Origin of the sequence: Streptomyces sp. JJ38 (assembly GCF_019303475.1) — a bacterium.
Taxonomy (GTDB): domain Bacteria; phylum Actinomycetota; class Actinomycetes; order Streptomycetales; family Streptomycetaceae; genus Streptomyces.
Window position 1 is genome coordinate 59,502 of record NZ_JABLSI010000009.1, and the last position, 52,476, is coordinate 111,977.

Below are 52,476 nucleotides of genomic sequence, written 5' to 3' on the forward strand. Positions count from 1 at the left end.
TGCCCACCCTCGGCGGGCAGACCGCGCTGAACACGGCCATCTCCCTGCACCAGGCCGGCACCCTCGACAGGTACGGCGTCGAGCTGATCGGCGCCAACGTCGAGGCGATCAACAAGGGCGAGGACCGCGACCTGTTCAAGGAGGTCGTCGAGGCCGTCAACGCCAAGATCGGCCACGGTGAGTCGGCCCGCTCGGTCATCTGCCACAGCATGGACGAGGTCATCGCCGGCGTCGACGAGCTCGGCGGCTACCCCGTCGTCGTCCGCCCCTCCTTCACCATGGGCGGCGCGGGCTCCGGCTTCGCCCACGACGAGGACGAGCTGCGCCGCATCGCCGGCCAGGGCCTCGCCCTCTCGCCGACCACCGAGGTGCTCCTGGAGGAGTCCATCCTCGGCTGGAAGGAGTACGAGCTGGAGCTGATGCGCGACAAGCACGACAACGTCGTGGTCGTCTGCTCCATCGAGAACTTCGACCCCATGGGCGTGCACACCGGCGACTCGATCACCGTCGCTCCGGCGATGACGCTCACCGACCGCGAATACCAGGTCCTGCGGGACGTCGGCATCGCCGTCATCCGCGAGGTCGGCGTGGACACCGGCGGCTGCAACATCCAGTTCGCCGTCAACCCCACCGACGGCCGGGTCATCGTCATCGAGATGAACCCCCGCGTCTCCCGCTCCTCGGCGCTCGCCTCCAAGGCCACCGGCTTCCCGATCGCCAAGATCGCCGCGAAGCTCGCCGTCGGCTACTCCCTGGACGAGATCCCCAACGACATCACCGAGCAGACGCCGGCCTCGTTCGAGCCCACGCTCGACTACGTCGTGGTGAAGGCGCCGCGCTTCGCCTTCGAGAAGTTCCCGCTGGCCGACAGCACCCTCACCACGACCATGAAGTCCGTCGGCGAGGCCATGGCCATCGGCCGGAACTTCACCGAGGCCCTGCAGAAGGCGCTGCGCTCGCTGGAGAAGAAGGGCAGCCAGTTCGACTTCACCGGCCCCGCCGGGGACAAGGACGCCCTCCTGGCCGAGGCCCGCCGCCCCACCGACGGCCGCATCAACACCGTCATGGGGGCCATCCGCGCCGGGGCGAGCCCCGAGGAGGTCTTCGCGTCGACGAAGATCGACCCCTGGTTCGTCGACCAGCTCTTCCTCATCAAGGAGACCGCCGACGAGCTCGCGGCCGCCGAGCTCCTCACCCCGGAGATCCTCGCCCAGGCCAAGCGCCACGGCTTCTCCGACGCGCAGATCGCCTCCCTGCGGGGCCTGCGCGAGGACGTCGTCCGCGAGGTCCGGCACGCCCTCGGCGTCCGCCCCGTCTACAAGACCGTCGACACCTGTGCCGCCGAGTTCGCCGCCCGCACCCCGTACTTCTACTCCTCCTACGACGAGGAGAGCGAGGTCGCGCCGCGCGAGAAGCCGGCCGTGGTCATCCTGGGCTCCGGGCCCAACCGCATCGGCCAGGGCATCGAGTTCGACTACTCCTGCGTGCACGCCTCCCTCGCGCTGAGCGAGGCCGGCTACGAGACGGTCATGGTCAACTGCAACCCCGAGACCGTCTCCACCGACTACGACACCTCCGACCGGCTCTACTTCGAGCCGCTCACGCTGGAGGACGTCCTGGAGATCGTGCACGCGGAGCAGCAGGCGGGCCCGGTGGCCGGTGTCGTCGTCCAGCTCGGCGGTCAGACACCGCTGGGCCTGGCCCAGGCGCTCAAGGACAACGGCGTCCCCGTCGTCGGCACCCCGCCCGAGGCCATCCACGCCGCCGAGGACCGCGGCGCGTTCGGCCGTGTCCTGACCGAGGCCGGGCTGCCCGCGCCCAAGTACGGCACCGCCTACTCCTTCGACGAGGCCAAGACGATCGCCGCGAGCATCGGCTACCCCGTCATGGTCCGCCCCTCCTACGTGCTCGGCGGGCGGGGCATGGAGATCGTCTACGACGAGCCGTCCCTGGGCGCCTACCTGGAGCGGCACGCCGGGCTCATCTCCGAGCACCCCGTCCTCATCGACCGCTTCCTCGACGACGCCATCGAGATCGACGTCGACGCCCTCTACGACGGTGAGGAGCTCTACCTCGGCGGCGTCATGGAGCACATCGAGGAAGCCGGCATCCACTCCGGCGACTCGGCCTGCGCCCTGCCGCCGATCACCCTCGGCGGGTACGACATCAAGCGGCTGCGCGCCTCCACCGAGGCCATCGCCCGCGGAGTCGGCGTGCGCGGGCTGATCAACATCCAGTTCGCCCTGGCCGGGGACATCCTCTACGTGCTGGAGGCCAACCCCCGCGCCTCCCGCACCGTGCCGTTCACCTCCAAGGCCACCGCCGTGCCGCTGGCCAAGGCCGCCGCCCGCATCTCGCTCGGCTCCACCATCGCCGAGCTGCGTGCCGAGGGTCTGCTCCCGGCCGAGGGCGACGGCGGCACCCTGCCGCTGGACGCGCCCATCTCCGTCAAGGAGGCCGTCATGCCCTGGACCCGCTTCCGGGACGTGCACGGGCGCGGCGTGGACACCGTCCTGGGCCCGGAGATGCGCTCGACCGGCGAGGTCATGGGCATCGACTCCGTCTTCGGCTCGGCCTACGCCAAGTCCCAGGCAGGCGCCTACGGCGCCCTGCCGACGAAGGGACGGGCGTTCGTCTCGGTCGCCAACCGTGACAAGCGCTCGATGATCTTCCCCGCCCGGGAGCTGGTCGCCCTCGGCTTCGAGCTGCTGGCCACCTCCGGCACGGCGGAGGTGCTGCGGCGCAACGGCATCAACGCCACCGTCGTGCGCAAGCAGAGCGAGGGCGAGGGGCCGAACGGCGAGAAGACCATCGTGCAGCTCATCCACGACGGCCAGGTCGACCTCATCATCAACACCCCGTACGGCACCGGCGGCCGGCTGGACGGCTACGACATCCGCACCGCGGCCGTGGCCCGCGCTGTGCCGTGCCTGACCACGGTCCAGGCCCTCGCGGCGGCCGTCCAGGGCATCGAGGCCCTCGGGCGCGGCGAGGTCGGTGTCCGCTCCCTCCAGGAACACGCCGAACACCTGCACGCCGCACGCGGCGCCCGCTGACGGGAGAGGGGGACGCCGCCGGCGTCCCCCTCACTCGCGTCGGGCCCGCGCCGCACCGGCCTCCGCGGCCCCCGCGCACCGGCTCCACGACCCGCGCCGCACCCGGCGCCACACGAAGGCATCCACGCATGTACCGCCTGATGTTCCACCTCCTCTTCCGCCGTCTGGACCCCGAGAAGGCCCACCACCTCGCCTTCGGCTGGATCCGGGCCCTGGCCCGCGTCCCGGTTCTCCGGACCTTCGCCGCGGCCATCCTCGCCCCGCGCCACCGCTCGCTGCGGCTGGTGGCCCTCGGCCGCCGCATGCACGGGCCGTTCGGTCTGGCCGCGGGCTTCGACAAGAACGCCGTCGGCATCGACGGGCTGACGATGCTCGGCTTCGACCACGTGGAGATCGGCACCGTCACGGCCGAGCCGCAGCCGGGCAATCCGCCCCGGCGGCTGTTCCGGCTGGTCCCCGACCGCGCCCTGATCAACCGCATGGGCTTCAACAACGAGGGCTCCGCGGCCGTGGCCGAGCGGCTGGCCGCCCGGGCCGCCACCCGGCCCCCGTTCCGCGCGCTGGTCGGCGTCAACATCGGCAAGACGAAGGTCGTCCCCGAGGAGGAGGCCGTCGCCGACTACGTCACCTCGACCGAGCGCCTGGCGCCCTACGCGGGTTACCTCGTCGTCAACGTCTCCTCGCCCAACACCCCGGGGCTGCGGAACCTCCAGGCCACCGAGCAGCTCAGGCCGCTGCTCACCGCCGTACGCGAGGCCGCCGACCGGGTGACGACGGGACGGCGCGTGCCCCTGCTGGTCAAGATCGCCCCCGACCTGGCCGACGCCGACGTCGACGCCGTCGCGGACCTCGCCGTCGAGCTGGGCCTGGACGGGATCATCGCCACCAACACCACCATCGCCCGCGAGGGCCTCGGTCTCACCTCGCCCGAGCGGCTGACGGAGGAGGCCGGCGGCCTGTCCGGGGCCCCGCTCAAGGAGCGCTCGCTGGAGGTCCTGCGCCGGCTGTACGCCCGCGTCGGCGACCGGCTGACCCTCGTCGGCGTCGGCGGCATCGAGACCGCCGACGACGCCTGGGAGCGCATCCTGGCCGGCGCCACCCTGGTCCAGGGCTACAGCGCCTTCGTCTACGAGGGTCCGCTGTGGCCCCGGCGCATCCACCAGGGCCTCGCCGAGCGGCTGGCCGCGAGCCCGTATCAGACCCTCGCCGACGCCGTCGGTGCCGACACCCGCAGGCCGGAGGCCCCGTGACCGTCACCCCGACCACCGCGCCCGGCGAGTCCTTCGGCGTCCGGCTGCGCCGCGCCATGGACGAGCGCGGCCCCTTGTGCGTGGGCATCGACCCGCACGCCGCGCTGCTGGAGCAGTGGGGCCTGGCCGACGACGTCGCCGGGCTGGAGCGCTTCACCCGCACCGTCGTGGACGCCCTCGCCGACCGGGTGGCCGTCTTCAAGCCGCAGTCCGCCTTCTTCGAGCGCTTCGGCTCCCGCGGCGTCGCCGTCCTGGAGCAGGCGCTCGCGGACGCCCGCTCAGCCGGGGCGCTGGTGCTCATGGACGCCAAGCGCGGCGACATCGGCTCGACGATGGCCGCCTACGCCGCGGCCTACCTGGACCGCCGCAGCCCGCTGTTCTCGGACGCCGTGACGCTGAGCCCCTACCTCGGCTTCGGCTCGCTGCGCCCCGCCCTGGACACCGCCCGCGCCAACGGAGCCGGGGTCTTCGTCCTCGCCCTGACCTCCAACCCCGAGGGCCCCGAGGTGCAGCGCGCGACGGCCGCGGACGGCCGGACGGTGGCGCAGGTCGTGCTCGACCACCTCGCGGCCGAGAACGCCGGAGCCGAGCCGCTCGGCTCGTTCGGGGCGGTGGTGGGCGCCACGCTCGGGGAGGCGAAGGCCGAGCTGGCCGTCAACGGCCCCCTGCTGGCCCCGGGCCTCGGCGCCCAGGGCGCCGGCCCGAAGGATCTGCCCAGGGTGTTCGGGGACGCGCTGCGCAACGTGCTCCCGACGGTCAGCCGCGGGGTGCTGCGGCACGGTCCGGAGGCCGCCGCGCTGCGTGCCGCCGTACAGGCGGAGACGGACGCGCTGGTGGCGGTTCTGGGCTGAGTGCGGCCCCGCGACGGCGCCCGTTCGGCACTACCGTTGAGTAATGTCCGGAAAAGTCCTGTTCGGCTTGAGTCTGACCAGGACTTTTCCGCTGTTCTCGCTGACTGTGGCGCCGCGGGGGGCTAGTCTCCGATCAGAGCGGCGTGAACAGGCGCGTTGCTCGTTGCCCCGCCCAGGTGGGGCTACTAGGTTCCTCAGCGATCCATATCCGACCAGTTCGATATCCGAGGTGACGAAGGCGTGGCTCTTCCGCCCCTTACCCCTGAACAGCGCGCAGCCGCGCTTGAGAAGGCCGCCGCGGCTCGCCGGGAGCGCGCCGAGGTCAAGAACCGGCTCAAGCACTCGGGTGCCTCCCTGCACGACGTCATCGAGCAGGGCCAGAAGAACGACGTGATCGGCAAGATGAAGGTCAGCGCCCTTCTGGAGTCCCTGCCCGGCGTCGGCAAGGTCCGGGCCCGCCAGATCATGGAGCGGCTCGGCATCTCCGAGAGCCGCCGGGTCCGCGGTCTCGGCTCCAACCAGATCGCCGCGCTCGAGCGAGAGTTCGGCGCCAACACCTGACCGGGTGACGCCATCGGGTGCGGATTCCGCGGTGAGACCGCCCCCGTGGCCCGGGCACTTCCGGAAACCGGGATAATCGCTGCATGACTACTCCCGTCTCCCGGGGGGAAACCCCGGCGCCCCCGGAAAGACACCCGCGGCTGACCGTGCTCTCCGGCCCCTCCGGGGTCGGCAAGAGCACGGTCGTGGCCCATCTGCGCACCGTGCACCCCGAGGTGTGGCTCTCGGTCTCGGCGACCACCCGCAGGCCGAGGCCTGGCGAGCAGCACGGCGTGCACTACTTCTTCGTCGACGACGAGGAGTTCGACAAGCTCGTCGCCAACGGCGAGCTGCTGGAGTGGGCCGAGTTCGCCGGCAACCGGTACGGCACCCCGCGCCGCGCGGTGCTGGAGAAGCTGGAGGCCGGCGAGCCGGTGCTCCTGGAGATCGACCTCCAGGGCGCCCGGCTGGTGCGCTCGTCGATGCCCGAGGCCCAGCTCGTCTTCCTGGCTCCGCCGAGCTGGGACGAGCTGGTGCGACGGCTGACGGGCCGGGGCACGGAGGCGCCCGAGGTGATCGAGCGCCGGCTGAGCGCCGCCCGCACCGAACTGGCGGCCGAGCCGGAGTTCGACGTGACGCTGGTCAACACCTCCGTCGAGGACGTGGCCGCGGAACTGCTAGCCTTGCTCTGATGACCTGGGGCGGTACGCGACGGGCCCGGTCGGCCCGACGGGTCCAGCAGGCCCGACGAGCCCGGCGAGCCCGACGAGATCGCCGAGCGGCCACCGTCTCGGTTCGCCCCCGATCATCCGCCCTGATCAGGCGCCGCCCGGCCCCCGGGCCGCCCGATCGACGAACGTCTCATCCACTCCGGAAGGCAGAGCGTGTCCTCTTCCATCGCGACGCCCGAGGGCATCATCAATCCGCCGATTGACGAGCTGCTCGAGGCCACTGACTCGAAGTACAGCCTGGTGATCTACGCGGCCAAGCGTGCCCGCCAGATCAACGCGTACTACTCGCAGCTCGGTGAGGGCCTCCTGGAGTACGTCGGCCCCCTCGTGGACACCCACGTCCACGAGAAGCCGCTGTCGATCGCACTCCGCGAGATCAACGCCGGTCTGCTGACCTCCGAGGCCGTGGAGTCCGCGAGCTGACCCCGGCCCGGTGAACGCGAGACCTCAGGCCCGGCAGCGCGGCTGCCGGGCCTGAGGTGCGTCGACGGGCCCTGACCCTTCTCGGCACACTCTTGTCGGACACATCCTTCCCGAGCAGAGGCGGAACGGCTTCAGATGACGGACAAGCCCACGGTGGTCCTCGGCGTGAGCGGTGGGATCGCCGCCTACAAGGCCTGCGAGCTGCTGCGGCGGTTCACCGAGTCGGGACACGACGTCCAGGTCGTGCCCACCGCCTCCGCCCTGCACTTCGTCGGCGAGGCGACCTGGGCGGCCCTCTCCGGCCGCCCCGTCGCCACCGAGGTGTGGGAGAGCGTCCACGAGGTACCGCACGTGCGCATCGGCCGGGAGGCCGACCTCGTCGTCGTCGCCCCCGCGACCGCCGACACCCTCGCCAAGGCCGCCCACGGGCTCGCGAACGATCTGCTCACCAACACCCTGCTCACCGCCCGCTGCCCCGTCGTCTTCGCGCCCGCGATGCACACCGAGATGTGGGAGCACCCGGCGACCCGGGAGAACGTGGCCACCCTCCGCCGCCGCGGGGCCGTGGTGATCGAGCCCGCCGTCGGCCGGCTCACCGGGGCCGACACGGGCAAGGGGCGGCTGCCCGAGCCCGAGGACGTCTTCGCGGTCTGCCGCGAGGTGCTCGCCCGCGGCGTGCGGAAGCCGGACCTCACCGGACGGCACGTCGTCGTCAGCGCCGGCGGCACCCGCGAGCCCCTCGACCCCGTCCGTTTCCTCGGCAACCGCTCCTCGGGCCGCCAGGGGTACGCCCTGGCGGCGACGGCCGCGGCTCGCGGGGCCCGCGTCACCCTCGTCGCCGCCAACACCGCGCTGCCGGACCCGGCCGGCGTCACCGTCGTGCGCGCCGGGACGGCTCTGCAGCTCCGCGAGGCCGTCCTCAAGGCCGCCTCCGACGCCGACGCCGTCGTCATGGCCGCCGCCGTCGCGGACTTCCGGCCCGCCGCGTACGCGACCGGCAAGATCAAGAAGCGCGAGGGCCAGGAGCCCGAACCGGTCGCGCTCGTGCGCAACCCGGACATCCTCGCCGAGCTGTCCGCCGAGCGCCCCCGCCCCGGCCAGACCGTCGTCGGGTTCGCCGCCGAGACGGACGACGTCCTGGCCGCGGGCCGGGCCAAGCTGGCCAGAAAAGGCTGTGACCTGCTCGTCGTCAACGAGGTCGGCGAGGAGAAGACCTTCGGCTCACCGGACAACGAGGCGGTGATCCTCAGCACGGACGGCGAGCCCGTACCGGTGCCGTACGGGCCCAAGGAGGCCCTGGCCCACACCGTCTGGGACCTGGTCGCGCCGCGCCTCGGCGCGGCCGGAGCGTGAGCTTCCGGGGCCCTTCGCCGCGTGATGCGGACAACTCAGTGGGTGAGACACCTTGACCACTCCACTAGGACCTGCGGATAAACTGTCGGCGGACCCTTCAGGGCGCAGCTCCCCGATCGGTCCGCCAACGATCAGCCAGCAGCCGCTGCAACCCCAGGGAGCGATGTGTCCCGCCGCCTGTTCACCTCGGAGTCCGTGACCGAGGGCCACCCTGACAAGATCGCTGACCAGGTCAGCGACACCATCCTCGACGCCCTCCTGAAGGAGGACCCCACCTCCCGCGTGGCCGTCGAGACGCTCATCACCACCGGCCAGGTGCACGTCGCCGGAGAGGTCACCACCAAGGCCTACGCCCCGATCGCCTCCCTCGTGCGGGAGAAGATCCTGGAGATCGGCTACGACTCCTCCAAGAAGGGCTTCGACGGCGCCTCCTGCGGCGTCTCGGTGTCCATCGGCGCACAGTCCCCGGACATCGCCCAGGGTGTCGACACCGCCTATGAGAACCGGGTGGAAGGCGACGACGACGAGCTGGACCGGCAGGGCGCCGGCGACCAGGGCCTGATGTTCGGCTACGCCTCCGACGAGACCCCGGAGCTGATGCCGCTGCCGATCACGCTCGCGCACCGGCTCTCCCGGCGGCTGACCGAGGTCCGCAAGAACGGCACCATCCCCTACCTGCGGCCCGACGGCAAGACGCAGGTCACCGTCGAGTACGACGGTGACAAGCCCGTGCGCCTGGACACGATCGTCGTCTCCAGCCAGCACGCCTCCGACATCGACCTGGACTCGCTGCTCGCCCCCGACATCCGCGAGTTCGTCGTGGACCACGTCCTCGGCCAGCTCGTCGACGAGGGCATCAAGCTCGACACCGAGGGCTACCGGCTGCTCGTCAACCCGACGGGGCGGTTCGAGATCGGCGGCCCGATGGGCGACGCCGGGCTGACCGGCCGGAAGATCATCATCGACACCTACGGCGGCATGGCCCGGCACGGCGGCGGTGCCTTCTCCGGCAAGGACCCGTCCAAGGTGGACCGCTCGGCCGCCTACGCGACGCGCTGGGTCGCCAAGAACGTGGTCGCGGCGGGGCTGGCCGCCCGCTGTGAGGTCCAGGTCGCCTACGCGATCGGCAAGGCGGAGCCGGTCGGCCTGTTCGTGGAGACCTTCGGCACCGCCACGGTGGACGTCGCCAGGATCGAGGAGGCCATCACCGAGGTCTTCGACCTCCGCCCGGCCGCCATCATCCGCGACCTCGACCTGCTGCGGCCGATCTACGCCCAGACGGCGGCCTACGGCCACTTCGGCCGCGACGAGGACGCCTTCACCTGGGAGCGCACCGACCGCGTCGAGGAGCTGCGCAAGGCCGTCGGCCGCTGACGCGCGCACCGCGCGTCGCACACCACGCAACGCCGCAGGCCCGGCCCGCCACCGAGCGGGCCGGGCCTGCGGCGTTGCCCACGCCGGGCGGACCCGCGGCCGCCTCCCGCGGACCAGGGGCTGTCCGAGCCGTCTGCTAAGACTGGGGGCGTGAGCAGCGGTGACGAGGGCAGGGAGGCGGGCGGCGGCCCGAGCCGGCCGCCCGCCGAGCAGCTCGCCCTCATCCGCGAGACGGTACGGAAGCACAAGCCGCCCCGGGCGCGCCCCCGCACCTGGCGGGGCGCGGCCCTCGCCGAGCGGCTGCCCGTAGCCCGCGTCCTCGTCGACAAGGGGCTCGTCCACCTCGACCGCTACTTCGACTACGCCGTGCCCGCCGCCATGGACGCCGAGGCGCGGCCCGGCGTGCGGGTGCGGGTCCGCTTCGGCGCCGGGGAGCGGGAAGGCCGCCGCGAGGGCGGCAAGCTGCTGAACGGCTTCATCGTGGAACGCCGCGCCGACAGCGACTACCCCGGCACGCTGGCCCCCATCGCCCAGGTGCTCTCCCCGGAACCGGTGCTCACCCCCGCCCTCCTGACCCTGTGCCGTTCCGTGGCCGACCGCTACGCCGGGGCCCTCGCGGACGTCGTCCAGCTCGCCGTCCCGCCCCGGCGGGCCCAGGCCGAGCGCTCGGCCCCGCCCCCGCCGTCCGGCCCGCCGCCCCGCCCCGAGGCCCCCGAGCCGGACACCTGGGCCCGGTACCCCGACGGCCCCGCCTTCCTGCGCGCCCTCGCGGGCGGCGGCACGCCCCGGACGGTGTGGACGGCGCTGCCGGGCCCCGCCTGGCCCGGCGAGCTCGCCCGCGCCCTCCTGGCCACCGCCGCCTCGGGCCGCGGGGCCCTCGCCGTCCTGCCCGACGGCCGCGCCGCCGCCCGCGTCGACAGCGCGCTGACGGCCCTCGGCCGGGACGCGGGCACCGCCGCGGCGGGCCCCGTCCCGCACGTCCTCCTCACCGCCGAGGCCGGGCCGGAGGCCCGCTACCGCCGCTGGCTCGCCGTCAGCCGGGGCCATGCCCGCATCGTCGTCGGCACCCGGGCCGCGATGTTCGCCCCCGTCCACGACCTGGGCCTGGTCGCCGTCTGGGACGACGGCGACCAGGCCCTGCGGGACGAGCGCGCGCCCCAGCCGCACGCCCGCGACGTGCTGATGCTGCGCGCCGCCCACGAGCGCACGGCGCTGCTGGTGGGCGGCCACGCCCGGACGGTCGAGGCCGAGCGCCTCGTCGACACCGGCTGGGCCTACCCGCTGGCCGCGCGCCGGGACACCGTGCGTGCGGCGGCTCCGCTGATCCGCACGGTCGGGGAGTTCGACGAGGCGGAGGACGCCGGTGCCCGCACCGCCCGCCTCCCCAGCCTCGCCTGGCGCGTCGCACGGGAGGCCCTGCGCCACGGACCCGTACTCGTCCAGGTCCCGCGCCGGGGATACGTGCCGCGGCTGGCCTGCGAGCGCTGCCGCGAGCCGGCGCGCTGCCCGCACTGCCAGGGTCCCGTGACGGCCCCCGGCGCGGCCGAGGAACTGCGCTGCGGCTGGTGCGGCCGGGGCGCCCCGCACTGGCGGTGCCCCGCCTGCGGTGGCGCCCGGCTGCGGGCCAGCGTGGTCGGGGCGCGGCGCACGGCCGAGGAGCTGGGCCGGGCCTTCCAGGGGCTGCCGGTACGGACCTCCGGGCGGGACCACGTGCTCGACACCGTGCCCGACCGTCCCGCGCTGGTCGTCAGCACGCCCGGAGCCGAACCCGTCGCCGAGGGTTCCGGTTACGCCGCCGCGCTCCTGCTGGACGGCTGGGCGCTCCTGGGCCGCGCCGACCTGCGCGCGGAGGAGGAGGCGCTGCGCCGCTGGCTCGCCGCCGCCGCGCTCGTGCGCCCGCAGCGCGAGGGCGGCACCGTCGTCGCCGTCGCCGAGCCCACCCTGCGGCCGGTGCAGGCGCTCGTGCGGTGGGATCCGGAGGGCCATGCCGCCCGTGAGCTGGCCGACCGCGCCGAACTGGGCTATCCGCCCGTCTCCCGGATGGCCTCGGTCACCGGCCTGCCCGACGGCGTCGCCGCGCTCCTCGCGAGCGCACCGCTGCCCGCCGACGCCGAGGTCCTCGGCCCGGTGCCGCTGCCCCGCCGCGAGCCGGGGATGCCCCGCCGCACCGGTGACGCACCGCCGGGCGAGGAGTGGGAGCGGGCCCTGGTACGGGTACCCCCGGGCCGGGGCGCGGAGCTGGCCGCCGCCCTCAAGCAGGCCCAGGCCGCCCGGCTCAGTCGGCGGGAAGGGCCCCCGGTGCGCATCCTCGTCGACCCCGCCGACCTCGGCTGAAAGCCGCCCTGGGCGGGTGCGGCCCGGGCGCCGGCTCAGCCGTTGCGCGGGCCGGGGAAGACGCCGGGCCGGGGTGCCGCGGCCGGCACGCCGCGGGCCGCCGGAACGGAGGGCGTCACCCCGGCGCCGCCCTCAGCGCCCGGGCCGACGACCTCGGTTCCCGCCGTGACGGCCGCGGCGGAGCGGTCACCGGCGGTCGCGGCCGTCGCCCCCTCGGCCGCCCGCCGGGAGCCCCCGTAACGGCGGTGCACCGCCTGTTTGGTCACGCCGAGCGCCGAACCCACCGCGTCCCAGGAGAACCCCAGCGAGCGGTCGAACTCGACGGCCGCCGTCACCAGGCTTTCCACGCTCTCGCGCAGCTCCTGGGCCAGCCGCACCGTGGGGGCCGGCGCCCGCCCGTAGACGACGAAACCGGCCGACGGGCCGGTGCGGCGGGGGCGGTACACGTTCCCGAGCTGGGCGGTGAGGGTACGCAGCGCGTCCACCTGCCGGCGGACCCGCTCGATGTCCCGTACCAGGAGGTGCAGGCTGGCGCGTGCCTGGGCGTCGTGGGTTGCGTGGTCGGCCATGGACAAGCCTCTCGAACCGGCGTGGAAAGGACCGCTGAACGACCGGCCGTCCAGCGCCCCCTACGGTCACATCGCCTTGACCAACGCCGTACCGGGGCTGTGGTCACGGCCGGGGCGTGCCGAGGACACCGCGGGGCGCGCACCCCGCGGGCACGCCCCGCCGGGCCACGGTCCGTCACCAGCCGTAGACTGAGGCGCCGTTCGAGGACGCGCTGGAGCGCGTCAGGTCCGTCAGGGCGCAGCCCGGAGAGGTAGTCCGCACCCGATGAAGCTCGTCTTCGCCGGCACCCCCGAGGTCGCCGTGCCCGCCCTGGACGCCCTGCTCGCCGCCGAGCGCCACGAGGTCGCCGCTGTCGTCACCCGGCCCGACGCGCCGGCCGGGCGCGGGCGGCGCCTGGTCGCGAGCCCCGTGGCCGAGCGGGCCGAGGAGGAGGGCATCGAGATCCTGCGGCCCGCCCACCCCCGCGACCCGCAGTTCCAGGAGCGGCTGCGGGAGATCGCTCCCGACTGCTGTCCCGTCGTGGCCTACGGCGCGCTGCTGCCCAGGTCGGCGCTCGACATCCCGGCGCACGGCTGGGTGAACCTGCACTTCTCGCTGCTGCCCGCCTGGCGCGGCGCAGCCCCCGTCCAGCACGCCGTGCTCGCGGGCGACGAACTGACCGGGGCCAGCACCTTCCGGATCGAGGAGGGCCTCGACTCCGGGCCGGTCTTCGGCGTCGTCACCGAGGAGATCCGCCCCACCGACACCAGCGGCGACCTGCTCACCCGGCTCGCGCTGGCCGGGGCCGGGCTGCTCGTCGCGACGATGGACGGCATCGAGGACGGCAGCCTGCACGCCGTGCCGCAGCCCGCCGAGGGCGTCAGCCACGCACCCAAGATCAACGTGGCGGACGCCCGGATCGACTGGACGGCGCCCGCCCTGCGGGTGGACCGTGTGGTGCGCGGCTGCGCCCCCGCGCCGGGAGCCTGGACCCTCTTCCGCGGGGAGCGGCTCAAGCTCGTGCAGGCGGCCCCCGCCCCGGAGGTCGGTGACCTGGCCCCCGGCGAGGTGCGGGCGGGGAAGAAGAGCGTGCACGTGGGCACCGGATCGCACGCCGTGGAGCTGGTCTGGGTGCAGCCGCAGGGCAAGAAGCCGATGCGTGCCGCTGACTGGGCGCGCGGTGTCCGCGTCGCCCCCGGAGAGCGTCTGGACGGCTGACAGCCGGACGATCGAACGGCTCGGGTCCGCAACACGAGGTCTGACGGCCAGCCCGGCTCCGGGCCCGTGCGCCGACCTCCCGGGGCGGGACGGGGGCCCGGGGCGGGCGCGTAAGCTGGGGGTTTCGCTGACCGAGCCGTTTTCCGAGTTGTCCCGAGCCTTCCAGCCTCCCGGAGCACACCCCACGTGAGTGACCCGTCCCGCCGTCGTCGTCCGCGTCCGCAGCAGCAACAGCGCCGCCCGCGCAGGGACCCGGTGCGGGTCCTGGCCTTCGAGGCGCTGCGCGCGGTGGACGAGCGGGACGCCTACGCGAACCTGGTGCTGCCGCCGCTGCTGCGCAAGGCCCGCGCCGCCGGCGGCTTCGACGCGCGGGACGCCGCCTTCGCCACCGAGCTCGTCTACGGCACCCTGCGCCGCCAGGGCACCTACGACGCCGTCATCGCCGCCTGCGTGGACCGGCCGCTACGGGACGTCGACCCGCCGGTGCTGGACGTCCTCTCCCTCGGCGCCCACCAGCTCCTGGGCACCCGGACCCCGCCGCACGCCGCCGTCAGCGCCAGCGTGGAACTCGCCCGCCACGTGGTGGGCGACGGACGGGCCCGCTTCGTGAACGCGGTGCTGCGCAGGGTCGCCGCCCACGACCTGGACGGCTGGCTGGAGCGGATCGCCCCGCCGCTGGACGAGGACCCGGTCGAGCACCTCTCCCTCGTCCACTCCCACCCCCGGTGGATCGTCTCCGCCCTGTGGGACGCCCTGGGCGGCCCGGACGCCGGGCGTGCCCGGCTGGCCGAGCTCGCGGAGCTGCTGGCGGCCGACAACGAGCGCCCCGAGGTCACCCTCGTCGCACGCCCCGGCCGGGCCACCGTCGAGGAGCTGCTCGGCTACGACGGACCGGACGGCCCGGGAGCCGAGCCCGGCCGCTGGTCGCCGTACGCCGTGCGGCTCACCGAGGGCGGGGAGCCCGGCGCGCTGGAGCCGGTCCGGGAGGGCCGGGCGGGCGTGCAGGACGAGGGCAGCCAGCTCGTCGCCCTGGCCCTGGCAGGCGCACCGATGGCGGGCGACGACCTGCGCTGGCTGGACGGCTGCGCCGGGCCGGGTGGCAAGGCGGCGCTCCTCGGCGCGCTGGCCGCCGAGCGCGGCGCGGCTCTGGTCGCCGCCGAGAAGCAGCAGCACCGGGCCCGTCTGGTGGCCCGCGCGCTGGACGGCAACCCGGGCCCGTACCAGGTGGTCACCGCCGACGGCACCCGCCCGCCCTGGCGGCCCGGCAGCTTCGACCGCGTCCTGGTCGACGTCCCCTGTACCGGGCTCGGTGCGCTGCGTCGGCGTCCCGAGGCCCGCTGGCGCCGCCGCCCCGAGGACGTGGAGGGGTTCGCTACGCTCCAGCGCGCCCTGCTCCGCGAGGCGCTGGCCGCGGCCCGCCCCGGCGGCGTCGTCGGGTACGCGACCTGCTCTCCGCACCTCGCCGAGACCCGCGCGGTCGTCGAGGACGTCCTGCGCGGCCCGCAGGGCGAGGGCGTCGAGTGGATCGACGCCCGCCCGCTGCTGCCGGGCGTCCCGGCGCTGGGGGAGGGGCCTGACGTCCAGCTGTGGCCGCACCGGCACGGCACCGACGCGATGTACCTCGCCCTGCTGCGCACGGCTGGCTGATCACCGTCGCACACCGAGCGCCATACTGGGGCCATGGCTCAGATCAACCCCAGCATCCTGTCCGCCGACTTCGCGCGGCTCGCCGACGAGGCCGCGGCCGTCGAGGGCGCCGACTGGCTCCACGTGGACGTCATGGACGGCCACTTCGTCCCCAACCTGACCCTCGGTGTGCCGATCGTCGAGTCGCTGAGCAAGGCCACCGGCACGCCGCTGGACTGCCACCTCATGATCGAGGACCCGGACCGCTGGGCACCGCAGTACGTGGAGGCGGGCGCGGGCTCGGTCACCTTCCACGCCGAGGCCGCCGCCGCCCCGGTGCGGCTGGCCCGGGAGATCCGGGCGAAGGGGGCCCGCGCCTCGATGGCGCTCAAGCCCGCCACGCCGATCGAGCCGTACGAGGACCTGCTGCCCGAACTGGACATGCTGCTCGTCATGACGGTCGAGCCCGGTTTCGGCGGGCAGGCGTTCCTGGACATCATGCTGCCCAAGATCCGCCGCACCCGGCAGCTCATCGACCAGCACGGTCTGCAGCTGTGGCTCCAGGTCGACGGCGGTGTGTCGGCGTCGACGATCGAGCGCTGCGCCGAGGCGGGGGCGGACGTCTTCGTCGCGGGCTCGGCCGTCTACGGCGCCGAGGACCCGGCCGCCGCGGTGCGGGCGCTGCGCCGCCAGGCGGAGGAGGCGACGGCGCACGGCTGCGTGCACTGACGGCCCCACCGCGTGCCGGTGCGCACCCCCTGAGTGGGCGGTGCGCCCGCACGCGACGGATCGAAGGCGTCGCTCGATCTGCGAGGATGAACCCGCGGCGTGAAGGTGACGAGGCTGACAGTGAGGTGAGTTGCGGTGTCGACGGGTCGGGCAGCGGCGAGAATGGGGCCCGCCGAGCTGATGCAGGCGGCGGCGATGGCGCGCCGCTTCTACCTGGAGGGCAAGTCCAAGATCCAGATCGCAGACGAGTTCGGTGTCAGCCGCTTCAAGGTGGCCCGGGTCCTGGAGACGGCCCTGGAACACGACCTGGTCCGCATCGAGATCCGGGTGCCGGCCGAGCTGGACGCCGAACGCTCGGACGCGCTGCGTGCCCGCTACGGCCTGCGGCACGCCGTCGTCGCCGAGTCCCCGGCCGACGCCACCGAGACCGTGGAGAACGTGGCCGACCCGGAGAACCTGGGTGAGGTCGCCGCCGACCTGCTCGGCGAACTGGTCACCGAGGGGGACGTCCTGGGCCTGGCCTGGGGCCGCTCCACCATCCACATGGCCACCGCCCTGCGGCGGCTCCCGCCGTGCACCGTCGTCCAGCTCACCGGGGTCTACGACGCCGGCACCGCCGACCGCGGCTCGGTGGAGGCCGTGCGCCGGGCGGCCGAGGTGGCCGGGGGAGAGGCCCATCCGATCTACGCCCCCATGCTCCTCCCGGACCCGGCCACGGCGGCGGCCCTGCGGCACCAGACCGGCATCGCCGCCGCCTTCGAGTACTTCGACAAGGTCACCGTCGCCGCCGTCTCGATCGGCTCCTGGGAGCCGGGAATCTCCACCGTGCACGACATGTTGTCCGAGCGGGAGCGGGCCCACTACGCCTCGCTCGGCGTCGCCGCGGAGATGTCGGCGCACCTCTTCGACGCGGAGGGGCGCCGCATCGGGCGGGATCTGGGCGAGCGCTGCATCACCGTCGAGGCCGCCCGGCTGCGCCGGGTGCCCGAGGTGGTGGCCATCGCCGGCGGGCGCCGCAAGGCCGCCGCCATCGGCGCCGTCCTGCGCTCCGGGCTGGTGACCAGCCTGGTGACGGACACGGCCGCGGCCGACGCGCTGCTGGAGGACCGCAGGGCGGTGCTGCGCCCCGCGCTGGACCGCGCCGACCCCGACGAGTCCTGACCCCCCGGGAACGGAGCCAGCCATGACCACACGACGCACCACGCTCCCCGGCGTCGGCGTCCAGTACGACCTGAGCACGCGGGACGGGCGGCACCTGTCCGTCGTCGTCCACCAGGACGGCCGCCGCTTCCTGGGCTTCTACCGCCCCGACGACCCGGACGCCTGCCAGGCGACGATCCCCCTCGAACCCGAGGAGGCCGGGACGCTGGCCGAACTCATCTCCCCCGAGGAGGCGGCCTCCACCACCCTCCAGCACGGGGACATCGAGCTCGACCTGGTCAGCGAGCGCGTCACGGTGGACGCGCACTCCCCGTTCCGGGGGCGGCTCCTCGGCGAGACGAGGGCCCGCACCCGCACCGGAGCGTCGATCGTGGCGATCCTGCGCCGCACCGGGGCGCTGCCCTCGCCCGGCCCCGACTTCCGGCTGGAGGCCGGTGACGAACTGCTCGTCGTCGGCACCCGGCAGGGCGTGGACGCCGTGGAGGCGATCATCGCCGGCACCTTCGCGGCCGACGGGGACGAGGACTGAGCGTGCACCACACCACGGTCCTGCTCATCGAGCTCGGGGCGGTCATCCTCGGGCTGGGAATCCTCGCCCGGTTCGCCGGGCGGGTCGGCATGTCGCCGATCCCGCTCTACCTGCTCGCCGGGCTCGCCTTCGGCCACGGGGGCCTGCTGCCCCTGGCCACCAGCGAGGAGTTCATCCAGGCCGGTGCCGAGATCGGGGTCGTCCTGCTGCTGCTCATGCTGGGCCTGGAGTACAGCGCGTCCGACCTCGTCACCTCCCTGCGCACCCAGTACCCCTCCGGCATCGTCGACTTCCTCCTGAACGCCACCCCCGGCGCCGTCGTCGGCTGGGCCCTCGGCTGGGGGCCGGTCGGCATCATCGCGCTGGCGGGCATCACCTGGATCTCGTCCTCGGGCGTCATCGCCAAGGTCCTCGCCGACCTCGGCCGCCTGGGCAACCGCGAGACCCCGGTGATCCTCGGCGTGCTGGTCATGGAGGACCTGGCCATGGCCATGTACCTGCCGCTGCTGACGACGCTGGTGGCCGGGGTCGGGCTGCTGGCGGGCGGCCTGACGCTGGCGATCGCCGTCGTCACCGCGGGGCTCGTGCTCTTCCTCGCGCTCCGGCACGGGCGGATCATCAGCCGCGCCGTGTCCTCCGAGAACCCCGAGATGCTCCTGCTCGTCGTCTTCGGCCTCACCCTGCTGGTCGCCGGAGTCGCCCAGAGCCTGCAGGTCTCGGCCGCCGTCGGCGCCTTCCTCGTCGGCATCGCCATCTCCGGGGAGGTCGCGCACAGCGCGCGCGCCCTCCTGACCCCGCTGAGGGACCTGTTCGCCGCGGTGTTCTTCGTCTTCTTCGGCCTGTCGACCGTCCCCGCGGACATCCCGCCCGTGCTGCTCCCCGCGCTGGTGCTGGCCGCCGTCACCATCGTGACGAAGATCCTCACCGGCTGGTACGCCGCCCGCCGGGCCGCGATCGGCCCCCGGGGACGGCTGCGGGCCGGCGGGGCGCTCGTCGCCCGCGGCGAGTTCTCCATCGTCATCGCCGGGCTCGCGGCCGGCACTCAGCCCGGGCTGCGTCCCGTGGCGACGGCCTACGTCCTCCTGCTCGTCGTCGCGGGCCCGCTCACCGCCCGTTGGACCGAGCCGGCCGTGCGCGCTCTGCGCGAGCGCCGGGGCCGGCGGGCGAGCCGCCCGGACGGGCCCTCGCCGATAGCCGGCGGGGCCCAGGCCACCGAGGTGAGGGCCGAGCATTCGTAGGTTCTCACCAGTGTCTCGCCGACGATGTGGCTGATTCTCCGTGGGGGCTGCGGCAGGCACCCGTGGGACAATGAAGTACGTGCGTTTTCCCCGGCCGGACGAGGCCGGGGATCTTCTCCGATGGACTGGGTGTACAGCACGTGCGATTCCTCAACGACCAGCGGCCCCCGTACGACCTGACGTACGACGACGTCTTCATGGTCCCGAGCCGCTCGGCGGTCGGTTCCCGGCAGGGTGTGGACCTCTCCAGCCCGGACGGGTCGGGTACCACCATCCCGCTCGTCGTCGCCAACATGACGGCCATCGCCGGGCGCCGGATGGCCGAGACGGTGGCCCGGCGCGGCGGCCTCGTCGTCATCCCGCAGGACATTCCTCTCGACGTCGTCACCGAGGTCATCTCCTGGGTGAAGCAGCGGCACCTCGTCCTCGACACGCCCATCGTCCTGGCGCCCAACGCGACCGTCGCCGACGCCCTGTCGCTGCTGCCCAAGCGCGCCCACGGCGCCGGTGTGGTGGTCGACGACGGGCGGCCGGTCGGCGTCGTGACCGAATCCGACCTGGCCGGGGTGGATCGTTTCACCCAGCTGGGCCAGGTCATGTCCAGGGACCTGCTGGTCCTGGACGCCGACACCGATCCCCGGGACGCGTTCAACCGGCTGGACGCCGCTCACCGCAGGCTGGCCCCCGCGGTGGACGCCGACGGGAAGCTCGTGGGCCTGCTCAGCCGCAAGGGCGCGCTGCGTGCCACGCTCTACACCCCCGCCACCGACGCCGCCGGGAAGCTGCGCGTCGCCGCCGCCGTCGGCATCAACGGTGACGTGGCGGGCCGCGCCCGGGCCCTGCTCGACGCCGGGGTGGACACCCTCGTCGTGGACACCGCCCACGGCCACCAGGAGGGCATGCTCGACGCCCTCAAGGCCGTCCGCGCCCTCGACCCGCAGGTCCCCGTCGTCGCCGGCAACGTCGTCGCCGCCGAGGGCGTGCGGGACCTGGTCGCGGCGGGCGCCGACATCGTCAAGGTCGGCGTCGGCCCCGGCGCCATGTGCACCACCCGGATGATGACCGGTGTGGGACGGCCGCAGTTCTCGGCCGTCCTGGAGTGCGCCGCCGAGGCCCGCAGGCTCGGCAAGCACGTGTGGGCCGACGGCGGTGTCCGGCACCCCCGTGATGTGGCCATGGCCCTCGCCGCGGGTGCCTCGAACGTGATGATCGGCTCCTGGTTCGCCGGGACGTACGAGTCCCCGGGCGACCTCCAGCAGACCGCCGACGGCCGGCTGTACAAGGAGTCCTTCGGCATGGCCTCCGCCCGCGCCGTGCGGAACCGTACAGCCGAGGAGTCCGCCTACGACCGGGCCCGCAAGGGGCTGTTCGAGGAGGGCATCTCCCACTCCCGGATGTTCCTCGACCCGGCCCGTCCCGGCGTGGAGGACCTGATCGACTCGATCATCGCCGGAGTGCGCTCGTCCTGCACCTACGCGGGCGCGGGCTCCCTGGAGGAGTTCGCCGAGCGGGCCGTCGTCGGGGTGCAGAGCGCCGCGGGCTACGCCGAGGGCAAGCCGCTGCACGCCAGCTGGAGCTGACCGGGGCCGCGCGGCGCGCGGCGGACACGGAACGGTCAAGGGGGCCGTGGGTGCGAGCGCACCCACGGCCCCCTTTATCACAAAGAACTGCATGGCGGAAGTAAACGAACGTACGAGGTACCCTGGATCTGCGCAACGAATCACCTCAGGTGCGCAAGGATCACGCATTACGTGCCGACATGTCCGGGTCCTAGAGTCGGGCGCTGTACGAGGAGTGGCGGAGACCGCCTGCTCGACGGTCTCAGTTGCTGCGTGGTGTGAATCCGACCGGTATGCGGCCAGAGCCGTCCGGTCCCCGCCACAGACCCGCAGCAACGCCAAGGAGCCACTCCGTGCTGGACCAGAAGACCGTGTCCGCCGCGCCGCCCGCCGGGTTCGCCCGGTTCATGCGGCGCAAGCCCGTCGAACGACTGGTATCGGAGGCCGGGCACGGGAGCGGGGGCAGCCTGCGGCGCACGCTGTCCATGTGGCAGCTCACCATGATCAGCATCGGTGCCACGCTGGGCACCGGCATCTTCGTCGTCCTCGGCGAAGCCGTCCCCGAGGCCGGGCCCGCCGTCACCATCTCCTTCGTGATAGCCGGCCTGACCGCGCTGTTCTCCGCGCTCTCCTACGCCGAGCTGGCCGGCACGATCCCCGCCTCCGGCTCGTCCTACTCCTACTCCTACGCCACCATGGGCGAGCTCGTCGCCTGGATCTGCGGACTCTGCCTGATCCTGGAGTACGGCGTCTCCGTGGCCGCCGTCGCCGTCGGCTGGGGCCAGTACCTCAACGAGCTGCTCGACGGCACCATCGGCGTCACCATCCCCGCCGCCCTCTCCAACCCTCCGGGTGACGGCGGCTACTTCAACCTGCCCGCCCTGATCGTCGTCCTGCTGGCCATGGCCTTCCTGATGGGCGGCGCCAGGGAGAGCGCCCGGGTCAACGCGATCATGGTGTTCGTGAAGATCGGCGCCCTGCTGCTGTTCTGCGCCGTGGCGTTCACCGGCATCAAGGCCGGCAACTACGCCCCGTTCATGCCCCTGGGCATGGCGGGTGTCAGCGCCGCAGGCGCCTCGCTGTTCTTCTCCTACATCGGCTTCGACGCCGCCTCCACCGCCGGTGAGGAGGCGCGCAACCCCCAGCGCGACCTGCCCCGCGCGATCATGCTCTCGCTGCTCATCGTCACCGCCCTGTACGTGATGGTCGCCGCCGTCGCCGTCGGCGCCGTGCCGTGGGAGGGCTTCGAGGGCTCCGAGGCCGCGCTCGCCGGTGTCCTCAGCGACGTCACCGGGCACCAGTTCTGGGCCACGATCCTGGCCGGCGGCGCCGTCATCGCGATCGCCAGCGTCGTCCTGGCCGTCCTCTACGGCCAGACCCGCATCCTGTTCGCCATGTCCCGCGACGGCCTGGTGCCCAAGGTGTTCTCGAAGGTGCACCCCCGCACGGGCACCCCGCGGGCCAACACCCTCCTCGTCTCCGTCTTCTGCGGGGTGCTGGCCGCCGCGATCCCGCTGGGCGAGCTGGCCAACGCCACCAGCATCGGCACGCTTTTCGCCTTCGGCCTGGTCAACGTCGCCGTCCTGGTGCTGCGCCGCACCCGGCCCGACATGCCGCGCACCTTCCGGGTGCCGCTCTCGCCGGTCCTGCCGCTGCTCGGCCTCGGCTTCTGCCTCTACAACATGCTCAACCTGCCCGCCATCACCTGGCTGGTCTTCGGTGTCTGGATGGCCGCCGGTCTCGTGTTCTACTTCCTGTACGGGCAGCGCCGCTCCCGCCTGGCGAACGAGCCCGCCGACCTTCCCGTGACCGCAGAGAAGTGACCCACCCGCAGTGCGACTGAACGAACTCGACGAACGCATCGTCCACGCCCTGGCGGAGGACGCCCGCCGCTCCTACGCCGACATCGGCGCGGAGGTCGGACTCTCCGCCCCGGCCGTCAAGCGGCGGGTGGACCGCCTGCGGGCCGACGGCGCCATCACCGGATTCACCGTGCGGGTGGACCCGGCGGCCCTGGGGTGGGAGACGGAGGGGTTCATCGAGATGTACTGCCGGCACAACACCTCACCCGAGGACATCCGGCGGGGTCTGTCGCGCTACCCGGAGGTGGCGTCCGCGTCGACGGTCACCGGCGATGCGGACGCCATCGTCCAGATCTTCGCTTCCGACATGCGCCACTTCGAGCGCGTGCTGGAGCGGATCGCGGGGGAGCACTTCGTCGAGCGCACCAAGTCCGTCCTGGTGCTCTCGCCGCTGCTGCGCCGCTACACGGCCGGCTCCCCGGCCTGAGCGGCGCCTTCGGCCACCGGGTCAGAGCTTGGGCTGCCAGGGCACCACGGTGAGGCCGCCCGACTCCACCCGCTCGTAGGGCGCGGAGGAGACGCACAGGGGCAGGTCCTCCGCGTCCCGCGGGTCGCTCGTGGCGGCCCAGCTGTAGCCGAGCCGCTGTCCGTCGTTGGTCACGGTGAAGCCGACCCGCCTGCCCTCCAGACCCTCCAGGTCGGAGTCGGTGACCACGCCGGTGAGCACGGTCACCGGCCCGCCGGAGACCATGCAGTCGATCCGCCCCGCGCCGTAGGCGCCGCGGTCGCCGAGGTGATGGCTGAACCGGAACGTGCCGCTGGCGTCGTGCATGACGTCGCGGGCGTCGAAGGTGAAGTGGATGACGTCACCGGCCGCGCGCTGGATCTTCACGGAGCCGACGAGCCGGGCGTCGGCCCGGTCCATGGCCTCTTCGCGGTCGGCGGCGGCGACGGCGGAACCGCCCGCCGCGACCGCCAGCAGGAGGCCGAGCCCGGCGGCGGCCGCCCGGGTGCGGGGGCGGACACGGCTCGGACGGGAGGCGACACGCATGACGGGGACCCTTCTGTTGGGACAACTTCCGCGTTGAGAGCGGGAGTTCATGACGCCCTCCAGCCTTCCGCCGGGCGTCCCGCGGCGCGTCACGCTGTGGGGCCAACCGTCCCTACGCCGCGCGTCGCGCCCCCGGAACCGCCGCATACGTCCCGCGGCGGACCCGCGCTCAACCTTCGGGTTGATGGCGGGCGCAACGAATCGCCACGCAATGCCAGGGGGACGCAACGAAAACACTGTAGATGCGCAAGAGAGCCGCCTTGTCCGCCCCGGTGGCCCGAACGTACCGTCGAAACATCCACCCCCGGTCCGCGACCGACATCCCGTGAGGTCCCATGACGTCCCTGCGCATCGCGCTGTACCAAGGCCCCGGCGGCGTCCCCGCCCCCGGCGAGAGCCTGGCCGCGTTCGCGCGGGCGGCCCGCCGGGCCGCGGCGGCCGGTGCACGGCTGCTGGTGACGCCCGAGCTGTCGCTGACCGGATACGCCCTGGGCGACGCCGTCGCCGGGCTGGCGGAGCCCGCCGACGGGCCCTCCGCGCGGGCGGTCGGCCGGATCGCCGCCGAACACGGCCTCGCCATCCACTACGGCTACCCCGAGCGCGACGGCGCCGCCGTGTACAACGCCGCGCAGCTCATCGGCCCCGACGGCACCCGGCTCGCCGGCTACCGCAAGACCCACCTGTTCGGCCCCTACGAGACGGCCCGCTTCACGCCCGGCACCGAGCCGGTCGTCCAGGCCGAGCTCGACGGCGTCCGCCTCGGCCTGCTGGTCTGCTACGACGTCGAGTTTCCGGAGGCCGTGCGGGCGCACGCGCTGGCCGGGACGGAGCTGCTGCTGGTCCCCACCGCGCTGATGCGCCCCTACGAGATCGTGCCGCGGTCCGTGGTGCCCGTGCGGGCGTGGGAGAGCCAGCTCTACATCGCCTACACCAACCGCCACGGCAGCGAGGGCGAGCACGTCTTCGCCGGCATGAGCTGCCTGGCGGCCCCCGACGGCACCGTCCGCGTCCGCGCGGGCGGCGGCGAGGACCTGATCGTCGCCGACGTCGACACCGCCGCCCTCGCGGCCTCGCGCGCGGAGAACACCTACCTCGCCGACCGCCGCCCCGAGCTGTACACGTCCCTGTCCCCGCAAGGAGAACCGCGCCGATGACCTCCACCGTGCCCGCCGCCGTCCACGACGAGCAGCACGCAGAGGCCCAGTCCACGCCGCCCATCACCATGTTCGGCCCGGACTTCCCCTTCGCCTACGACGACTTCCTGGCCCACCCGGCCGGCCTCGGCCAGATCCCGGCCACCGAGCACGGCACCGAGGTGGCCGTCGTCGGCGGCGGCCTGTCCGGCATCGTCGCCGCCTACGAGCTGATGAAGATGGGTCTCAAGCCCGTCGTCTACGAGGCCGACGAGATCGGCGGCCGGCTGCGCACGACGGACTTCGCGCGCTCGGACGACGGCACCGGCAAGCCCCTCAACGCGGAGATGGGCGCCATGCGCTTCCCGCCGTCCTCGACGGCGTTCCAGCACTACGTCGACCTCGTCGGCCTGGAGACGAAGCCCTTCCCCAACCCGCTGGCCCCCGACACGCCCTCGACCGTCGTCGACCTGAAGGGCGAGAGCCACTACGCGCGCACCGTGGACGACCTGCCCGAGGTCTACCACCAGGTCATGGACGCCTGGAACGCCTGCCTGGAGGAGGGCGCCGACTTCTCCGACATGCAGCGCGCCATCCGCGAGCGCGACGTCCCGCGCATCCGTGAGATCTGGGCCGCCCTCGTGGAGAAGCTCGACAACCAGACCTTCTACGGCTTCCTGTGCGAGTCGGAGTCGTTCCGCTCCTTCCGGCACCGGGAGATCTTCGGCCAGGTCGGCTTCGGCACCGGCGGCTGGGACACCGACTTCCCCAACTCGATCCTGGAGATCCTGCGCGTCGTCTACACGGGTGCCGACGACGACCACCGCGGCATCGTCGGCGGCAGCCAGCAGCTCCCGCTGCGGCTGTGGGAACGCGAGCCCGCCAAGCTCGTCCACTGGCCGAAGGGCACCTCGCTGGCGTCGCTGCACGACGGTGCGCCGCGCCCCGCCGTCACCCGGCTGCACCGCACCGCGGGCAACCGCGTCACCGTCACCGACGCCGACGGGGAGATCCGTACCTACCCCGCGGTCATCTTCACGGCGCAGTCGTGGATGATGCTCTCCAAGATCGACTGCGACGACGCGCTGCTGCCGATCGACCACTGGACGGCCGTCGAGCGCACCCACTACATGGAGTCCTCCAAGCTCTTCGTGCCCGTGGACCGGCCGTTCTGGCTGGACACCGACGAGGAGACCGGCCGCGACGTGATGAGCATGACGCTCACCGACCGCATGACCCGCGGCACCTACCTGCTGGACAACGGCCCGGACCGCCCCGCCGTCATCTGCCTGTCCTACACCTGGTGCGACGACAGCCTGAAGTGGCTCCCGCTGGACGCGAACGAGCGCATGGAGGTCATGCTCAAGTCGCTCGGCGAGATCTATCCCAAGGTCGACATCCGCAAGCACATCACCGGCAGCCCGCTGACCGTCTCCTGGGAGAACGAGCCGTACTTCATGGGCGCGTTCAAGGCCAACCTCCCGGGCCACTACCGCTACCAGCGGCGGCTGTTCACCCACTTCATGCAGGACCGGCTGCCCGAGGACAAGCGTGGCCTGTTCCTGGCCGGCGACGACATCTCGTGGACGGCCGGCTGGGCCGAGGGCGCGGTGCAGACGGCGCTCAACGCGGTGTGGGGCGTCATGCACCAGTTCGGCGGTGCGACGGACCCGAGCAACCCCGGGCCCGGTGACCTCTACGACGCCATCGCCCCGGTCGAGCTGCCGGAGGACTGAACCCGTGGCGCTACTCCCGCACGGTCTTTGACCGGTGGGCGCCCTTCGCGGCGCCCACCGGCCGCGCCGACGCGGGCCGCAGCACCCCGGCACCGAGCACGAGGCCCAGCGCCAGGGCCGTGACGAGGCCGAAGGAGGCCGTCAGCGAGGCGAACTCGGCGACGGACCCGATGGCCGTGGGGGCGATGAGCCCCGAGGTGTAGGTGATCGTCGCCACTCCCGCGATCGACTGGCTCGGCGCCGGGCCGCTGCCCCCGGCCGCAGCGAAGGCCAGCGGGACGACGACGGCGATGCCCGTCCCCAGCAGCGCGAAGCCGGCCATGGCCACCGCGGGAGCGGCGGCGGTGGCGACGAGCCCCCCGCCCAGCGCGGCCAGCACGCCGCCGCACCGCACGGTCCGCACCGCGCCGTACCGCTCCACCACCGTGTCCCCGGCGAACCGGGCCACCGCCATCGTGCAGGCGAAGGCGGTGGTGGAGGCCGCGGCGGCCCCGGCCGAGGCGCCGAGGACGTCACGCAGATAGAGGGCCGACCAGTCCAGGCTGGCGGCCTCGGCGAACACCGCGCAGAACCCCACGGCGCCGATGAGCAGCGCGGCGCGCGGCGGCAGCGCGAAGCGCGGCGGGGGATGCGCTCCGGGCGTACCGCGCAGGTCCGGGACGCCCCGGCAGACCCCGGCACCGAGCGCGGTGAGCACGAGGGCCGCCAGACCCAGGTGGGCCCGGGCGTCCGTTCCGAGGTGGGCGGCCACGGTGCCCGCAGCCGAGCCCACCAGCGCCCCCGTGCTCCACATACCGTGCAGCCCGGACATGACCGAGCGGCCGAGCCGCTGCTCGACCTCCACCCCGAGGGCGTTCATGGCCACGTCGGCCAGGCCCGCCGTCGCGCCGAACAGGAAGAGGGAGGCGCACAGGCTGAGGAGGTCCGGCGCGAGCGCGGGGAGGAGCAGACAGGCCGTCCAGAGCGCCAGCATGCCGCGCAGCGCCCTCCGCGAACCCCATCGGTGGCTGATGCGCCCGGCCAGCGGCATGGCGGCCGAGGCGCCGAGGGCGGGGAAGGCCAGCGCGAGGCCCAACTGGCCGGCGCTCAGCCCCGCGTGGTCCTGGATCCAGGGGATCCGGGTCGCGAAGCTTCCGGTCACGGCGCCGTGCACGGCGAAGACGGCCGCCACCGCCCAGCGGGCCCGGTGCGGCCGCCGCGGGCCCGGCTCCGGCAGGTCGCGGCCCGTCGGTGGATGCGTTCCCCGCACACCGTCAGCTCCCGTCATACGCAGCAGGTTCCCGGACGGCGCGGATTCCGTCGAGCGGGCTGCGTGTGGGTGGGCGCGGCCACCGGGGTGGCCGCGCCCGCCGGGTGCGTTCGCGCGGAGGGGTCGGGGACCGCGGGAGCGCACCCGGCCGTTCACCGCGAAGGGCGTCAGCAGGCGCCGAGGTCCTCCCAGACGCCCCACTCGCCGGTGGTGCCGGGCTCGTCGCCCTGCGTCCACCACTTGGCGCGCCAGGTGCGGTCGTTCCAGGAGACGGTGTCGCCGCCGTTGTAGACCGCGCCGGAGTCCCAGGCCGGGTCGGTGCACTGGCCGCCGCCGCCGGAATCGCCGCCGCCGTCACCTCCGCCGGTGCCGCCGCCCGGGTCGCCCGGCGTGGTGCCGCGGGCGAGGTCGCCGGGGATGGCGTACGCGGTGCCGTCGAGGGTCACCGTCCAGTTGGACGGCGTCGAGACGGGCAGGTAGTAGACGAAGTCCACGGTGACCGTCGCCCCGGGTGCCACCGACTGCCAGGAGGGCAGCTTGAGCGACACGCGGTGGTAGTCGCCGTCGAGCCCGCCCACGTTGCCCTTGCGGGTGTGGTCGCTGCGCACGATCGACGTCCCGAACCCGGACTGGTCCTTGGCGTTCCCGGGCGCCGAGGTCGCGTAGTCGAACTGGAACTCCGTGCCTCCCGGCAGGGTGACGTCGGAGTTGTTGGTGATGCGCAGCTTGGGGCTGATCGGGTAGTTGGAGTCGCCGAGCGGGAAGTCGGTGAAGTCGACGTCCACGTCGATCGTCTGCGTCGGCAGGTCGGTCGTCGCCCGCTGGGCGCCGTAGGGCGAGGCGGACTTGAACGCCTCGTACATCACCGTCGTGAGCGTGTCGCCCTGCTCGTACTGGCCCTTGGCGGCGTTCCAGCCGTAGTCGCCGGCCAGCTCCCACATCATGGTGCCGCCGATACCCTGGTCGACGACGTACTGCGCCTTCGCGCGCACCGACTCCTCGTCCTCGGTGGACAGGAAGACCTTCGTGTCGGCGTTCCACAGCCACGGCGAGACGAGGGTGGCGTCGTACTTGCGCGTGTAGTCGCCGGTGAGCTGGAAGTCGGCGGGGAAGCCGTACTGCGTCACGTAGTCCCCGACGATGCCCTTCTCCAGGTTCTTGGCGTGCCACATCGGGTTCGACCCGGCGGGGGACTCCTTGCCCTCGGTGTCCAGGTCGTGCCAGAGGTTGTCGATGCCGGAGGCGCCGTCGCCGCACGTGGTCAGCCCGGCCCCGGCGGGGCAGTCGCTGCTCGGGGCCTTGCCCCACAGCCCGTCCGTGCCGCCGGTGACGTTCTTCCAGCCCCGGGTGTAGTACGGCAGGCCGATGTTGATGCGTCCGGCGGGCATGGCGCCGCGGAAGTAGTGGTACGCCCAGTCGGCGTTGAGGTAGCCGATGCCGCCGTACTGACCGGTGGTGTAGATGCCGGCGGCGGCCAGCTCGGCGTCGCGTCCGTCGTCGAAGAGCGCGGCGTTCGGACCCACGTACTCGTTCCAGGCGCCGTGCAGGTCGTAGGACATGATGTTGACGTAGTCCAGGTACTTGGCGGTCTGGTACGTCTCCATGCCGCGCAGCAGATAGCCCGAGGAGGGCGCGGCCACGGTGAGCAGGTAGTGCTGCCCGTCGGCCGCCCCGGCGCGGTCCAGCTTCTCCCGCAGGGTCTTCATCAGCTCCGCGTAGCCGGCGCCCAGCCCGGCCCGGCGCGGGTTGGCGATGGGCCAGTCCAGCGGGTTCCCGGCGTCCTTCATCGACGTGGCGTACTCGTAGTCGATGTCGACGCCGTCGAAGCCGTAGGCGCGGATGAACTCGACGGCCGAGTCGGCGAACGTCTCGATGCCCGCGTGGTTGACGGAGCCGTCGGCGTTGGTCGCCATGGTGTAGAAGCCGCCGGAATCCACCCGGGTGCCGTCGGGTGCGAAGTAGCCGCCGGTCTCGGCCCAGCCGCCGACCGACACCATCGTCTTGACCTCGGGGTGCTGCTTCTTGAACTTGTTGAGCAGGTTGAAGTGGCCCTTGTAGGGGAACTCCGGGTCCATCTCGGCGCCTTCGACGCCTGGCCAGGTCATGCCGGTGGCCGGGTTCTCGGGGCTGTCGGGGCCCACCGACAGCTTGTTCGCCTCGTCGACGTGGGCGAAGGCGTAGTTCAGGTGGGTGACCTTGTCCCATGGGATGTCGGGGGCGAGGTAGGCGTCGCGGCCGTTCTTGCCGGTGCGCCAGCTGGTGAAGTAGCCGATGACGCGCCGCTGGTGGTCGGCGCCCATCTGCTCGCGTCCGGCGGTGTCGTAGACCGTGCAGTACGGGACGTCGACGCCGGGCGTCGCGTAGAGGCCGTCGGGACGGCAGGACTGGTGGTCCTGGGCCTGAGCCGGTGGGGCCGTCAGCGCGCCGAAGAGGAGTCCGGCGACGGCCGTGGCGGCTGCCGCGAGACTGGCTCTCGCGCGGGTTCTGGGCAACACGGGAAGTCCTCCTGGTGAGGTCAGGCGGATGGGACGGTGGGGGGCGGTGGTGCCTGGCCCGGGGCGTGCGCACACCCCGGACCCACTCCTCGGAGGTGCCGTGAGCGTAGGAGGACTAGACCACTGCGTCAATAGGTCTGGACCAAAGCGGAGTTGGGTCCGGTGTCCCCCGTGTGGCGGTACCAGCGGCTCCGGCGCGAGCGGCCGTCGGCCTGGGGGTGGAAGCGCGGCTGTGCCCTGCCGGGGTGTCGGTGCAGGTCGCGCGCTTCGAGTGGGACGTGAGCCACTCCACAGGCCGCCGCCCGCGTGCGTTCGAGTGAGCCGTGGCAGACTGGACGCGTAGAAGTGACGTCAGCGCACTCCGGGGTCGGTGTAATTCCGAACCGGCGGTTACAGTCCGCGACCCGTCCGCCGCCAGCGGCCGGTTGACCAGGTGAAACTCCTGGACCGACGGTGAAAGTCCGGATGGGAGGCAGTGCGCGGCGGGCAGTGGTGCAGTGTGCGCTCCGGCGTACCCCGCCCGCCCCGGCCAGGGGCCTCGGGGGAGTGTCGCGCAGCCGTTGGTGCACCGAGGTCCGCTCCGTCCCACCATGCCCCGGAGTCCGTGCCCGATGAGGCAGGAGGGACCCGGTGGCCACCGCAGCAGCCATGCGCGCCGAGCGCGACGCGATGCGCCGCGCAGTCGAGCTCTCGGCCCGCGGACTCGGCTTCACCAGCCCCAACCCCGTCGTCGGCTGCGTCGTCCTCGACGCCACCGGCCGCATCGTCGGTGAGGGCTGGCACAAGCGGGCCGGCGGCCCGCACGCCGAGGTCCACGCGCTGGCCGAGGCCGGCGACGACGCCCAGGGCGGCACCGCCCTGGTCACCCTGGAACCCTGCAACCACACCGGCCGCACCGGCCCCTGCGTCCAGGCCCTCCTCGCCGCCGGTGTCTCCCGCGTGGTGTACGCCGTCGCCGACCCCACCCCCGAGGCCACGGGCGGCGCCGCCGCCCTCGCCGCCGCCGGGGTCGAGGTCGCCGCCGGGCTGCTGGAGGAGCAGGCAGCACAGGTCAACGCCGCCTGGCTCACCTCCGTAACGCTCGGCCGCCCGCACGTGCACTGGAAGTACGCGGCCACCCTCGACGGCCGCACCGCCGCCGCGGACGGCACCAGCCGCTGGATCAGCTCCCCCGAGTCCCGGGCGGACGTGCACCGGCTGCGTGCCGAGAGCGACGCGGTCCTCGTCGGCTCCGGCACCGCCCGCGCCGACAACCCCCACCTCGCCGTGCGCGGCGTGTCCGGCGCCGTCCAGCCGCTGCGCGTCGTCGTGGACACCGACGCCCGCGCCGTTCGCCCCGGCGCCCGGGTGCTGGATGACGCGGCTCCCACCCTGATCGCCGTCGCCGAGGACGCCGACGCCTCCGCCCTCGAACCGCTCGTCGACCTCGTCCGGCTGCCGCGGTCCGCCTTCGGTGGCGGCCTCGACCTCGCCGCCCTGCTGTCCGCCCTGCACGCCCGCGACGTCCGTTCGGTCCTGCTGGAGGGGGGCGCCACCCTGGCCGGCTCCTTCGTCGCCGCCGGACTCCTGGACAAGGTCACCGGCTACCTCGCCCCCGCCCTGCTGGGCGCGGGCCCCCAGGTGCTGACCGACGCGGGCATCACGACGATCGCCCAGGCCCTGCGGCTCAGCCTCACCGAGGCCGTACCGCTCGGCCCCGACCTACGCGTCACCGCCACCGTGCCCCACACCGACCGCACCACCACCACCGCCACACGCCGCACCGAGGAGCGCTGAGTGTTCACCGGAATCGTCGAAGAACTGGGTGAGGTCACCGCCATCGAGCGCCTCGGTGACTCCTCCCGGCTGACCCTGCACGGCCCGCTCGTCACCAAGGACGCCGCCCACGGCGACTCGATCGCCGTCAACGGTGTCTGCCTGACGGTGGTCACCGTCGTCGACGGGGAGTTCACCGCGGACGTCATGGCCGAGACGCTCCAGCGCTCCAGCCTCGGCGCGCTCACCGTCGGCTCCCGCGTCAACCTGGAGCGGCCCATGGCCCTCGGCGGACGGCTCGGCGGCCACCTCGTCCAGGGCCACGTCGACGGCACCGGCACCATCGCCGCCCGCACCCCCGGCGAGCACTGGGAACTCGTCAGGGTGACGCTGCCCGCCGCCCTCGCGCGCTACGTCGTCGAGAAGGGCTCCATCACCGTGGACGGCGTGAGCCTCACCGTCGTCGAGGCCGGGGACGACTGGTTCACCGTCAGCCTCATCCCCACGACCCTCGACCTGACCACGCTGGGCGTCAAGCAGCCCGGCGACCCGGTCAACCTCGAGGTGGACGTCCTCGCCAAGTACGTCGAGCGGCTGCTGAGCGCGGGTCAGACCCCGGCGGGGGAGCCGCGGTGAGCCTCGGCGACGTGGTGGGCCTCCTCGACGACACCGCCTTCACCGTCCTCGGCCAGAAGGTCATCTGGTCCGACATGACGGGCAACCTCCTCGGCCTGACCGCGCTCGCGCTCGGCTGGCGCCGCTCGGTACTGAGCTGGCCCGTGCAGGTGCTGGCCGGCGTCGTGCTCATCGCCGCCTACCTCTCGGCCTCCCTGGCCGGGGGTGTCGGCAAGCAGATGCTCGTCGTCGTGGTCGGCCTGTGGGGGTGGCAGAAGTGGAGGGACGGCCGCCGGGACGCGGACGACGGCCACATCGCCGTCCGCTTCGCGACCGGCCGCGAGCGGCTCCTGCTCGCCGCCACCACGGCGCTGGGCACGCTCGCCGTCGGTGCCCTGTTCACCGCGGTCCCCGAGCTGTCCTGGAACCCCTGGCCGGACGCCTACATCTTCGTCGGCACCCTCGCCGCCATGTACGCCCAGGCCAGAGGGCTGGTCGAGTTCTGGTTCGCGTGGCTGCTCGTCGACCTCGTCGGCGTGCCCCTCGCCTTCGCCAGCGGGCTGGCCTTCTCCGGCCTCGTCTACCTCATCTATCTCGTCCTGGTTCTGTGGGGTCTGCGCGCCTGGTGGCTGCGCTCCCGCACCCACACCGCCCCGGCCCCCGTGCCGGCGCGGGACATGGAAGGAGTGGCCCTATGACCGCAACGCAGAGCTGGTACGACGCCGCGGGCCCGGGCACGGCCCTCGACGACGCCCTCACCCTGGACCCGGTCGAGCAGGCGATCGCCGACCTCGCCGCGGGCCGCCCCGTGGTCGTCGTCGACGACGAGGACCGGGAGAACGAGGGCGACCTCGTCATCGCGGCCGAGATGGTCACCCCCGAGGTCGTCGCCTTCATGATGAACGAGTGCCGCGGCCTGATCTGCGTGCCGATGGAGGAGCCCGAGCTCGACCGGCTCGAACTCCCGCAGATGGTCGCCCAGAACACCGAGTCCATGGGCACGGCGTTCACGGTCTCGGTCGACGCCGCGCCCCGGCACGGCGTCACCACCGGCATCAGTGCCGCCGACCGCGCCACGACCATCCGCATGCTCGCCGACCCGGCCCACCAGGCCGAGGACTTCGTCCGCCCCGGACACGTCTTCCCGCTGCGCGCCCGCTCCGGCGGCGTCCTCACCCGCCCCGGCCACACCGAGGCCGGTGTCGACCTCGCCCGGCTCGCCGGGCTGCGTCCGGCCGCGGCCATCGTGGAGATCGCGGGCGAGGACGGCACCATGCTGCGACTGCCCGAACTGGTGCCCTTCGCCCGCAAGCACGGACTCTCGATCATCTCCATCGAGCACCTCATCGCCTACCGGAAGGGCCTGGCCGAGGGCACGCCGCCCATGGCCACCAGCCCCGCCGTCACCCGGGAGGCCGTCACCCGGCTCCCCACCGCCCACGGCGAGTTCCGCGCCCACGGCTACCGTTCCACGCTGGACGGCGTCGAGCACATCGCCCTCGTCGCGGGCGACCTCGGCGACGGCGAGGACGTCCTCGTGCGGATGCACTCCGAGTGCCTGACCGGTGACATCTTCGGCTCCCAGCGCTGCGACTGCGGACCCCAGCTGCGCGCCTCCCTCCAGCGGGTGCAGGAGGAGGGCCGCGGTGTGGTGATCTACCTGCGCGGCCACGAGGGGCGCGGCATCGGCCTGCTCTCCAAGCTGCGCGCCTACGAACTCCAGGAACGCGGACGCGACACCCTCGACGCCAACCTGGAACTCGGCCTGCCCGCCGACGCCCGCGACTACGCCGCCGGCGCGCAGATGCTCGCCGACCTCGGCGTCCGCTCCGTCCGGCTCCTGACCAACAACCCGGCCAAGAGCGACGCCCTGGCCCGGCACGGGGTCGCCGTCGCCGGCCGGGAACCCATGCCCGTCCAGGCCGGCGAGCACAACATCCGCTACCTGCGCACCAAGCGCGACCGCATGGGCCACGACCTGCCCTGGCTGGACGAGGCCCACATCTCCGTCTGCACCACGCAGTGACCGCGCGCACGGCGCACATCCCACCCACCACCGACCCGACACGACGCACCCGCGTCACCGACCAACCGAGGAGCACCACGTGAGCGGCAAGGGCGCACCCGAGCTGACCGTCAAGAACTGCCAAGACCTGCGGGTCGCCGTCGTGGCCGCGCAGTGGCACGACCAGGTCATGGGCGGCCTCGTCGACGGCGCCCTGCGCGCCCTGCGCGAGCTCGGCATCGACGAGCCGACCCTGCTGCGCGTGCCCGGCAGCTTCGAACTGCCCGTCGTGGCCAAGGTGCTGGCCTCCCGCGGCTACGACGCGGTCGTGGCCCTCGGCGTCGTCATCCGCGGCGGCACCCCGCACTTCGACTACGTCTGCCAGGGCGTGACGAACGGCCTCACCCAGGTCTCCGTGGAGACCGGCGTGCCCGTCGGCTTCGGCGTTCTCACCTGCGACACCGAGGAGCAGGCCCTGGATCGCTCCGGCCTGCCCGGCTCCAGCGAGGACAAGGGCCACGAGGCCGTCACGGCGGCCGTCGCCACCGCCGCCACCCTGCGCACCGTCGCCGAACCCTGGCGCTGAGGGCCGCGGAACCCCGCGGCGTCGTCCACGGGAGCATCCACAACCCGGACACGGTGCGCCCGCACGCGGGCGCACCCCGTAGGGTGAACAGCACCATGGCGAACAAGACATTCGACGAGCTCTTCGCGGAGCTCCAGCACAAGGCCGCCACCGGCGACCCCGCCACCTCCCGCACCGCCGAGCTGGTGGCCGGCGGCGTCCACGCCATCGGCAAGAAGGTCGTCGAGGAGGCGGCCGAGGTCTGGATGGCCGCCGAACACGAGGGCACCGAGCGCACCGCCGAGGAGATCTCGCAGCTCCTCTACCACCTGCAGGTGATGATGGTGGCGCGCGGCATCTCCCTCGACGACGTATACGCTCATCTCTGACGCCCCCGCGTCCCCGTCCCCTCCGCATCCCCCTCACGAGTGAAGGAACCACGCACCATGCTGCGCATCGCCGTCCCCAACAAGGGTTCACTGTCCGAGCCTGCGTCGGCGATGCTCCATGAGGCCGGCTACCGCCAGCGCAAGGACCGCCGCGAACTCGTGCTCGTCGACGCGGCGAACGACGTGGAGTTCTTCTTCCTGCGGCCGCGCGACATCGCCGTCTACGTCGGCTCAGGGCGGCTCGACATCGGCATCACCGGCCGTGACCTCCTGCTCGACTCCGGCGCCGAGGCCGAGGAGATCCTCCAGCTCGGCTTCGCCGGCTCCACCTTCCGCTACGCCACCCTGCCGGGCACCGCCACGAACGTGAACGAGTTCGGCGGCATGACCGTCGCCACCTCCTTCCCCGGTCTGGTCACGCGGCACCTGGAGGAGCACGGCGTGGACGCCTCCGTCGTCCGGCTCGACGGCGCGGTCGAGACGGCCATCAAGCTCGGCGTCGCCCAGGTCATCGCCGACGTCGTCGAGACGGGCACCACGCTGCGCAACGCCGGGCTGGAGATCATCAGCGAGCCGATCCTCGTCTCCGAGGCCGTCGTGATCCGCGGCAAGGGCACCGACACCGAGGACCCCAAGGTCCAGCAGTTCCTGCGCCGCATGCAGGGCGTCCTCGTCGCCCGCGAGTACGTGATGATGGACTACGACATCCGCGCCGAGTACGTCGAGAAGGCCGTCGAGCTGACGCCCGGCCTGGAGTCGCCGACCGTCTCCCCGCTGCACGACAAGGGCTGGGTCGCCGTGCGCTCGATGGTGCCGGCCCAGAAGGCCCAGCGGATCATGGACGACCTCTACGAGCTCGGCGCCCGCGCGATCCTCACCACCAACATCCACGCCTGCCGACTGTGAGTACCGCACGCCGTGCCGTCGGCCGCCCCACCGTGAGGAAGAACCGCCCATGCCCGCCGCCGTCCCCCCGCTGCCGGTGACCTTCCGTCCGACCCGCACCCGCGTCGTGCTGATCGGCGTCGGCGTCGCGACCCTGGCCACGCTGACCGTCGTCGCGGTGCTCCTGGAGAGCCTGACGGCGGCGGAGCGGATCAGCTTCGTCCTCACCGGAGCGCTCTTCCTCGCGGTGCTCGCCCTGCTGGCCCGGCCGCACGTCACCGCCGACGCCGACGGCGTGACCGTCGTCAACCTCACCCGCAGCCGACGGCTGGAGTGGGCCGAGATCCTCGCCGTCAACCTGCGCTCCGGAGACCCGTGGGTCTCCCTCGACCTCGCGGACGGCACCAGCCTGCCCGCCATGGGCATCCAGCCCGGCATCTCCCGGGCCCAGGCCGTACGGGACGCCACGGCCCTGCGCGCTCTGGCCCAGGAGCACGGCACGGGCCACCCGGGCGCTGACTGACCGGCTCGTCGGTCCTCAGCCCGGCGGCGGCTCCGGCCGCGGGCCCGCCGGGCCCCGCCCGGACAGCACCTCACCGTAGGCCTGCATCAGGTCGGGCAGCCGCAGCGTCGCCAGATCCTCCCGCGACGGCGTCCCCGACCAGTCCGACAGCCGCAGGTCGCGGTAGGCGCAGCTCTTCTCGTACAGAGTGCGCAGAAACCGCCCGTTGCCCAGCTCGTCGACCCAGCCCTGCGCCACCACGTGGCCGCTGATGCTGCGCAGCTCCTCCAGCGACTCCTCGTCCCACCGGTCGCCGTTCTCGGCCGCCAGTACCTCGCCGATGGCCGTCAGCTCCAGCGGGCGGTAACTCGGGAAGTCGATCCGCGTCGTGAACCGTGAGCCCAGCCCCGGGTTCACGGCCAGCAGCCGCTCCATGCCCTCGGGATAGCCGGCCAGGATCACCACCAGACGGTCCCGGTTGTCCTCGGCCCGCTTGAGCAGCACCTGCAGCGCCTCGTCGCCGTACGCGTCCCCCTTGGCGTAGCCCGAGTTCGACAGGCTGTACGCCTCGTCCACGAACAGCACCCCGCCCAGCGAGCTGTCGATGAGCTCGTTGGCCTTGACCGCCGTCTGGCCCAGGAACTCGCCCACGAAGTCCGAGCGCTGGGCCTCCACCAGATGGTCCCCGCCCAGCAGCCCGAGCGCGTAGAACACCCGGCCGAGTATGCGCGCCACCGTCGTCTTCCCGGTGCCCGAGGGCCCGGAGAACACGAAATGCCGCTTGGGCGGCTGCACGGGCAAGCCCTGCCCGGCCCGCAGCCTGGCCATGTGCAGCTGGGCGGACAGCGCCCGCACCTGCCGCTTGACGGGCTCCAGCCCCACCATGCGCTCCAGCTCCGCCAGCGCCTCCGCCAGCAGCTCCGGATCGGCCGGCCCGCCCGGCCACCGGTCCTGCGGTGCCCGGCCGTCCCGCCCCCGCGGCTCGCCCGCGTCCACGCCGGCGCCCGCCCCGGGGCCGCCCACCGGCTCCGCGTCCAGCGGCCACAGGTCCTCCAGCACCGGGTCCGTTGGATCGGCGCCGTCCGGCCCGGCGGGATCGCCGTCGCCCCCCGGCTCCCGGGCCGCCCCCTCGGGGCCCGCCCCCGCCGCCGTCCGCAGCGGGGCCGCCCAGGAGGAGGCCAGGGAGTCCGCCATGCCGTCCGACTCCGTGATGGCGGTGAGCCGGGCGGCGGTGTCCATGAACGCCGGGTCCACCCGGTGCACCGCCCGGTACAGCGGCAGCGCGGCGGCGCTGCGCCCGGTGCCCTCCCGGGCCCGGGCCAGCCAGTACCGCAGCTCCTTGCGCTGCGGCTGCTCGCTGCGGCAACGCATGAGCGCCGTGGACAGCAGCGGCTCGGCCTGCCCGTACATCTCCAGCCGTACCCGGGCCATCCCGGCGAACAGCCCCGCCTCGACGCCGAGCAGCGGGTCCTCGACCAGGGACTCGGTGTGGACGACGAGCCCTTCCCAGTCTTTGGCGAGGTAGGCGCGGCACGCGTGCAGGAAGCGCACCTGCGGATCGGCGTCCGGCGGCGGGCAGCCGGCCAGCGCCCGGTCCAGGTCGGCGACGTGCCGGCCGTCCAGCCAGTGCGAGGCGTGCGCGAGCAGTAGGTCCCGGCCGCTCTCCAGCACCGGCTGGACCCACCACCCCAGCCAGTACCAGGAGTTGAGGCTCAGCCCATGGCGGGAGCGCTGTTCGCCGAAGCGGTCCCGGTACTCGAACATCCGCAGTAGCGCCGTCGTGGCGTCGACGCGCAGGGCGTGCAGCCCCAGCCAGGCGTCGGCCATCCCCACGTCCAGCCGCACCGCCGTCCTGAACTCCTCCTCGGCCTGCGGGTAGTCGCCCATGGTGTAGGAGTCCACGCCGCGCAGCCAGGCGAGGTCGGCGGGTGCGCGCGGCACCCCGGTACCCCGCGTGCCGAAGTCCATCCCGTCCCCCTGGGCCGATCCCGTCGGGTCCTGCCAGGCGCCTGCCCCGCCTGGTCAACTGCCGTACCACGGACGGCGGTTGTAGATCATGGTCGGGGATCGCCCGGCTCCGCGCAACGGTCGCATCGTACCCGCGTGGCACGCTGCGTCGAAGTGCGCGGTACAGACCGTACCCGCACGTCCGGCCAGGTCGGGCGGTGAGCCTCACCCAGGGTGACGGTCGAGATGGGCGAGCCGGACATCACGGACAGGACGAAGCCCCCGGTCACGGGGGAACAACCAGGGGCTTCGCGCTCTCGGACGGCCGGTGAAGACCGTGTGTTTTGAACGTAATCTGTCACTGCGCCGCAGGTCAAGCAATCGCCGTGAGCGATCATCCGGGACGCCCCGGCTCGGCCGCACACTGGTTCGGTCCCACTACCCAGAGTCATGGCGTCGCGCCGTGCAAGCGCCCGCGGGCCCTGACAGCACCACATACCCCTCCGGCATCTGCCGTACCAGCAGATCCGCGAACGGCCGGGTGGGGTCGGCCGCGAAGTGGGCGCGCTCGGCCGCCGTCCAGTCGTCCCAGAACGCCGCCAGCCCCGGGCCGTCCCGCCGCCGCCCGCGCTCCCAGGCCGTCGCGGGGGAGACGTCGAGCCACAGCACCGCCGACAGCACCGGGCGCACCGCCGCGCGTCCCGCGCCCACGCCCTCCACCAGCACCACAGGATCGGGGGACAGCGACAGCGGGCGGCTGAAACTCCGGCGCTGCCAGTCGTATCCGAGGAAGCGGGCCGACACCCCGCGCCCGAGGGGCGTCACCACCGCGTCGGCCAGCCGCTCCGTCCAGCCGAAGAAGGCCGCGTGGCAGGCCAGATCGTCCAGGTGCAGCACGGGCGCTCCGCCGAGCTCCTCGGCCAGCCGCCGGGCGAGGGTGCTCTTGCCGGAACCCGCGTGCCCGTCGACCGCGACGAGGCGCACCGGACCGCACGAGGGCGGCAGCCCGCGCAGCCGCGCCGCGAGACCACCCAGAGCGCCACAGCGGCCGGCCCCGGGGGAGCGGACCGCCGCGCGCTCCCCGACCGGCCGCTGCTTCGTCACCCGCCCAGCCTACGGCGTCCACGGCTCCAGAGGTCCAGACCGATAACGGTGGGCCCCGTGCTGGCGCGGCCCCTGGCCCGGCCCGCGCCGCCCGGGGATAGTTGACGCAGCCGCCACCCGGCGTCCACCGTCCAGTGACTAGGGGGACCACCCGCATGAGCCGACCCGTGACGACCCGCCGCACCCTGCTGGCCGCCTCCGTCGCCGTCGCCGCCACGGCCGCCGCCACCACGCTGCCCTCCGCCGCCCACGGTGCCGGACGGGCCGCACCCGAGGGCGCCTCGCGCGGCGGTGGCGGGTCGAGCGTCGCCTACGCCTCCTGGACCTCGGTGGCGGACTGGCACGGCGGCTCCGGCCGGGGCACCCGCGTCGACCACGGGCGCCGCCCCGGCCTCGCCATCGGCAGGCCCGCCGGGACGCTCACCTACCGCGACCCGCACGGCGGCACCACCGTCGAGCGGTGGGAGTACGCGACCTGGACCTCGCCGCGCCGGGCGCTGCGGCACCCGGCCCGGCAGCTGATCGCCTCCTGGAACGCCCGCACGCCGGAGGGCACCTGGCTCCGCGTCGAGGCCCAGGGCACGTACTCCGACGGCACCGAGTCGCCCTGGTACACGCTCGGCGTCTGGACCTCGGGTGACGGTCCCGACGTCCCCCGCCGCACCTCCGTGGACGACCAGGGCGACGGCCGCAGCACCGTGTGGACCGACACCCTCGTCGTCACCGAGGACGGCACCCGGCTCACCGCCTTCCGGCTGCGGGCCACCCTGCTGCGCGCCCCCGGCAGTCACGCCACCCCCACCCTCTGGCGGCTGGGCGCGATGACCTCCGACGTCCCCGACCGCTTCGAGGTCCCGCCGACCGCCCCCGGCGAGGCCGCCGGCGTCGAACTCCCCGTCCCGTCCTACTCCCAGAACATCCACGTCGGCCGCTACCCGGAGTACGACAACGGTGGAGAGGCCTGGTGCAGCCCCACCTCGTCCCAGATGATCATCGAGTCCTGGGGACGTCTGCCCGAGCCGGAGGACTACGCCTGGGTCAACCCGGAGTACGACGACCCCCAGGTGTGCCACGCCGCCCGGTACACCTACGACTACCAGTACGAGGGCTGCGGCAACTGGCCCTTCAACGCCGCCTACGCCGCCACCTACGACGACCTCCAGGGCGTCGTCACCCGGCTGGACACCCTGCACGACGCCGAACGGCTCGTCCGGGCCGGCATCCCGCTCATCACCTCCCAGTCCTTCCTGGAGGAGGAGCTGGACGGCGCCGGCTACGGCACCGCCGGCCACCTCATGACGGTCGTCGGCTTCACCCGGGACGGCGACGTCATCGCAGGCGACCCGGCGTCCGACAGCAACGCCGAGGTGCGCCGCGTCTACCGCCGGAGGCAGTTCGAGAACATCTGGCTGAGGACCAAGCGCTACGACGCCAAGGGCAAGGTCAGGAGCGGCACCGGCGGCGTCTGCTACCTCTACTTCCCGGCCCGTCCCAGCGCCGCCCAGCGCCGCGCCCTGGCCGCCGTCGGCATCCGCTGACGGCCTCGGGCCCGGCCCGTAGCCGCACCCGCCCGGCCCCGTCCACACCCGTCCGGACCAGCGCCGAGCCTCGCCTGGTGTGCCCCGGCCGACGGCGGGTACCCCGCCACGGGCCGGGGCGCCGTGGGCCCCGGCGGACGCGCACGGCAGGTGGCGCTGGACCAGGCGCGGGCCCACGGCAAGGGCACCCTCGTGCAGGTCGGTTCGGCGCTGTCCTACCGGGGGCTGCTGCGGTCGGCGTACTGCCCGCACCGGCTACGCGTCCCAGCACTCCGACGAGCCCGACGAGCCCGACGACCCGGCGGCCCCGGCCGACGGCCCCGGCGGGCGGGACCACGGCACCCGACGCCGCTCCAGCGGGACGGCCCATGGGCGCGGCCGTATGTCACCTGATTCTCCGTTAGCCCGTCCGTGCCGGGGGAGCGGGCAGCGAGGTGACGGCACGTTTGACGCATTCACGCCGGGACAACCGGGAACCCACGTCCGACATCCGTCCCGGAGGGAGCAGGAACGCGTGTTGCCGTCCCGCAGGAGCGTCGGCGCCGACGGAGCGGCCCGGCGGGCGGGCCTGCGCGCCTTCGACGCCCTCGACGCGCGGCTGCCCGTCGCCGAGGTCGGCAAGGGGACGCTGCGCAAGGCCTTTCCCAGCCACTGGTCCTTCCTGCTGGGCGAGATGGCGCTCTACAGTTTCATCGTCCTGCTGCTGACGGGCGTGTTCCTCACGTTCTTCTTCGAGCCCGCCCACGGACAGGTCGTCTACGAGGGCTCGTACGAGCCCTTGCGCGGCGTGCTGATGTCCGAGGCGTACGCGTCGACGCTCGACATCAGCTTCGACGTCCGCGGCGGGCTGCTGATCCGCCAGATCCACCACTGGGCCGCGCTGCTGTTCACCGCGGCCATCACCGTCCACCTGCTGCGGGTCTTCTTCACCGGAGCCTTCCGCAGACCGCGCGAGCTGAACTGGGTCATCGGCGTCACGCTGTTCATGCTGGCGATGGTGGAGGGCTTCTGCGGCTACTCACTCCCCGACGACCTGCTCTCCGGAACCGGCCTGCGCATCACCCAGGGCATCATGCTCTCCATCCCCGTCGTCGGCACGTACGTCAGCTTCCTGGTCTTCGGTGGCGAGTACCCCGGGGAGCTCATCATCCCCCGGCTCTACGTGACCCACGTCCTGCTCGTGCCGGGCCTGCTGCTCGCGCTGGTCACGCTGCACATCCTGCTGGTCTTCCACCTCAAGCACACCCAGTGGGCCAAGCGGGGGCACACCAACCGCAACGTCGTCGGCGACCCGATGGTCCCGGTCTTCGCCGCCAAGTCGGGTGGGCTCTTCCTCACCGTGTTCGGGGTGCTCGCCGTCCTCGGTGCCGCGGCCCAGATCAACCCCGTGTGGGCCTACGGGCCCTACCGGGCCGACCAGGTCTCCACCTTCTCCCAACCGGACTGGTACGTCGGATTCCTGGAGGGCTCGCTGCGGCTGATGCCGGGCTGGGAGATCACCCTGTGGGGCCACACCCTCATGCTCAACGTGCTGGTACCGGCCGTCCTGCTGCCCGGTGCCTTGTTCACCCTCCTCTACCTCTACCCGTTCTTCGAGCGGTGGGTCACCGGGGACCGTGGTGAGCACCACCTGTGCGACCGGCCGCGCAACCGCCCCACCCGCACCGGACTCGGCGTCGCGGGCACGACGTTCTACGCCGTGCTGCTCATGGCGGGCGGTCAGGACCTGATCGCCTACCTCTTCGACCTCTCCGTGGAACGGGTCGTGTGGACCTTCCGGGTGGCCGTGCTGCTCGGCCCCGTCCTCGCGTTCCTCGTCACCAAGCGCGTCTGCCTCGCCCTCCAGGAGCGGGACCGCGACCGGCTGTCGGAGGGGGAGGAGACCGGCCAGGTGGCCCAGTCGGTGGCCGGCGGCTTCGGTGCCGGGCACAGCCCCGTGTCCGCCGAGGAGCGCTACCGGCTCCTCGTGCGGGACATGCCGCTGCCCCTGGAAGGGACGGAGGCGGAACCGGGAGGCCGCGGCCGACGGCTCCGCGGACTGCGGCTCGCCCTGAGCCGCTGGTACTACGGCAAGCGGGTGGACCTGCCGACGACGGCCGCCGAGCGGGACGAGATCGCCGCGCGCACCGCCCCGCCCGAGCGCGCGGGACACACCGAGCGCTGATCCTCGCTCAGTCGCCCTGCACGTACTGGAAGACGAAGCCGAACACTCCGCCAGCGAGCACCGCGAGGCCGATCAGGAACAGCCACAGCCCGAACACGACCCCCAGCCCCAGCAGCGCCAGGCCCATGGCGGTGACGACCGGCGCCGTGCTGTGCGCGGGGAAGAAGCCCAGCGGGCCGGCCCGCTCGGCGATCTCGCCGTCGCCGCGGTCCTCGGGGCGCGGCCCCCGCCGCAGGTACTGGACCCACAGGAAGAGCGCGACGAGAGCGGCCATCAGAGCGCAGACGACCAGGACCGCCCCGCCGGCGGGATCGTCCCCGAAGGCCAGATAGGGGACGGACACGGCCGCGAAGAACCCCGTCACCCCGGTGAAGTACAGCGCCTCGGCCTTCATGCGCGCCCCAGCTCACGGGCCCGCTCCTGCTCGTACAGGGTGATCTGGGGATGGTGCAGGGTGAAGGCCGGGTCGTTGGAGCGGATGCGGGGCAGCGAGACGAAGTTGTGCCGCGGTGGCGGACAGGACGTCGCCCACTCCAGCGATCTGCCGAAACCCCACGGGTCGTTCTCCCGCACCCGGGTCCCGTACTGGCTGGTGTGCCACACGTTGTAGAGGAACACCAGCGTGGAGACGCCCAGCAGGAACGCGCCCGTCGTCGAGACGGCGTTGAGAGCCGTGAACCCGTCGGCCTCCAGGTAGTCCGCGTACCGCCGCGGCATTCCGCCCTCGCCCAGCCAGTGCTGGACGAGGAAGGTGACCTGGAAACCGACGAGCGTGAGCCAGAAGTGCACCTTGCCGATCCGCTCGTCGAGCATCCGGCCGGTGAACTTCGGCCACCAGAAATAGAAGCCCCCGAACATCGCGAACACCACCGTGCCGAAGAGCACGTAGTGCAGATGGGCGACGACGAAGTAGCTGTCCGTCAGATGGAAGTCCAACGGGGGCGAGGCCACCAGCACCCCCGTCAGACCGCCCAGGAGGAAGGTGATGAGAAAGCCCACGGCCCAGAGCATCGGCGTCTCGAAGCTGAGCGAGCCGCGCCACATCGTGCCGATCCAGTTGAAGAACTTCACCCCCGTCGGAACGGCGATGAGGAACGACATCAGCGAGAAGAAGGGCAGCAGCACCGCACCCGTGGCGAACATGTGATGGGCCCACACCACGGCCGAGAGCATGGTGATCGTGATGGTCGCGCCCACGAGGCCGAGATAGCCGAAGACGGGCTTGCGGCTGAAGACGGGGATGATCTCGGTGATGATGCCGAAGAACGGCAGCGCCACGATGTAGACCTCGGGGTGGCCGAAGAACCAGAACAGGTGCTGCCACAGGATCGCCCCGCCGTTGGCCGGATCGAAGATGTGCGATCCGAACGTGCGGTCCGAGGCGAGCGCGAGCAGAGCCGCCGTGAGCACCGGGAACGCCAGCAGCGCCAGGATCGAGGTGAAGAGCACGTTCCAGGTGAACAGCGGCATCCGGAACATGGTCATGCCCGGCGCCCTCAGGCAGATGATCGTCGTGATGAAGTTGACCGAGCCGAGGATCGTGCTCGTCCCCGCCACCACCAGGCCCATCGTCCACAGGTCCGCGCCAACCCCGGGGGAGAAGGCCGCGCCGTTCAGCGGAGCGTAGGCGAACCAGCCGAACGAGGCCGCCCCGCCCGGGGTGAGGAAGCCGGAGACGACCATGAGCCCCCCGAAGAGGAACACCCAGTACGTGAAGGCGTTGAGCCGGGGGAAGGCCACGTCGGGCGCACCGATCTGAAGCGGCATCACGGCGTTGGCGAAGCCGGCGAACATCGGGGTCGCGAACAGCAGCATCATGATCGTGCCGTGGATCGTGACCCACTGGTTGTACTGGTCGGGGGTGGCGAACTGCAGTCCGGGCGCCGCCAGCTCCGTCCGCATGAGCAGAGCGAGGAGACCGCCCACCAGGAAGAAGCCGAACGCGGTCACCATGTACAGGTTGCCGATGACCTTGTGATCCGTGGTCCGCAGCCATCCGACCACCAGGGGGCCGATCCGCCGCGGCCGCTCGCCCCCGCCGTCCGCCGCGGGGCTCCCGGGCCCCGGGCCCACGGGGGCCGCTCGATTCTGCTGGGCCATCACCACACTCCTCGCAGCGCCCACCGGGTCGCGACCGGCCGGGCGGTGCGGGGCTCACCGGCCCGGCGCTGGTTCAAACCCTCGTCCACCCGAGGCCGCGGAACCCGCTTCGACACACCGGGCGAGACGGCGTCCGCAACCGTGTTCGCACCGGCGCGGGTGGGGCACGGCGCGGACCGGGACCTCGCCCGCGCCCGTTCACCCGCCGCCATCGGTAACGCGAAGTCCACCCGCCGGAAGCCGGGGGCGAGGCCGGGACGGACCGACGAGACGGGCCGAGAAGGGCCGGAGAAGGGGAATACCTCTCGTCAAGTCCGCCGCTGGCGTGGCCCCCGGGCGGACGCTGCCCCTCTTCGCAGCCCGGCACCTCACCGACTGGTGGCGCGCTGGCGGCGGCACCCGGGGCGGCGGCTCACGCGGACAGGTCCTCCGGCGGCCCGACACCTGCACCGACACCTTCCAGCCCGCCGTCGGCCGGGCCGCCGTGGAGGTGCTGGAAGCGGCCGGATTTCATGTCAAGGTCCCCACCCGGCCCGGGTGCTGCGGGCTCACCTGGATCTCCACCCGGCAACTCGGCATTGCCCGGCGCGTCCTGCGCCACCCCGTGGCGACGCTGCGCGAGGACTTCCGCAGCGGTATCCACCGTCGTCGGGCTCGGACCCGGTTCCACCGCCGTCTTCCGCTCGGACGCTCCCGACCTCCTGGCCGGGGACGCGGACGTCCGGAGACTGCGGGAGCGCACGACGGCCTTCGCCGAACTCCGCGGTCAGCGGGCCCCCGACTGGCAGCCCCCGCCGTCCTCGCCGCCGGACCGCGCGCCGACCCGGCCCCGCGCGCCGACCGCCCCCAGCCGCCCTCGCCGCGGTCACGGCGGTGACGGCCGTCGGAGCCACGGCCACGGCCCGGTGGCTCAGGCACCACGGACGGCGGTGACCGGGCCCCGGCCCCCAACGACTCGGCTAACTCCGCAGTTCCAGCACCGTCTTCACACCCCCGCCGTCGCTCTCGAAGGCCTCCGCGAACCCGCCGAGTGGCACCCGGCGGGTCACCATCCGGTCCAGCCAGGGCAGGTCCGCGGCGGCCAGGGCGCGCGCCGCCGCGGTGAAGTGGTCCCGGTTCGCGTTCACCGACCCCACCACCACGGAGTTCTCCAGGACCAGCTCCCGGTTGATGGCGCCGGCGTCCACCCGCAGCGTGCGCCCCGACGGGGACACGCCCGTCAGACACAGCACGCCGTACGCCCTCAGGCCGAGCATGGCCGCGAACGCGACCCCGGGCGAGCCCGTCGCCTCGATCACCACTTCCGGGCGCACCCGGCGCAGCACCTCCTCCGCGTCCCCGGTGTGGAACGTGCCGCCCAGCAGCCGCACCAGCTCCGGCTTGGGGCCGCGCTCCACCCGGTCCAGCACGTGCACGTCCAGGCCCCGCTGCCGGCCGATTAGGGCGGCCAGCAGCCCGATGGGTCCGGCACCGGTGACGAGGACCGAGCGCGGTTCGAACCACGCCCGCCCCCCGATCCGCTCGATCTGCTCCCAGGCCTTCGCGACGATCGTGGTGGGCTCCAACAGCGCCCCCACACGCTCGAGAGACGGATCCACCCGCACGGCGTAGCCGGTCTCCACCGTCCACAGCGTCGCGGCGTATCCGTCCCGTTCCTTGATGCCCCGTTCGGTGTAGCGGCCGTTGCGGCACATGTCGTACTGGTCGCGGGCGCACGCCCCGCACGGCACGGGGTCGGGGCGACGCACGATCCCGGCCACCAGGTCGCCCTCGGCGAAGCCGCTCCCCGACGGTGCCCACACCACCCGCCCCAGCGACTCGTGCCCGACGACCAGCCGTTCCCGGCCCGGCGGCGCCCAGCCGTAGGACCCGGACGCGATCTCCCGGTCCGTGCCGCACACCCCGACCGCCAGGCCCTCGACCAGCAGGTCGTCCGGGCCCGGGGACGGGTCCGGCAGGGTCTCCACCCGCAGCGAGTCCCGCCGCCGCGGTGTGACGGTCAAAGCCTGCATCGTTCTCTCCAGCGGGGCGCGGCGTCCGGACGTCGGCCCGGCGGCCGCGGACCGCGGTGTCGCCGTGCGCTGCTGACCGTTCCCGGCCAGGCGCCGTCCCTAACGCCTCCGCCCGCCGCCGATCGGGCGGAGTCCCGGCCGCCACCTCCACCGGTCTGCTCTCCGCGCGGCCGCGGCGGGCAGCATCAGCGGTACCAGACCTGCCCAAGACCCTCCGGCGACGTCCCCGGCCCCTGTCCCCCGTCGCCGCAGCGCCCGACAGCGAGGAGAGCGCCGCGATGCCCGACTACGGCCCCCGGCCCGTGGAGCGCCACCTGCCCACCGAGGAAGCCCGGGACCTGCTCACCCTGGTGCGGGACCTGGCCCAGCGGGAGATCGCGCCCGTCGCCGCGGACGAGGAGGCCACCGGCCGCTTCCCGCGGGATACCTTCGCCCTCCTCTCGCGTTCCGGCCTGCTCGGGCTGCCCTACCCCGGCGCGTACGGCGGAGGCGACCAGCCCTACGAGGTCTACCTCCAGGTCCTCGAGGAGCTGGCCGCCGCCCGGCTCACCGTCGGCCTGGGCGTCAGCGTGCACAGCCTGTCCTGCCACGCGCTCGCCGCGTACGGCACCGACGAGCAGCGCGGCACCCACCTGCCCGACATGCTCGGCGGCGGGCTCCTGGGGGCCTACTGCCTCTCCGAGCCCTCCGCCGGCTCCGACGCCGCCGCCCTGCGCACCCGCGCCGTCCGAGCCGGGGACGCCTGGGTCCTCGAGGGCACGAAGGCCTGGATCACCCACGGCGGCATCGCCGACTTCTACACCGTGTTCGCCCGGACCGGAGATGCGGGCCCGCGCGGCATCACCGCGTTCCTCGTGCCCGGCGACGCACCCGGGCTCGGCGCCGCCGCGCCCGAACGCAAGATGGGCATGAAGGGCTCGCCCACCGCCCAGGTCCACCTGGACGGCGTCCGGGTACCCGACACCCGGCGCCTCGGCGCGGAGGGACAGGGCTTCGCCATCGCGCTGGACGCCCTCGACGCCGGCCGGCTGGGCATCGCGGCCTGCGCCGTCGGTCTGGCCCAGGCAGCCCTGGACGCGGCCCTCGGCTACGCCCTGGAGCGACGGCAGTTCGGCCGTCCCGTCGCCGACTTCCAGGGAGTGCGCTTCCTCATCGCCGACATGGCCACCCGGATCGAGGCCGGCCGCGCCCTGTACCTCGCCGCGGCGCGCCGTCGCGACGAGGGCGCGTCCTTCACCCGGCAGGCGGCCATGGCCAAACTGAGCTGCACCGACACGGCCATGCAGGTGACGACGGACGCCGTCCAGGTACTCGGGGGCTACGGCTACACCGCCGACTTCCCCGTCGAGCGCTATCTGCGGGAGGCGAAGATGCTTCAGATCGTCGAAGGCACCAACCAGATCCAGCGCATCGTGATCGCCCGTCAACTCCTCGGCCCCGAGAGCCGCTGACGGCCCGTGGGACGGCGCCGAAGACGCCTCCCGGTGCGCTGTCGCTAGCCGCGCCGGGCGGACGCCGGGCGCAGCGGCCGGGAGCTCGGACCGCCCGCGTGCGAGAAGGGCTGGGTCCGCCAGTCCAGACCGGCCGGAAGCGTCAGCAGCGCCGCGGCGTCCTGCTCCTGCGGCTCGCCGTCGCCCACGGCACCGGCCGAGGCGGCGGGCAGCCCGGAGCCCTCGCACACCGTCAGGCCGAACGGATTCCACGGCGAGGCGCACAGGGCGTGCTCGGGCAGCTCCTCCTCACCGGCCAGCAGCGCGATGGGCTGTGCGCACCGCGGGCACCGCACGCGGTAGATCTCCCACGCGTCGAGATGTTCGTCGGACTCCACAGTGTCCTCGGCGCTTTCGGCGTCCCGCATGGCCGGGACGTCGGAGCGAAGGGACTGCGTGTTGCGCATCTCTTATCCCCCTTGGAATGGGCCGGCCGGACGTCTCAGCACCAACTGGTCCCGGCCACAGCAAGCATTTCCCGTCCCAACCCGCGAATATGCGCCGCCACTCCCGGGAGCGAAGGAGCACGGCTGTGGGCTTCATCACATCTCGGTGGTGATTCGCGCCCCTTGGGCGCCCTCACTGTGCCGGGAGGCGCCCGGCACAGTAGGTTGATGTGCTGTGGAGGAGCTGGACCGGCACATCGTGCAGTTGCTCGTCAGGGACGGGCGGATGAGCTACACCGACCTGGGCAAGGCCACGGGCCTGTCCACCTCGGCCGTGCACCAGCGTGTGCGCCGACTGGAGCAGCGGGGGGTGATCCGGGGCTACGCGGCCATCGTGGACGCCGAGGCCGTCGGCCTGTCCATGACGGCCTTCATCTCGGTCGCCCCCTTCGACCCGAGCGCGCCCGACGACATCGCCGACCGGCTCGCGGACGTGCCGGAGATCGAGGCCTGTCACAGCGTCGCCGGAGACGAGAACTACATCCTCAAGGTGCGCGTCGCCACCCCGATCGAGCTGGAACACCTGCTGGCCCGCATCCGCAGCCTCGCCGGTGTCTCCACCCGCACCACGGTCGTCCTCTCCACCCCCTACGAGGCCCGCCCCCCGCGGCTGTGACCCCGGTCCCGCCGCCCGCCGCGGCGGGACCCCGCGCACCGGGACCCCACGCACCGGCGGGCCGGACGCGAGCGGGACACTGGGAGCCATGAGCGAGCGCACGACCCCAGGCGAGAAGCCCCGCACCGTCCTCCTGCGCGGCGGGGAGGTGTACAGCCCCGCCGACCCCTTCGCGACCGCGATGGTCACCGAGGGGGACCGGGTGGCCTGGATCGGCTCCGAGGGGGCCGCGGACTCCTTCGCCGACGGCGTCGACGAGGTCGTCCAGCTCGCTGGAGCCCTCGTCACCCCCGCGTTCACCGACGCACACGTCCACGCCACGGCCACCGGGCTCGCGCTCACCGGACTCGACCTGGGCTCCAGCACGGGCCTGGCCGACGCCCTGGACCGCGTCCGCGCCCACGCCGCCGCCCGCCCCGGCGACCGCGTCCTCCTCGGCCACGGCTGGGACGCCACCGCCTGGCCCGAGGGGCGTTGGCCCTCCCGCGCCGAGCTCGACGCGGCCACCGGCGGACGCCCCCTCTACCTCAGCCGCGTCGACGTGCACTCCGCGCTCGTCACCACGGCACTGCTCGACGCCGTCCCCGGCCTGCGGGACCTCCCCGGCTTCGCCGCCGACGGCCCCCTGACCGCCGAGGCCCACCACGCCGTGCGCGCCGCCGCTCTGGACGCGCTCACCCCCGGCCAGCGCGCCGAGGCCCAGCGCAGCACCCTGCGCCGCGCCGCGGAGCTGGGCATCGGCTCCCTCCACGAGTGCGCTGGTCCCGAGATCTCCGGCACGGACGACTTCACCGGCCTGCTCGCCCTCGCCGCCGAGGCACCGGGACCGCGCGTCTTCGGCTACTGGGCCGAGCGCGTCACCGGGCCAAAGGACGCCGAGCGGATCCGGGAGCTGGGCGCCCACGGCGCGGCCGGTGACCTGTTCGCCGACGGCGCCCTCGGCTCCCACACCGCGCACCTGCACGCCCCCTACGCCGACGCGCCCCACACCGGCAGGTCCTACCTGGACGCCGACGCCGTCGCCGCCCACGTGTCCGCCTGCACCGAGGCGGGCCTCCAGGCCGGGTTCCACGCCATCGGTGACGCCGCCGTCACCGCCGTCGTCGACGGGGTCCGCACGGCCGCCCGGCGACTGGGCACCGCCCGGATCAGAGCCCTGCGCCACCGCGTCGAACACGCCGAGATGCTCACCCCCGAGCACATCGCGGCCTTCGCCGAGCTGGGCCTCATCGCCTCCGTCCAGCCCGGGTTCGACGCCGCCTGGGGCGGACCGAAGGGCATGTACGCCCAGCGGCTGGGCGTGGAGCGGGCCCGCACCCTCAACCCCTTCGCCGCGCTGCTGCGCGCCGGCGTCCCGCTGGCCTTCGGCTCCGACAGCCCGGTGACCCCCCTGGGGCCCTGGGCGGCCGTCCGGGCCGCCGCGTTCCACCACACCGAGGCCCACCGCATCACCGCCCGCGGCGCGTTCACCGCCCACACCCGCGGTGGCTGGCGGGCCCTCGGCCGCGACGACGCGGGCGTCCTGGTGCCCGGAGCCCCCGCCGACTACGCCGTGTGGCAGGCCGGCGAACTGCTCGTCCAGGCCCCCGACACCCGGGTGGCCAACTGGTCCACCGACCCCCGCTCGGGCACCCCGGGCCTGCCTGATCTGACACCGGGCCGTCAACTTCCGCTGTGCCTGCGGACGGTGGTGGCGGGACGCACGGTCCACGCGCGGCCGAACGAGTGATCCGCGGGCGTGGCCGTGCCGCCGGAGCCGGGCGGCGCACGGTCCCGCCCTCCCCCCAATCCCCGGCGTCCCCCCGGTCCTTCGGCGTCCGGTGGGGGAGAGACACAGGTCAAACGACTGTTGACAAGCGGCCGTCGAAGGCGGGTAGGTTCGGCGGAGTCCACCACAGGACGTCCGGTCGGGGGTTCCCCCACCTAGTTGCCTGGAGCCGCTGGGCCATGGGGTGGTGCGTCGCACCGGCACACCACCACTGGGAACCAGGTTCAGCGCCCGCGACACGGGGGCGGAAGGTTTCGTCTGACCGGCAGGTGTGACCCGGGTAGGGCCCGGACGCTCAGTAGACAACGGCTCCCGGCCGATCCGCAGCCAGCGGGTCCGGGGCCGGCCCGAAGGGCGCCGGGCCCGGCCCGCTGAAGTCCGTGCGCCGCGCGGGGCCGAGCCGGCCCCGCGGCACGCCGCCACGGTCCGTGGATCAGTTCACACCCCAGGGGCTCCGCCGCCGCCACCGCCGTTGTACGGTCACAGCAGACCGCCCACCTGCAGGAAGGCCGCCATCGTGGCACCGGGCTCCGACACCTCCGCCCAAGCGGCTGCCCATCCGGCCGCCAGCGCGGCCTCCGGCGCCGC

Annotated in this window: 43 protein-coding genes and 1 riboswitch (1 of these 44 cut by a window edge); of the genes, 33 read left to right on the forward strand and 10 right to left on the reverse strand. The window is 73.5% G+C overall.

Going from position 1 to position 52,476, the window contains the following annotated elements; genetic code table 11:
- The 9 genes from carB to HPT28_RS06915 all read left to right on the forward strand — a co-directional run.
- Window positions 1-3,056: the 3' portion of a carbamoyl-phosphate synthase large subunit gene (gene carB / locus HPT28_RS06875; protein WP_219090038.1), read on the forward strand. The gene continues 259 nt to the left of window position 1, outside the view; the window shows 3,056 of its 3,315 coding nt (coding positions 260-3,315); its start codon lies beyond the left edge, outside the window; the stop codon is at window positions 3,054-3,056.
- 128 nt (window positions 3,057-3,184) lie between these two features.
- Entirely contained in the window at window positions 3,185-4,306 is a 1,122-nt protein-coding gene (locus HPT28_RS06880) for a quinone-dependent dihydroorotate dehydrogenase (protein WP_219090039.1), read from the forward strand.
- Window positions 4,303-5,157, forward strand: a complete 855-nt coding sequence (pyrF, locus tag HPT28_RS06885; RefSeq protein ID WP_308119114.1) for an orotidine-5'-phosphate decarboxylase — start codon at window positions 4,303-4,305, stop codon at window positions 5,155-5,157. Before HPT28_RS06880 ends, pyrF begins: the two co-directional genes overlap by 4 nt.
- A gap of 240 nt (window positions 5,158-5,397) precedes the next feature.
- Entirely contained in the window at window positions 5,398-5,718 is a 321-nt protein-coding gene (locus HPT28_RS06890) for an integration host factor, actinobacterial type (RefSeq protein WP_219090040.1), read from the forward strand.
- Window positions 5,719-5,801: 83 nt separating this feature from the next.
- A complete protein-coding gene (gene gmk / locus HPT28_RS06895) occupies window positions 5,802-6,389 on the forward strand; it encodes a guanylate kinase (protein ID WP_219090041.1) in 588 nt (195 codons plus the stop codon).
- 192 nt (window positions 6,390-6,581) lie between these two features.
- Complete coding sequence (rpoZ, locus tag HPT28_RS06900) at window positions 6,582-6,851, forward strand: DNA-directed RNA polymerase subunit omega (protein ID WP_219090042.1); 270 nt, start codon at window positions 6,582-6,584, stop codon at window positions 6,849-6,851.
- A gap of 135 nt (window positions 6,852-6,986) precedes the next feature.
- Entirely contained in the window at window positions 6,987-8,204 is a 1,218-nt protein-coding gene (gene coaBC, locus HPT28_RS06905; protein ID WP_219090043.1) for a bifunctional phosphopantothenoylcysteine decarboxylase/phosphopantothenate--cysteine ligase CoaBC, read from the forward strand.
- A gap of 165 nt (window positions 8,205-8,369) precedes the next feature.
- On the forward strand, window positions 8,370-9,578 hold the full coding sequence (gene metK / locus HPT28_RS06910; protein ID WP_219090044.1) for a methionine adenosyltransferase: 1,209 nt from the start codon (window positions 8,370-8,372) through the stop codon (window positions 9,576-9,578).
- Window positions 9,579-9,728: 150 nt separating this feature from the next.
- Window positions 9,729-11,912, forward strand: coding sequence for a primosomal protein N' (locus HPT28_RS06915; RefSeq protein ID WP_219090045.1), 2,184 nt, complete (start codon window positions 9,729-9,731; stop codon window positions 11,910-11,912).
- 35 nt (window positions 11,913-11,947) lie between these two features.
- Here the strand turns inward: HPT28_RS06915 and HPT28_RS06920 are convergent, their stop codons facing one another.
- Complete coding sequence (locus HPT28_RS06920) at window positions 11,948-12,481, reverse strand: hypothetical protein (RefSeq protein WP_219090046.1); 534 nt, start codon at window positions 12,479-12,481, stop codon at window positions 11,948-11,950.
- Window positions 12,482-12,746: 265 nt separating this feature from the next.
- Between HPT28_RS06920 and fmt the strand changes: the two genes are divergently transcribed.
- The 9 genes from fmt to HPT28_RS06965 all read left to right on the forward strand — a co-directional run bounded on the left by fmt (window position 12,747) and on the right by HPT28_RS06965 (window position 22,810).
- Complete coding sequence (fmt, locus tag HPT28_RS06925) at window positions 12,747-13,679, forward strand: methionyl-tRNA formyltransferase (protein WP_219090047.1); 933 nt, start codon at window positions 12,747-12,749, stop codon at window positions 13,677-13,679.
- Window positions 13,680-13,865: 186 nt separating this feature from the next.
- Window positions 13,866-15,326 carry an RsmB/NOP family class I SAM-dependent RNA methyltransferase gene (locus HPT28_RS06930; protein ID WP_219090048.1) on the forward strand — a complete coding sequence of 487 codons (1,461 nt, stop codon included), beginning with the start codon at window positions 13,866-13,868 and terminating at the stop codon, window positions 15,324-15,326.
- A 33-nt stretch (window positions 15,327-15,359) separates the two neighbouring features.
- On the forward strand, window positions 15,360-16,034 hold the full coding sequence (gene rpe / locus HPT28_RS06935; protein WP_219090049.1) for a ribulose-phosphate 3-epimerase: 675 nt from the start codon (window positions 15,360-15,362) through the stop codon (window positions 16,032-16,034).
- Window positions 16,035-16,169: 135 nt separating this feature from the next.
- Complete coding sequence (locus HPT28_RS06940; RefSeq protein ID WP_308119115.1) at window positions 16,170-17,195, forward strand: sugar-binding domain-containing protein; 1,026 nt, start codon at window positions 16,170-16,172, stop codon at window positions 17,193-17,195.
- 22 nt (window positions 17,196-17,217) lie between these two features.
- Window positions 17,218-17,724 (forward strand): cation:proton antiporter regulatory subunit, encoded by a 507-nt coding sequence (locus HPT28_RS06945; RefSeq protein ID WP_219090050.1) that lies wholly within the window; start codon window positions 17,218-17,220, stop codon window positions 17,722-17,724.
- Between the two features lie 2 nt (window positions 17,725-17,726).
- A complete protein-coding gene (locus HPT28_RS06950; RefSeq protein ID WP_219090051.1) occupies window positions 17,727-18,962 on the forward strand; it encodes a cation:proton antiporter in 1,236 nt (411 codons plus the stop codon).
- A 140-nt stretch (window positions 18,963-19,102) separates the two neighbouring features.
- Entirely contained in the window at window positions 19,103-20,542 is a 1,440-nt protein-coding gene (locus tag HPT28_RS06955) for a GuaB1 family IMP dehydrogenase-related protein (protein WP_219090052.1), read from the forward strand.
- Window positions 20,543-20,928: 386 nt separating this feature from the next.
- Window positions 20,929-22,344 (forward strand): amino acid permease, encoded by a 1,416-nt coding sequence (locus tag HPT28_RS06960; protein ID WP_257578183.1) that lies wholly within the window; start codon window positions 20,929-20,931, stop codon window positions 22,342-22,344.
- 10 nt (window positions 22,345-22,354) lie between these two features.
- Window positions 22,355-22,810 (forward strand): Lrp/AsnC family transcriptional regulator, encoded by a 456-nt coding sequence (locus HPT28_RS06965; protein ID WP_219090054.1) that lies wholly within the window; start codon window positions 22,355-22,357, stop codon window positions 22,808-22,810.
- 21 nt (window positions 22,811-22,831) lie between these two features.
- On the opposite strand, the gene HPT28_RS06970 is transcribed toward HPT28_RS06965, so the two are convergent.
- Window positions 22,832-23,374, reverse strand: a complete 543-nt coding sequence (locus HPT28_RS06970) for a Repetin (RefSeq protein ID WP_219090055.1) — start codon at window positions 23,372-23,374, stop codon at window positions 22,832-22,834.
- Between the two features lie 335 nt (window positions 23,375-23,709).
- Here HPT28_RS06970 and HPT28_RS06975 point away from each other — a divergent pair, with 335 nt between their 5' ends.
- Both HPT28_RS06975 and HPT28_RS06980 read left to right on the forward strand, forming a co-directional pair.
- On the forward strand, window positions 23,710-24,528 hold the full coding sequence (locus tag HPT28_RS06975) for a carbon-nitrogen hydrolase family protein (RefSeq protein ID WP_219090056.1): 819 nt from the start codon (window positions 23,710-23,712) through the stop codon (window positions 24,526-24,528).
- Window positions 24,525-26,243, forward strand: coding sequence for an NAD(P)/FAD-dependent oxidoreductase (locus tag HPT28_RS06980; RefSeq protein WP_219090057.1), 1,719 nt, complete (start codon window positions 24,525-24,527; stop codon window positions 26,241-26,243). Before HPT28_RS06975 ends, HPT28_RS06980 begins: the two co-directional genes overlap by 4 nt.
- 10 nt (window positions 26,244-26,253) lie before the next feature.
- Here HPT28_RS06980 and HPT28_RS06985 read toward each other — a convergent pair whose 3' ends face one another.
- The gene (locus tag HPT28_RS06985; protein ID WP_219090058.1) at window positions 26,254-27,510 is read right to left on the reverse strand and encodes an MFS transporter; all 1,257 of its coding nucleotides are present in this window, start codon (window positions 27,508-27,510) and stop codon (window positions 26,254-26,256) included.
- A gap of 149 nt (window positions 27,511-27,659) precedes the next feature.
- Window positions 27,660-29,987: a chitinase C-terminal domain-containing protein gene (locus HPT28_RS06990; RefSeq protein ID WP_219090059.1), complete on the reverse strand. Its 2,328-nt coding sequence runs from the start codon at window positions 29,985-29,987 to the stop codon at window positions 27,660-27,662.
- 352 nt (window positions 29,988-30,339) lie between these two features.
- Window positions 30,340-30,470, forward strand: a riboswitch (FMN riboswitch).
- Between the two features lie 147 nt (window positions 30,471-30,617).
- Here HPT28_RS06990 and ribD point away from each other — a divergent pair.
- From ribD to HPT28_RS07030, 8 genes are all read left to right on the forward strand, one after another.
- Window positions 30,618-31,763 carry a bifunctional diaminohydroxyphosphoribosylaminopyrimidine deaminase/5-amino-6-(5-phosphoribosylamino)uracil reductase RibD gene (ribD, locus tag HPT28_RS06995; RefSeq protein ID WP_374226928.1) on the forward strand — a complete coding sequence of 382 codons (1,146 nt, stop codon included), beginning with the start codon at window positions 30,618-30,620 and terminating at the stop codon, window positions 31,761-31,763.
- Window positions 31,764-32,378: a riboflavin synthase gene (locus tag HPT28_RS07000; RefSeq protein WP_219090060.1), complete on the forward strand. Its 615-nt coding sequence runs from the start codon at window positions 31,764-31,766 to the stop codon at window positions 32,376-32,378. It abuts the gene before it with no gap.
- Window positions 32,379-32,452: 74 nt separating this feature from the next.
- Window positions 32,453-33,055 (forward strand): nicotinamide mononucleotide transporter family protein, encoded by a 603-nt coding sequence (locus HPT28_RS07005; RefSeq protein ID WP_219090084.1) that lies wholly within the window; start codon window positions 32,453-32,455, stop codon window positions 33,053-33,055.
- A complete protein-coding gene (locus HPT28_RS07010) occupies window positions 33,052-34,383 on the forward strand; it encodes a bifunctional 3,4-dihydroxy-2-butanone-4-phosphate synthase/GTP cyclohydrolase II (protein ID WP_219090061.1) in 1,332 nt (443 codons plus the stop codon). The genes HPT28_RS07005 and HPT28_RS07010 overlap by 4 nt, the downstream gene beginning before the upstream one ends.
- Window positions 34,384-34,462: 79 nt before the next feature.
- Window positions 34,463-34,948 (forward strand): 6,7-dimethyl-8-ribityllumazine synthase, encoded by a 486-nt coding sequence (ribH, locus tag HPT28_RS07015; RefSeq protein WP_219090062.1) that lies wholly within the window; start codon window positions 34,463-34,465, stop codon window positions 34,946-34,948.
- A 95-nt stretch (window positions 34,949-35,043) separates the two neighbouring features.
- Window positions 35,044-35,316 carry a phosphoribosyl-ATP diphosphatase gene (locus HPT28_RS07020; protein ID WP_219090063.1) on the forward strand — a complete coding sequence of 91 codons (273 nt, stop codon included), beginning with the start codon at window positions 35,044-35,046 and terminating at the stop codon, window positions 35,314-35,316.
- Window positions 35,317-35,373: 57 nt separating this feature from the next.
- A complete protein-coding gene (gene hisG / locus HPT28_RS07025; protein ID WP_219090064.1) occupies window positions 35,374-36,222 on the forward strand; it encodes an ATP phosphoribosyltransferase in 849 nt (282 codons plus the stop codon).
- Between the two features lie 49 nt (window positions 36,223-36,271).
- A complete protein-coding gene (locus HPT28_RS07030) occupies window positions 36,272-36,724 on the forward strand; it encodes a PH domain-containing protein (protein ID WP_219090065.1) in 453 nt (150 codons plus the stop codon).
- A 15-nt stretch (window positions 36,725-36,739) separates the two neighbouring features.
- Here the strand turns inward: HPT28_RS07030 and HPT28_RS07035 are convergent, their stop codons facing one another.
- Both HPT28_RS07035 and HPT28_RS07040 read right to left on the reverse strand, forming a co-directional pair.
- On the reverse strand, window positions 36,740-38,671 hold the full coding sequence (locus tag HPT28_RS07035; RefSeq protein ID WP_219090066.1) for an AAA family ATPase: 1,932 nt from the start codon (window positions 38,669-38,671) through the stop codon (window positions 36,740-36,742).
- Window positions 38,672-39,088: 417 nt separating this feature from the next.
- Window positions 39,089-39,685, reverse strand: coding sequence for a uridine kinase (locus tag HPT28_RS07040; protein ID WP_219090085.1), 597 nt, complete (start codon window positions 39,683-39,685; stop codon window positions 39,089-39,091).
- 224 nt (window positions 39,686-39,909) lie between these two features.
- Here HPT28_RS07040 and HPT28_RS07045 point away from each other — a divergent pair, with 224 nt between their 5' ends.
- The gene (locus HPT28_RS07045) at window positions 39,910-41,292 is read left to right on the forward strand and encodes a peptidase C39 family protein (protein ID WP_219090067.1); all 1,383 of its coding nucleotides are present in this window, start codon (window positions 39,910-39,912) and stop codon (window positions 41,290-41,292) included.
- A 514-nt stretch (window positions 41,293-41,806) separates the two neighbouring features.
- Window positions 41,807-43,456 (forward strand): cytochrome bc complex cytochrome b subunit, encoded by a 1,650-nt coding sequence (locus HPT28_RS07050; RefSeq protein WP_374226929.1) that lies wholly within the window; start codon window positions 41,807-41,809, stop codon window positions 43,454-43,456.
- 7 nt (window positions 43,457-43,463) lie between these two features.
- Here the strand turns inward: HPT28_RS07050 and HPT28_RS07055 are convergent, their stop codons facing one another.
- The 3 genes from HPT28_RS07055 to HPT28_RS07065 all read right to left on the reverse strand — a co-directional run bounded on the left by HPT28_RS07055 (window position 43,464) and on the right by HPT28_RS07065 (window position 47,568).
- Window positions 43,464-43,850: a cytochrome c oxidase subunit 4 gene (locus HPT28_RS07055; protein WP_219090069.1), complete on the reverse strand. Its 387-nt coding sequence runs from the start codon at window positions 43,848-43,850 to the stop codon at window positions 43,464-43,466.
- Window positions 43,847-45,556 carry a cytochrome c oxidase subunit I gene (gene ctaD / locus HPT28_RS07060; RefSeq protein ID WP_219090070.1) on the reverse strand — a complete coding sequence of 570 codons (1,710 nt, stop codon included), beginning with the start codon at window positions 45,554-45,556 and terminating at the stop codon, window positions 43,847-43,849. Before ctaD ends, HPT28_RS07055 begins: the two co-directional genes overlap by 4 nt.
- 959 nt (window positions 45,557-46,515) lie before the next feature.
- Window positions 46,516-47,568: a glucose 1-dehydrogenase gene (locus tag HPT28_RS07065; protein WP_219090071.1), complete on the reverse strand. Its 1,053-nt coding sequence runs from the start codon at window positions 47,566-47,568 to the stop codon at window positions 46,516-46,518.
- A 278-nt stretch (window positions 47,569-47,846) separates the two neighbouring features.
- Between HPT28_RS07065 and HPT28_RS07070 the strand changes: the two genes are divergently transcribed.
- The gene (locus HPT28_RS07070; protein WP_219090072.1) at window positions 47,847-49,019 is read left to right on the forward strand and encodes an acyl-CoA dehydrogenase family protein; all 1,173 of its coding nucleotides are present in this window, start codon (window positions 47,847-47,849) and stop codon (window positions 49,017-49,019) included.
- Between the two features lie 44 nt (window positions 49,020-49,063).
- Here HPT28_RS07070 and HPT28_RS07075 read toward each other — a convergent pair whose 3' ends face one another.
- Entirely contained in the window at window positions 49,064-49,426 is a 363-nt protein-coding gene (locus tag HPT28_RS07075; RefSeq protein ID WP_257578187.1) for a hypothetical protein, read from the reverse strand.
- A 253-nt stretch (window positions 49,427-49,679) separates the two neighbouring features.
- Between HPT28_RS07075 and HPT28_RS07080 the strand changes: the two genes are divergently transcribed.
- Together HPT28_RS07080 and HPT28_RS07085 are read left to right on the forward strand one after the other, a co-directional pair.
- Window positions 49,680-50,120 (forward strand): Lrp/AsnC family transcriptional regulator, encoded by a 441-nt coding sequence (locus tag HPT28_RS07080; RefSeq protein WP_219090074.1) that lies wholly within the window; start codon window positions 49,680-49,682, stop codon window positions 50,118-50,120.
- Between the two features lie 88 nt (window positions 50,121-50,208).
- The gene (locus HPT28_RS07085) at window positions 50,209-51,849 is read left to right on the forward strand and encodes an amidohydrolase (RefSeq protein ID WP_219090075.1); all 1,641 of its coding nucleotides are present in this window, start codon (window positions 50,209-50,211) and stop codon (window positions 51,847-51,849) included.
- Window positions 51,850-52,476 lie beyond the last annotated feature (627 nt).

Excerpts from the sequence above, each read along its gene's own strand:
- HPT28_RS07065 (WP_219090071.1), bottom strand. The coding sequence starts at position 47,568 with ATGCAGGCTTTGACCGTCACACCGCGGCGGCGGGACTCGCTGCGGGTG.
- HPT28_RS06980 (WP_219090057.1), top strand. The coding sequence starts at position 24,525 with ATGACCTCCACCGTGCCCGCCGCCGTCCACGACGAGCAGCACGCAGAG.
- fmt (WP_219090047.1), top strand. The coding sequence starts at position 12,747 with ATGAAGCTCGTCTTCGCCGGCACCCCCGAGGTCGCCGTGCCCGCCCTG.
- HPT28_RS06920 (WP_219090046.1), bottom strand. The coding sequence starts at position 12,481 with ATGGCCGACCACGCAACCCACGACGCCCAGGCACGCGCCAGCCTGCAC.
- HPT28_RS07075 (WP_257578187.1), bottom strand. The coding sequence starts at position 49,426 with ATGCGGGACGCCGAAAGCGCCGAGGACACTGTGGAGTCCGACGAACAT.
- gmk (WP_219090041.1), top strand. The coding sequence starts at position 5,802 with ATGACTACTCCCGTCTCCCGGGGGGAAACCCCGGCGCCCCCGGAAAGA.
- HPT28_RS07085 (WP_219090075.1), top strand. The coding sequence starts at position 50,209 with ATGAGCGAGCGCACGACCCCAGGCGAGAAGCCCCGCACCGTCCTCCTG.
- HPT28_RS07020 (WP_219090063.1), top strand. The coding sequence starts at position 35,044 with ATGGCGAACAAGACATTCGACGAGCTCTTCGCGGAGCTCCAGCACAAG.
- HPT28_RS07030 (WP_219090065.1), top strand. The coding sequence starts at position 36,272 with ATGCCCGCCGCCGTCCCCCCGCTGCCGGTGACCTTCCGTCCGACCCGC.
- HPT28_RS07010 (WP_219090061.1), top strand. The coding sequence starts at position 33,052 with ATGACCGCAACGCAGAGCTGGTACGACGCCGCGGGCCCGGGCACGGCC.
- HPT28_RS07070 (WP_219090072.1), top strand. The coding sequence starts at position 47,847 with ATGCCCGACTACGGCCCCCGGCCCGTGGAGCGCCACCTGCCCACCGAG.
- HPT28_RS06975 (WP_219090056.1), top strand. The coding sequence starts at position 23,710 with ATGACGTCCCTGCGCATCGCGCTGTACCAAGGCCCCGGCGGCGTCCCC.
- hisG (WP_219090064.1), top strand. The coding sequence starts at position 35,374 with ATGCTGCGCATCGCCGTCCCCAACAAGGGTTCACTGTCCGAGCCTGCG.
- HPT28_RS07005 (WP_219090084.1), top strand. The coding sequence starts at position 32,453 with ATGACGGGCAACCTCCTCGGCCTGACCGCGCTCGCGCTCGGCTGGCGC.
- HPT28_RS07055 (WP_219090069.1), bottom strand. The coding sequence starts at position 43,850 with ATGAAGGCCGAGGCGCTGTACTTCACCGGGGTGACGGGGTTCTTCGCG.
- HPT28_RS06945 (WP_219090050.1), top strand. The coding sequence starts at position 17,218 with ATGACCACACGACGCACCACGCTCCCCGGCGTCGGCGTCCAGTACGAC.
- HPT28_RS06880 (WP_219090039.1), top strand. The coding sequence starts at position 3,185 with ATGTACCGCCTGATGTTCCACCTCCTCTTCCGCCGTCTGGACCCCGAG.
- ctaD (WP_219090070.1), bottom strand. The coding sequence starts at position 45,556 with ATGGCCCAGCAGAATCGAGCGGCCCCCGTGGGCCCGGGGCCCGGGAGC.
- rpe (WP_219090049.1), top strand. The coding sequence starts at position 15,360 with ATGGCTCAGATCAACCCCAGCATCCTGTCCGCCGACTTCGCGCGGCTC.
- HPT28_RS06985 (WP_219090058.1), bottom strand. The coding sequence starts at position 27,510 with ATGACGGGAGCTGACGGTGTGCGGGGAACGCATCCACCGACGGGCCGC.
- HPT28_RS07035 (WP_219090066.1), bottom strand. The coding sequence starts at position 38,671 with ATGGACTTCGGCACGCGGGGTACCGGGGTGCCGCGCGCACCCGCCGAC.
- HPT28_RS06970 (WP_219090055.1), bottom strand. The coding sequence starts at position 23,374 with ATGCGTGTCGCCTCCCGTCCGAGCCGTGTCCGCCCCCGCACCCGGGCG.
- coaBC (WP_219090043.1), top strand. The coding sequence starts at position 6,987 with ATGACGGACAAGCCCACGGTGGTCCTCGGCGTGAGCGGTGGGATCGCC.
- HPT28_RS06960 (WP_257578183.1), top strand. The coding sequence starts at position 20,929 with ATGCGGCGCAAGCCCGTCGAACGACTGGTATCGGAGGCCGGGCACGGG.
- HPT28_RS07045 (WP_219090067.1), top strand. The coding sequence starts at position 39,910 with ATGAGCCGACCCGTGACGACCCGCCGCACCCTGCTGGCCGCCTCCGTC.